This window comes from Vreelandella nigrificans, from assembly GCF_002374315.1.
GTDB lineage: Bacteria > Pseudomonadota > Gammaproteobacteria > Pseudomonadales > Halomonadaceae > Vreelandella > Vreelandella nigrificans.
In genome coordinates this window covers 1-57,671 of the sequence record NZ_NWUX01000015.1, presented here as the reverse complement: position 1 = coordinate 57,671, position 57,671 = coordinate 1, and the positions used below count along the sequence as shown (strand labels likewise).

The window sequence follows — 57,671 nt, the reverse complement described above, 5'->3', positions numbered from 1 at the left end:
GAAGGAGGTGTTTGTTGGGACATGTTATGCCTCGCGTTTATAGGGCCGTCATCTATCTGGGGTGGCTGTTGTTATAAATAGCTAACCTTAGCAACAAATAGCGGGCATCAGGTTGTGCCAAGGTTACTGCTGAGCATCGTTGTGTGGTTTTAGAATTATGAAACGAGTGTTGCTAAAGAAGTTACTATTGGGAGGTATGTTTCACAAGCTCTTTGGTAAAGCACGTTACTAAAGCCTAACCATTAACGACAGAAGCCTCGGCCTCTTTGGGCGGTGCGGCATAAGTCCGCCCCTGGCGATCATCGTGGTGTTGAAGAAATCTACGTCTGCTGTGTTGCGGTGCTGTCATATAGAGCGCGTTAAACTGGTAAGCTAGCATCAGTTAGTTGAGTCACTACACGTCAATTTTGCATGGTTGGAACATTATGAACGCACTGCACTTCTCTTCGATCCGTCGTACCAAAATTGTCGCCACCCTTGGCCCCGCCAGCGATCGGGAAGGTGTACTAGAAGCCATGCTTGCGGCGGGTGTCGATGTGGTGCGTTTAAATTTCTCCCATGGCACCGCTGACGACCACCGCCAACGTTTAATGCGAGTGCGTGAAATTGCTGCCAAGTTAGGTCGCAGTGTCGCGGCCCTGGGTGACCTGCAAGGTCCTAAAATTCGTATTGCGCGCTTTAAAGAGGGAGCAGTGGTTCTTAAAGAGGGCCAACCATTTATTCTCGATATGGAGCTGGATGGTGATGCGGGCGATGAGCAGCAGGTGGGCTGTGACTACAAAACCCTCTCCCAAGATGTAACTGCCGGTGACCGCCTGTTGCTAGATGACGGTCGAGTGGTTTTGGACGTTACTCGCGTTGACGGCCAACAGGTGCATACCAGCGTGGTAGTGGGTGGCAAACTCTCCAACCATAAAGGCATTAATAAGCAGGGTGGTGGCCTCTCTGCTCCTGCGCTAACTGAAAAAGATAAAATTGATCTCAAAACAGCGGTTGAGATTGGCGTCGACTACTTGGCTATCTCGTTCCCCCGTCATGCAGAAGACATGCTGGAAGCACGTCGCCTGTTAGGTGAGGAGGGTAAAGAGATTGGTTTGGTTGCCAAGGTTGAGCGCGCCGAGGCGGTTGCGGATGACGCTACGCTGGATGGCATTATCGAAGCCTCCGAAGCGGTGATGGTAGCGCGGGGCGATTTAGGTGTAGAAATTGGCGATGCCAAGCTGGTTGGCGTGCAAAAGCGCATGATAAAGCGCGCTCGCTCGCTAAACCGCGCGGTAATTACCGCCACGCAAATGATGGAAAGCATGATTTCAGCGCCGCTACCCACCCGGGCGGAAGTGTTTGACGTTGCTAACGCAGTGCTGGATGGCAGTGATGCGGTCATGCTCTCTGCGGAAACCGCGGCAGGCGACTATCCGCTGGAAACCGTGGAAGCGATGTCGCGTGTTTGCTTGGGTGCTGAGCGGGAAAAATCAGCCCAGGAGTCTGGCCACCGTATCCATGAAGGCTTTACCCGCCCAGATGAGACCATTGCTCTCTCTGCGATGTATGCTGCCAATCATATGGAAGGAGTCACCGCGATTGCCTGTATGACATCGTCTGGCTATACGCCACTGATTGCCTCGCGTATTCGCTCTGGGTTACCAATTGTAGGCTTAGCGCATAATCCCATTGCCCAGCGTCGTATGGCGCTCTATCGTGGGGTTGTATCGTTACCTTTTGATACCTCTGAAATGACGCCTACTGAGCTTAATGACCGTGCACTTGAGCTTCTAGTGAAAACTGGAATCTCCAAAGCCGGCGATCATGTGATCCTTACCCGCGGCGACCATATGAATGCCCACGGTGGCACCAATACCATGAAAGTGATGGAGATTACCGACCAGCATGCTGAACAAAGCAAAGGCTAAAATAGTCCATGGATTAGCATTGGCGTGTCTACTGATAGGTTCCCCCGTAATAGCGGGGGCGCCTCCTATTGTGGCGGCCGCCTCTGATTTACAGTTTGCACTCACTGAAGCCGCTGAGCAGTTTCAGCAGGAAACCGGACATTCACTGAGGCTGAATTTTGGCTCGTCGGGTAACTTTCGCCGACAAATTGCCCAGGGGGCGCCTTTTGAGCTCTATCTCTCTGCGGATGAACGTTATGTTCAGGCGCTCTATGACGAGGGCCATACCAAGGATGAAGGCGTTATTTACGCCGTTGGCCGCTTAGTTTGGCTGCAGCGCGCCGATCGTGATGATTTACCCAGTAACGACGCACCGCTTGCTGCCGTGCAGGAGGCGTTGCAAGCTCACGCAAATGGTGTTGCTGAACGTATCGCCCTAGCTAACCCCGAGCATGCCCCCTATGGCGTTGCAGCTAAACAGGCGCTTCAGCATGCAAAGCTTTGGGAGCAATCCGAGTCTTTACTGGTGTTAGGCGAAAACGTCTCTCAGGCAGCGCAGTTTGCGCTCACTAACGATGCCCGAGGCGGGTTGGTCGCTTATTCACTTGCGTTAGCCCCGGCGCTTGCCGAGCGAAGTGAGTACGTACTTATCCCTGAGTCCTGGCATAGCCCGTTACGCCAACGCATGGTACTAACCAACCAGGCAGGAGAGGTGGCCAGCACTTTCTATCAGTGGCTGCAGCAAGATGACGGGCAAGCCATTTTGCGCCGCTATGGCTTTAGCGCTGAATAATGGTTGGTTCATGATGGATGGGACATAATGGATTGGTCGGCGCTTTCGGTCTCACTTCGCCTTGCGGGGTTTACCTGCTTAATCCTTATCCCCATCGCTATTTGGTTGGGCCGCTCCCTGGCCTACGCGCGCTTTCGCGGTAAAGGTTTATGCGAGGCGCTAGTGGCATTGCCGCTGGTGCTGCCGCCCACCGTCCTGGGTTTCTATTTGCTATTGAGCTTTAGCCGTGACGCACCATTTGGCGCCTTCTGGGCAGAAATGACTGGCAGCGGCCTTAACTTTACCTTTAACGGTATTTTAATTGCCTCCTTGATTGCCAACCTACCGTTTGCCGTACAGCCCATCCAACGAGCCTTTGAACATGTGCCCCACAATCTGCGTGAGGCTGCCTGGTGCAGTGGGCTTAGCCCCTGGCAAACGTTACTGCGTATCGAACTACCGCTGGTATGGCCAGGTATTATGTCAGCGACTGCGTTAACCTTTGCCCATACACTGGGTGAGTTTGGGGTGATCTTAATGGTAGGTGGTGCGATTGATGGCGAAACCCGCACCCTTGCGATTGCTATTTATGATCGCGTACAGGCCTTTGATGAACAGGGTGCCGCGCAGATGTCGGCGTTACTGCTACTGGTATCATTTATTACCTTAGGGTTAGTGTATGGGCTGGCCGGTCGTAGGCGGTGGGCACGTGGCTGACTTGCACATACCGGAGCTAGTCGCAGGTCTTCATGTGGCGGTCAACCAAACGGGGCCGATCCCACTGGCCGCTGAGTTTACTTGCCAACCCGGTGAGCTGTTGGCACTGGTGGGCCCTTCCGGCAGCGGAAAAACCACGCTGCTGCGCACCATTGCTGGGCTTTATCATCCTCAGCATGGGCAGGTAAGTTGTGCTGGAGATGTTTGGCTTGATGCCGAACGTAAGCACTCACTCTCGCCCCAGCGCAGGCAAGTGGGGATTGTGTTTCAGGATTATGCGCTGTTTCCACATTTAACCGCATTGGAGAATATCCAGCTGCCGTTGCGCCACTTACCGAAGCCTTTGCGCCGTGAACGGGCGGAGCAGTGGCTTGCCAAGGTGCGTTTGGATGGATTAGGTAAGCGCTACCCGAATGCACTTTCTGGTGGGCAACGCCAGCGAGTGGCACTGGCTCGTGCGTTGGCTCGTGACCCCAAGGTACTACTGCTTGATGAGCCGTTTTCAGCGGTGGACCAAGTCACCCGGCGGCGTTTGCAACGGGAGCTTGCACTGCTACGTCAACAGATCGATATTCCGATTGTATTGGTCACTCACGATTTAGAGGAAGCCACTGCACTAGCAGATCAAATTTGCGTGCTGCATAGCGGTATAAGCTTGCAGCAGGGTAGCCCAGGGTCACTGTTCCGTCAGCCTAGAACACCCCTAGTGGCAAGGTTATTGGATCGTCATAATGTCTTTGAAGGCGAGGTGGTGAGCATACATGGTCAGCGCCGCTTAAAGTGGGGTGAGTGGCTGCTGGAGGTGGCTGGGGAGGGGCTCAATGCGATAGCCGAGGGCCAGCGTGTTGCCTGGTACCTGCCGCCCTCTGATATCGTGCTTCATCGTCGAGGCCGTCCTTCACATGGCGAGCGTGAAAACCCTGTGGCTGCCACTGTCAGTGAAATGGTGGTGCTTGGCGGCATAACGTCGATTGTACTGCGCGTTTTAAACGGCGATATGCTACGTTTCGACATCGCTACCCATGCGGCTAGGCGTAACCAGCTAACGCTGGGAGAGCAAGTGCATGTATCACTCCTGGCGGAAGGAATTCACCTGATGCCGGAACATCGTGCACATGCGGTGCCGCACAACAAAAGGAACCTGCTATGACGCTTACTCGTCGTCAGCTGCTAAAAACATCTTTGGGCGTTTCTCTGGCCGCTAGCCTGCCATTGCCGCTACTCTCTGCCTGGGCGGCATCTAGCCAAGCTACTGTTTTGTCATTGGCTATTCACAGTGATAGCGGTCCTCACCGCTTAGAGGCTGAAGTTGCGGAAACCACGGCTCAGCGCCAGCGAGGCTTGATGGGGCGCGAGCACTTGCCAGCAGAGAGTGGCATGCTGTTTCGGTTTGAAAACGAGCAGCCTGCTGACAATGCCTTTTGGATGTATCGCACGCTGATCCCTCTCGATATTGCCTTTATTGACGGCGATGGGCGTATTGTCGCGATTAATACCATGCAGCCCTGTGAGTCCGACACTCCGCGTGAGTGCCCTTCTTACCCAGCAGGGGCTGCTTACCACTCTGCACTAGAGGTTAATGCAGGCTATTTTGCTGAGCGTGGCATCAAAGTGGGTGACTGCGTCTCTATCCCTGATATTGCAGGCTTCTGCCAACCACCGGCTTAAGGATGGTGGGGTCGCCAGCGAAAATTGATCACAATCAGGGCAATACCTGCAACCACCAAGCCGCCGCCCATCAGTTTATGAAAGCCTAGGCTGTCACCCATTAACAGCGCGCCTAGGCCCACGGCAAAAACCGGTGTGAGTAGTGTCATCGGCACCACGCGATTGACTGGGTGGCGGCGTAAAAGCGCGTACCAAATGCCGTAGGCAACAATCGACGACATCACCGCAGTGTAAATCATCGCACTCCAGCCCAACCAACTTGCCTGTTGCATCGCCTGCCACTGGCCGTTTTCAAATAGCCATGACCCCAGCGCCACCTGAGGGACCGCAAACAGCGCGACCCAGCCTGCCAGGGCCAAGGGGGCAATGGGCGGGCCGCGTTTAATCAACAGCTGCGACACCGCCCAGCCCAAGGCACTGCACAACAAAATCGCCAGGGGCAGGGGCGTCGGTAAGGTGGGGCCACCAGCTAATACAATAATCCCCGAAAATGATAGTAGCAGCCCCGCAATACGTTTTGGCCCCAGTCTCTCCTTAAGAAAGATAACCGCTAGCAGCGTTGCAAAGGGCGTACCCATTTGCACCAACAGCGCACCTGTGCCCGCTTCTGCCTGCCCTAAACCAATAAACAAAAGCGCGAAGTGCAGGCTGCCAAAGGTCACTGATAGCAGCAGCAAAAACGGTAGCTGAGCACGTGCCACTGGGTAAAAAGGGACTAGCAGTGCTGCGACCAGCATAAAGCGCAGCGTGGTCATCAGTAACGGAGGTAACTCCGCCACGCCGACTTTAATGACAATAATGTTCAGCGCCCAAATGGCGATCACCAACAGGCCGAGCAGCAGGTCGCGTAGTGGCACAATGATCTCCATGGCTAAATGCAAAAAGACGGCCATTGTAACAGCTTGGAGGGAAGGTGAAATAATGCGGAACATTACCAACTTTATTGCATTGTTGCATTACTTTATACCAAAGTTTAAAGGCTCGTTTTTGTAATATTTAATTTTTTATAATCAATTGCTTATTTATATATTGGCATTTTAATAACGCTATTTTCCACATGTCTAAGTTTAATAAACCAGTCTTTTCTTGCATATATTACAGTAATGCCCTAAAAAAAATGTAACCGATTACATTTTGTGGTTCGGTGTTTTACAGCCTATAACAATCCAACAATAATGAGGTGGATATGGATACCCCGCTACACCCAGGCCCTGTGGGTTTCAAGGTGCTGTTCGCTGCCGGTGTGCTGACATTTTCAATGCTGAGCACCGCTGGTTTTGCCCAAGCGCAAGCAGTGAACTCTGCCGAATTACCCATTGCCGCTCAGATGTATACGCTGCGTGATTTTGGCTCTCTTGAGGAGCAATTAGCGGCAGTGAGCAGGGCGGGTATTTTGGCAATTGAAACGGTGGGCACCCAGGACGTTTCTGTTGATGAACTTAACGCTTTGCTAGAAGAGTATTCACTCGCGGTGATCTCCAGCCACGTGCCGCTGGATGACCTGCGCCACCGCCTAGAAGAAACGGTGGCCTTTAATCAGGCGATTGGTAACGACACATTGACGTTGCCGTACTTGGCTGAAGATGCTCGTCCCGATGACGCGGAAGGCTGGCAGGCGTTGGGTGAAGAGCTAGGAGAAATCGCCTCTACGCTAGGTGCCGAAGGTTTCCGGCTGGCGTACCACAACCATGCCTTCGAGATGGAAATGTACGGTGATAAAACCGCACTTGAGCACCTGTTTGATGCTGCCGGATCCGATTTGCTGGCTGAGTTAGATATCGCTTGGGTGGCGCGAGGTGGGCTTGATCCGGTGGAGTATATCGCACGTTTCGATGACCGACTTTTTTCCGTGCATGCCAAGGATAACGCCCCTGAGGGAACTGCTGAGGATCAGGGTGGTTTCGCCACGCTTGGCGAGGGAGTACTGGATTGGGATTCGATACTACCTGCTATCGAAGCCGCCGGTGTGGAGTGGTACATCATTGAACACGATATGCCGCTAGACGCAGAAGCGGTGATTACCGAAGGAAACCGCTTTTTACAGGAGAAGCTAACCGCGCTTCGAGAAGAGTGATACACGCACAGGCCATCTCTGTTAGATGACAACTGCGAGGATACTTTATGAAGCGCTACCCTATTGATAGACGCAGCTTACTGCGCAATACCATCACCAGTGCTATCGGCCTGACTGCTCTCCCTTATATCGGGACTCGAGCCCTAGCCGATGATGCACCTGCCCAACGAGCTTTAAAGGGCAATATCAACCATGCAGTTGCCCGCTGGACCTTCGATTTTCTGACCCTTGAGGAGCTGTGCCAGCTCTCAACTCAATTGGGCATTAAGGCCATTGATTTAGTAGGGCCCGACGAGTGGCCTGTGCTACAGCGACATGGGCTCGACTCCTCCATGTGTAATGGCGCAGAACTGAGTCTTGAGGATGGCTGGGGAGATAGCCGTTTTCACTCAGAGCTGATTGAACGTTATCTCAATCATATCGACTTAGTCAGCCAGGCAGGTTACACCAACCTAATCTGCTTTAGCGGTAATGCGAGGGGGATGAATCCCGAGCAGGGGCTGGACAATGCTGAGGCGGGGTTAAAGCAGATACTTCCCCACGCGGAAGAGGGCGGCGTGGTGTTACAGATGGAGCTGTTCAACAGCAAAATCGACCACCCTGACTACCTCTGCGACAACTCCGCCTGGGGAATCGAGCTTTGCCAGCGGCTTGATTCACCCAACTTCAAACTGCTCTACGACATCTATCACATGCAGATAAGTGAAGGGGACATCATTCGCACTATCCGCGAAAACCATCACTTTTTCGGTCATTACCATACGGCTGGTGTACCTGGTCGCCATGAGATAGATGATACCCAAGAGCTGAACTACCCCGCGATTTGTCGTGCTATTCGCGATACCGGCTTTAAGGGCTATATCGCCCAGGAGTTTCTTCCCGACCGTACTAGCCAACAAGAAAAAATCGCATCACTGCGGGCCGCCATTCAGCTCTGCGATGTGTGATTTAGCGTTTCCAACGCGAAAAACAACAACACAATAAGGAAGACCACCATGCCAGATAATCACTACGATGCCATCGTGGTTGGTTCAGGTATTAGCGGCGGCTGGGCCGCTAAAGAGCTAACCGAAAAGGGCTTAAAAGTTTTATTGCTTGAGCGTGGGCGCAATATCGAGCATGTGAAGGATTACCATAATGCCAATAAAGAGGCTTGGGATTATCCCCACCGTGATCAACCCACCCAAGAAATGATCGCCAAATTCCCCGTATTGAAGCGTGATTACCCGCTGAATGAATCAACCATGGGGTTATGGGCCGATGAACAAGCAAACCCCTATGTAGAAGAGAAGCGTTTTGACTGGTTCCGTGGTTACCACGTAGGTGGACGCTCTCTCATGTGGGGCCGCCAAAGCTACCGGCTCAGCCCTATGGACTTTGAGGCCAATGAGCGTGAAGGCATCGCCATTGATTGGCCGATTCGCTATGCAGATCTCGCCCCTTGGTACGACTATGTTGAGCGTTTTGCTGGTATTGCGGGTACTCGGGAAGGGCTGGATATTCTGCCAGATGGCGAGTTTCTACCCCCGATACCACTTAACTGTGTGGAAAAAGATATTGCCAAGCGCATCGAAGATGCCTTTGGTGGGCAGCGTCATCTTATCCACAGCCGGGTGGCCAATATCACCCAGCCAAAACCGGAGCAAAACCGAGTAGGCTGCCAATACCGCAATAAATGCTGGTTAGGTTGTCCCTATGGCGCCTATTTCAGCACCCAGTCCGCGACTCTTCCTGCTGCTGTGGCAACGGGCAACTTAACCCTGCGGCCTTTCTCGATTGTCAGTCAGGTGCTGTATGACAAAGACCGCAAACGGGCGCGGGGCGTAGAAGTCATTGATGCCGAAACTCATGAGGTCCACGAGTACACGGCGGATGTGGTGTTTCTCAATGCCTCAACTTTCAACACCACCTGGATTTTGATGAACTCCGCCACTGATGTTTGGGAAGGTGGACTGGGCAGTAGCAGCGGCGAACTGGGTCACAACGTGATGGATCACCACTTCCGCTGCGGTGCCAGTGGCGATATTGAAGGCTATCTCGACCAGTATTACTTCGGGCGCCGCCCTGCAGGCTTCTATATTCCGCGTTTTCGTAATGTCGGCGATGAGCAACGTGGCTATGTGCGTGGCTTTGGTTACCAAGGGTCGGCCAGCCGCCAGGGATGGGATCGCGAAATTGCCGAACTCAATATTGGTGCTGATTTTAAACAAGCACTGGCCCAGCCGGGAAGTTGGAGGATTGGCATGACGGGTTTCGGTGAGATGCTTCCTGATCATGACAACCACATCTCTCTTGATCACTCCATTCGTGACAAGTGGGGATTGCCGGTGCTGTCCATCAGTGTCGAACTTAAGCAGAACGAGCGCGATATGCGTCGGGATATGGTTCGGGATGCGGTCGAATTATTTGAAGCTGCCGGCGTGAAAAACGTTAAAGGTGAAGAGGGCGATTACGCGCCGGGCATGGGCATTCATGAAATGGGCACGGCGCGGATGGGCCGAGACCCGAAAACTTCAGTGCTCAATAGTCACAACCAAGTGTGGGATGCCCCCAACGTTTTTGTTACTGATGGCGCTTGCATGACGTCATCCTCGTGTGTGAACCCTTCTTTGACCTATATGGCGCTAACTGCTCGGGCGGTGGACTTTGCTGTGGAAGAGCTAAAGCGGGGGAACTTGTCATGAACCGTCGCGAACTACTCAAATTGATCGCTCTTACGACCGGTACAGCAATGATCGGTGGTAAATCTTTGTTTGCCTTTAGTGATGCTGGGCAAGCAGAACACCTGTTTAGCGATGACGATGTGCAACGGCTGAACGAGCTTGCCGAAACCATTCTGCCGAAAACCGATACCCCAGGTGCAAAAGATGCGGGTGTTGGGGAGTTTATGGCGGTGTTTGTCAGCGCTTGCTATACGCCGACAGAGCGTGAAACCTTTCATCTTGGTTTAGCGCAGCTTGATACGCGTAGCCGAGCGGCCTATGAGAGTGACTTTATGGGGTTAAGTGGCGAGCAGCGCTTAGCACTTGTCACCGAGTTAGACCGTGAAGCGATGATGCATGCCCGGGAACAAACCAACAGAGAGCAACCAACGTCCGCCGAAGCACAGAGCACGGAAACCCAGACCGCTCAAAACCAAACAGCGGACACTCAAGGCTCCCAGCAGCAAGCGGATAGTGTGGAAGCGCTGCCTCACCACTTCACCATGATGAAGCAATTAACCCTGTTCGGGTTCTTCACTTCAGAGGTCGGCGCTAAAGAAGTATTGCGCTATGAGGCGGTCCCAGGCCGTTACGATGGCTGCGCACCCTATAACGGCGAGCCTGCCTGGGCAACATAATGCAACGGAGAGCATGATGAACAATCAACGCACACACGATCTAAAAGCTTGCTCCTATACGCAGGCGCTATGCCTCTTGGCCTGCGGCAGTTTGTTGGCATTCGACAGCGTAGCCCAGGAGGGTGCACCGAAAGAGGCGCTGACACCCGAGCAGCAAGCTGCTAAAACCGAAGTGTGGGAGCCGGTGCCCACTACGGTTTTGGTACCTGATTCGGGGGTTCCATCGGATGCGATTGTGCTCTTTGATGGCACCAGCTTGGACGCCTGGGAGGGCGAAGAGGGCGGGCCAGCCAAGTGGCACCTGGAAGGCAGCGCTATGACGGTGAATCGTGGGGCTGGTGGCATTCGTACTCAGCAAGACTTCTGTGATGTGCAGCTCTATCTGGAGTGGCGCTCGCCAGAGGATATTGATGGCATGGATGGCCAAGACCGGGGTAATAGTGGTGTCTTTCTACAAGAGCGCTATGAAATTCAAGTACTCGACTCCTACGACAACCCGACCTACCCCAATGGCCAGGCTGCATCCATCTATAAGCAGCATATCCCGCTAGTCAACGCATCGCGCCCGCCTGGGGAGTGGCAAAGCTATAACATCCTCTACACCGCACCGCGTTTTGATGATGACGGCACTCTTGAATCGCCTGCCTACGTTACCGTGCTGCATAACGGTGTAGTGGTCCAGCATCACGTTGAAGTGCAAGGCACCACCGAGTGGATTGGCGAACCCAACTACAACGAAGCCCACGGCTGCGCACCTATCTACCTGCAGGATCATGATGCCGCCGTTAGCTTTCGCAATATATGGGTACGGGAGCTCTAGTAGGGCATTTATAAGCAACCTGAGCGCCTGGCCCGCTGATGCTAAAGGCATCGGTGGGCTGGGCTGTAGAAGCTGAGTGCAGCACCTAAGAATTTTAGCTATGACCAAGGTCGAGTTATGGTCAAGCAAGCGGAGGTTGCTCTGGCGGTGGGTGTTGTCATCTACTATTGTGTCCCTTCCCCACGTATCCCGACCTTTGGTGTGTTCCTTTCACACGCTAAGTGCATACAATAGGTGAGGCTTTTTAAAAGCCTCACAACTGACCTACGTGCACACCATAAAACGCTCATCATAAAAATAGCTAAAAAAGGACCTACCATGACGCTGACACGCTCTATGGCTCGTTTCACTGCTGGCTTGGCTGGCGCTGCACTGCTTTGTACTGCTCTTTCTGCACAAGCACGCGAACTCTCTGTTTCTACCGTTTTATCTGATGCTTTCCCCTGGGGACAGGCGGCAGAGAAGTGGGCAGAGTTGGTGGAGGAGCGCAGCGGCGGTGAGTTAACGCTACGGGTGTACCCTAACTCCCAGTTGGTTTCTGGTGACCAAACCCGCGAATTTTCCGCTATGCGTTCAGGGCTAATCGATGCTGCTGTGGGTTCGACCATTAACTGGTCGCCGCAGGTGCCGGAACTGAACCTTTTCTCTTTGCCATTTTTCATCCCCGATGAAGCCGCGGTTGATGCAGTAACTGGTGGCGAAGCGGGGGGAATGATCTTTGAAGCGATTGAGTCCCGTGGCGTGATCCCGCTGGCCTGGGGCGAAAATGGCTTCCGCCAAGTCTCAAACTCCCGTGGGCCGATTAGTGAGCCAGGTGATTTGGATGGCCTGAAAATTCGTGTTGTCGGCTCACCGCTGTTCCAAGATACCTTCTCTGCACTTGGCGCTGATCCCACGCAAATGAGTTGGACCGACGCGCAGCCCGCACTGACTACTGGCGCTGTGGATGGCCAGGAAAATCCACTATCCGTGTTTGATGTGGCGCGTATTGATCAAGTCGGCCAGGAGTATTTAACGCTTTGGAACTATATGAATGACCCGCTGATTTTTGCGGTCAATCAGCAGGTATGGCGTTCCTTGAGTGAAGAGCAGCAAACGCTTTTACGCGAAACCGCTCAGGAAGCCGGTGAATGGGAAATTGCCATGACCCGGGAAGAGGAGAGTGAGCGCTTGGCAGCTATTCAGGAGCGCGGTGTTACCGTCACTGAATTAACGGATGAGCAGTACCAGGCCTTTGTGGATGCTACCCAGTCGGTTTATGAAAAATGGGCACCGCGGATTGGTGAAGCGTTAGTAGATGCTGCCCAGACAGCGATCGACGCTCGTTAAACGCACGCTATGCCGTTCTTCGCTATCGGCCCTTGGGGTCGGTAGCTTTTTTGCTGTGAGGCTGTCATGAAAGGCTTTCCTGATGCTCGCCCTGAACGTTGGTTGGGCGCGCTGGCATTAATTATTATCTCCTTGATCAGCCTGGGAAATGTCATTACTCGCTACATTACGGGAGGCTCTTTTTCGTTTACTGAAGAGTTTTCCGTTTTTCTGTTAGTGGTACTGACCTTTGCTGGCGCTTCCGTGGCGTTACGGCGTAACCGGCATATTCGTATTGGCTTCCTGGAGCGGGTGCTACCGCCCAAGTACCGTTCCGCCTTAATCCTTTTTCAAGCACTTTGCGGTGCTATCGTTTTGGGCTTGATTACGTGGTATGGCGGCAAGCTTGCCTGGCAGGAGCAACAGTGGCAGTCATTGTCACCAGGGTTGGGGCTTCCCCAGTGGTGGTACTTGGTGTGGCTGCCGGTGCTGACCACCGCTATGCTTTGGCGCTTGATTCAGCAAACCCGTGACCGTTTGAAGGGGGAGTTGAACAATGACGCCTGATGTTTGGATGATTCTCGCCTTCGCAGGGCTGTTGATTGCGGGTGTGCCAGTCGCCTTCTCACTGGCGCTCTCCGGGGCGGTAGGTATTGTGATTGGGCTATCACCGGATATGCTTGCGACGCTGGGTACCAATACCTATAACAGCATCGCTAAATACCCCTTAATTGCGATACCGCTGTTTATTTTAACTGGGCTTATTTTTGAGCGCTCTGGCGTGGCGCTACGCTTAGTCCGCTTTGCTCAGGCTCTGATTGGCCCGCGCCATGGTGGTTTGGCATTGGTCGCAGTGCTGGTATGTATGATTATGGGGGGCATGAGTGGCTCTGGCCCTGCAGATGCAGCGGCCGTTGCCATGGTGATGCTGCCTAGTATGACCAAGGCGGGTTACCCCAAGCCTTTTTCGGCCACGCTTATTGCCGCCTCTGCGTCTACGGCGATTCTTATTCCCCCTTCGGTAGCGCTGATTCTCTACTCAATCGTCGTGCCGGGTGTTGATCTGCGCGCACTGTTCGCGGCGGGCCTGTTTCCCGGTATTTTGGCTGGATTAGCACTACTTGTGCCTGCAATGATTGTTTCCAAGCGCTACGGTTGGGAGGGGGGCACGCCAGTAGAGGGGGCCGAACAGCTCAGCGTACGCACCACCTTTAAACAGGCGATACCGGCACTGTTTGCACCCGTACTGATTCTGGGCGGGCTCCGCTCAGGTCTATTCACACCAACGGAAGCCGCCGTAGTGGCGGTGGCCTATGGGGCGTTGGTAGGTCTATTTTTGACCAAGGAGCTTTCGCTACGGGATTTATGGGAACTGCTTGGCGAGGCGGCGATTATTTCCGGGGTTGTGATGCTGATTATCTCCCTGGCGGGTATTTTTGCCTGGGCGGGCACTATGCTGGGTACCTTTCGCCATTTGGCAGAGTGGATCATTAGTTTGACCGATAACGGCGTATTGCTGCTTATTTTGGTGATGCTGGCGGTGCTGGTGGCGGGTATGCTGCTGGATGCCATCTCAATTTATCTGATCATGATGCCGATCCTTATCCCGGTTATGCAGCACTTTGAGTGGAACCCGGTATGGTTTGGAATTTTATTGGCCATGAATATCGCCATTGGGCAGTTCACTCCACCGGTAGCGGTGAATTTGATGGTGACGACTGAAGTCGCCAAAATCCGCCTGGAGCATACCATTGGATGGGCACTGCTATTTGTCATTGCTATGGGCTGTGCGCTCGCTTTGGTCGCCATTTTTCCTGGTATTGCGCTTTGGTTACCCACGGTGTTGGGCTATAACGTTTAGATATTGGGGGCGCGCGAGCGAGGTAGTACATGGGAGAAAGTTCGTGTCTACAAACCTACATGGGGTATGCGTGACGCGCATACCTTCTCGCGGTTACCACAATTAACGCCTACTAAACGCTTAAGACGACTAGACTCAAAGCACAGAGCGTTAAACTGTGCAGTGGTTTCAGGCGCTTGCTAAGCGATCAGGTGCTTGAGAATCAATTAAGTGCTTGAGAAATAACCGGGTTCTTGAGAGATAACCGGGTTCTTGAGAGATAACCAAGTTCTTGAGAGACAAAGCTCTTGAGAAACAATGGTATTTCGCCAAATGCATCTTTTTTCGCTAAAGTAGTAACAGTTGGCACTGGCTTTTGGTGCTTGCAAAAGATTGTCTTGAAAACGTTTTGAAGTAGATGCACCTGAGGGGAACCGTTCTGCAGGTGGGTTCAAAGCGCATAACGCTCATAACATCAAGATAAAGAGGTATTTCCATGAAACGCCATGTATTTTCTACCGCTGCCTTTTCAGGCGCGCTGATAGCAGCGGCCAGCTTTGCTTCTCCGGCAGTGGCTCAGGAACGTTACATTACCATCGGTACCGGCGGTCAAACCGGCGTTTACTATGTGGTGGGCCAGTCGGTCTGCCGTATGGTCAACCGCGGTAGCGACGAGCACAACATTCGCTGTAACGCTCCCTCTACCGGCGGCTCGGTTGCCAACGTGAATGGTATGAAGAGCGGCGAGCTGGACATGGGCGTCGTGCAGTCTGACGTTCAGTACCGTGCTTTCCACGGCGAAGCCAACTTCGAAGAAGATGGCGCCTGGGAAGATATGCGTGCTGTCTTCACCATGCATGGTGAGCCACTAACGGTTGTTGCCCGTGCTAATTCCGGTATCGAAAACATCAGCGATTTCCCTGGCAAGCGTGTCAATATCGGCAACCCCGGCTCTGGTCAGCGCAATACCATGGATGTGGTCATGGATGCGTTTGGATGGGATGAGGGCACCTTTGCGTTAGCATCTCAGCTGGACGCTGCTGAGCAGGCTGCGGCACTTTCTGATAACAACATCGATGCTATGGTGTACGTGGTAGGCCACCCGAACGGTTCTATTCAGGAAGCGACTACCACGATCGATGCGCGCATTGTGTCAGTGACGGGCGATGAAATTGATGCCCTGATTGAAGAGTACCCCTACTACACCCGTTCCGTTATTCCGGGTGGTTTGTACCGTGGTAACGATGAAGACGTTGAAACCTTTGGTGTAGCAGCAACCTTTGTTTCTTCTACAGACGTTGACGAAGACATTATTTACGAAACAGTGAAAGCTGTTTTCGAAAACTTCGATCGTTTCAAGCGTCTACACCCAGCGTTTGAAAACCTGAATGAAGAAGACATGATCTCTGACGGCTTAACCGCTCCGCTACACGATGGTGCAGCGCGTTATTATCGCGAGCGTGGCTGGATCGAGTAAATCGGTAACATGACGCTCATAGCGGTAGATGAGTAGCGTTCATTGTGAGTGATGGAGCGCGGGCACCCTGGGTGTCCGCGCTTCTTGTTGAAAGCGCTGATTCTCAGCGCTGACCATTAGGCAGGGCAAGCGTATGCGTGATGACAAACACCCTTCGGCAGCCGCTGGGAACGACCTGGAGGATATGGTCGCATCCAGCGATACAGGGGCAAGGAAACCCCTAGGAATACCCGGTAAGCTGCTCGTTAGTATTGCAGCTGCCTGGTCGCTGTTTCAGCTATGGATTGCATCGCCACTTCCTTATATGGTTGGCTTCGGCGTATTTAATGCGACTGAGGCCCGTTCAATCCATTTGGCATTTGCGCTTTTTTTGGCCTTTATGGCCTACCCAGCGCTAAAGCGATCGCCTAGAGATCGCATTCCACTACAAGACTGGCTTTTCGCAGCAGTGGCTACTTTCTGTGGCGCTTATCTCTTCTTATTTTACTCAGATCTTGCCCAGCGGCCGGGGCGCCCCATCACCCAAGATGTGGTGGTTGGCGTTATCGGCATCGTGCTATTGCTAGAAGCGGCGCGACGAGCGCTTGGACCGCCATTAATGGTAGTGGCAGGTTTGTTTATTATCTATTCGCTATTCGGCCCACACATGCCGGGCATACTAGCCCACCGTGGTGTTAGCCTTCACGGCTTGATTAACCACCAGTGGTTAGGTACCCAGGGTGTTTTTGGCATCGCTGTTGGTGTTTCCACGAGTTTTGTTTTCCTGTTTGTACTCTTCGGGGCACTGCTGGATAAAGCTGGAGCTGGGAATTATTTTATAAAAGTTGCCTTCTCGATGCTTGGGCACTTTAAAGGTGGCCCTGCCAAAGCCGCTGTGGTTGCGTCAGGTATGACCGGGTTGATCTCGGGATCGTCGATCGCCAATACGGTGACAACGGGTACCTTTACGATTCCGATGATGAAGCGAGTTGGCTTTAGTGCCGAAAAGGCTGGTGCCGTTGAGGTCTCTTCGTCAGTCAATGGTCAGATTATGCCACCCGTCATGGGGGCTGCTGCTTTTCTGATGGTTGAGTATGTCGGCATTCCCTATGTAGAAGTTATTAAGCATGCCTTTTTGCCCGCGATAATCTCTTATATTGCATTGATTTATATTGTTCACCTTGAGGCACTTAAGGCGAACATGACGGGGTTGCCGTCCAGCAATCCTGTTCGCCCACTGCTAAATAAGGTAATTGGTTTTCTAACCGGCCTTATTTTGCTGATGGCGCTTTCATTTGCTGTCTATTATGGCCTTGGGTGGCTTAAGCCTGTGCTGGGTGATGCAACCCCTTGGGTTGTCGCTGTGGGCCTTTCGGTGATTTATATTGGCCTGTTAAAAGTGGGCGCCAATTACCCTGAGCTGGAGTTGGATGACCCTTCATCAAAAGTCATCAAACTTCCCCAGACGAAACCTACCGTCATGGTGGGGCTGCACTACATTCTTCCGGTAGTTGTACTGGTATGGTGCTTGATGGTGGAACGCCTGTCTCCAGGGCTATCCGCATTTTGGGCAACCGTATTCATGATCTTTATCATGGTAACGCAACGCCCTCTTATCGCTATGTTCCGTGGGCGCAGTAAGCTGGCCGATGATGTGAAAGAAGGTTGCTTAGACCTGTGGGATGGATTGGTAGCTGGTGCGCGCAATATGATTGGTATCGGTATTGCGACCGCCACAGCAGGCATTGTAGTAGGTGCTGTATCGCAAACCGGGGTTGGCCTGGTGTTAGCTGATGTAGTGGAAATCCTGTCAGGCGGTAACCTGATGCTGATTCTGCTGCTAACCGCGCTACTCAGTCTGATTTTAGGCATGGGCTTGCCGACAACGGCTAACTACATCGTAGTATCGGCATTGATGGCACCCGTTATCGTCATGCTAGGCCAGCAAAACGGCTTGATCGTGCCGCTGATCGCGGTTCACTTGTTCGTTTTCTATTTTGGCATCATGGCGGATGTAACACCGCCGGTGGGGCTGGCTTCGTTTGCGGCAGCGGCGGTCTCAGGGGGCGACCCACTGCGTACCGGCTTCCAGGCGTTTTACTACAGCCTGCGCACAGCGGCACTACCATTCCTGTTTATCTTTAATACCGACCTGCTGCTCATTAACGTGTCGTTTATGCAGGGGATTGTCGTGTTTATTATCGCGACCATTGCCATGCTGATTTTTGCCGCTGGCACGCAAGGGTATATGTTAGTGCGTAGCCGCTGGTATGAATCACTACTGCTGCTATTGGTCGCCTTTACGCTCTTCCGCCCTGGGTTCTGGATGGACAAAATCCATGACCCCTATGAATCGATACCACCTTCCCAGTTTGCTGAAGTGCTGGGCCAAGTAGAAGATGGTAGCAGCTTACGCGTGCAAATTGCCGGAGAAGATAGTTTCGGCGATCCCATGACGACCTATCTGCTTGTGCCTGTCCCACGAGGCGACACCGGGGAAGAACGCATGGAAAGGCTCGGTATAGAACTATGGGTAGAAGGGGATCGGGCGACTGTCGACTTTATTCAGTTTGGCAGCTTGGCACAGGACCTGGGTTTCGACTTTGACCAAGAGATCATTGAGGTGCTAGCACCTGTGGATCGTTGGGCGAAGGAGTGGATGTGGATACCTGGCTTTGCCATTTTTGCCCTTGTCGTTCTTCTTCAGCGTCGACGCCGCAATACTGGGCGTCCAGACAAGGCGGCTGCAGTAGCCTAGCGGAGGCATTATGTATAATAAGATATTACTTCCTGTTGATCTGAACGAGCCAGCGTCATGGCAAAAGGCACTGCCGACCGCTATTACGCTTTGCCAGACCTTCGGTGCCTCGTTACACCTTGTGACCGTGCTGCCGGAATTTAAGATGCCCATGGTGGGCGCTTATTTTCCTAAGAACTTCTCCCAAAAGGCTCATGAGGCCATTAAGGAGGCCCAGCATGCGTTTATTAAAGAGAATGTGCCTGAAGACGTAAAAGTGCAGAGCGTGATTGTCGATGGTTCACCTTGGGAAGCCATTATTAAAGTAGGCAAAAAGATAGATGCTGATTTGATTGTGATGGCATCACATACCAAGCGAAAATTTGTTGACTATGTTCTGGGGCCAAATGCCGAGCACGTGGTACACCACGCCAAGGTGTCGGTAATGATCGTACGCTAAGTAGCACCTAGCATAACCAACAACGCCAGGCTTTAAGCTTGGCGTTGTTGGTTTTGGCAGATGAATAATGTCTAGTAGCTAATTAATTACGTTAACTGACCGAGAGCTCACTGGTATGACGAGCCTGGTTATCTTGGTCATCTTGCCACTCAAATACGAGTTCTCCGCTTTGGTGCGGCGTCAGATGAAATCGCAAATAGGGGTTAGCTGAAATGGATTGATGCAGCTCAGCCTCAAAAGCGACCTCATCTCCTAAGCGTACGGTAAACTGCTCGATAATATGGCGCGGTAAGCGCTCACCACTGCTGTCTTCCCGAAGGCCCGTTTCCATAGGGTGATTAATCAGCGTGCGGACTTCTAAGGAGTCACCTGCAGCTACTTGCTGGTTAACGCTGACACGGGGATTTGTCAGAGGTTCGGTCTGGCTGTCTTCGCTACGCATTAAGCAACCGCTAACGGTAATGCGCACTTCCTGTGACACCGCAAATGTCTGCCCTTGATGGCTTTTGGCAATAGCCACCACGTGCTGGGTTTCGTTGAGTCGCACGCGCGTTGCTATATCGGGATAACGGCTTAATTCATTAAGCCGAAAGGTGGCAATTTCAGGCTGAGGGTTGCCAGCTGCAAATAAGTGAATATCGGTTAAATAGTCATCATCTGCTAAATCTCCATTGAACTGAATACCTAAGGGCACCGCAGAACCATCTTCAGAGACATGCGGTAAATCAAGTGTCAGTCCTTGAGTGATCGGTGTTGCGCCATTTAAAATTTGCTTGGCAGCATCAAGCTGCTGCCAAGCCTCACTGGCCCAAGCAAAGGGCGACAGCAGTATTAATCCTAAGCCCGCAGCGCCGTGTTGCAGGACTTTTCGACGCGATAGCGCTGTTTTTATGCGATATGAGTGAGACATAAGCCTCTCCTTAATAACGGAATGCAATCCGACCTGCGCGGCTACTGCTGGCTGCTTGTGAGGTTAGCAAGCGAAAGCGGGCCTTTAACCCCTAGATAGGCGCCAAGCATAATACACAGCAGCGCGATGATGCTGGGTAGTGCCAGCGTAGACATACCGGTTAGCCCCTGGCCGATTGAGCAGCCCAATGCCAATACCCCGCCAACCCCCATCATGAATGCTCCCGTCATGCTGCGCGCCATTTGGCCAGGCCCCTGGAACCCCTGCCAGTGAAAGTCACGCCGGACCAGTGCCATGGCAAATGCGCCGATAATAATGCCTCCCACAACCGCGACGCCAAAACTTAGCCGAGTGCCGGTTGAGAGCATTAAATATTGTAAGGAAGCACCAATCGGCGCCACAAAAGTCAGGCTTGCTAAGCGCATTGGCTCAAAATCATCAAAGCCGAGCACTCCCGTTGCATACCAGCCAGCGGGTACTAAAGCACCAATGATAAGGCCACTGATCCAATCACGTGGTGAGGCGCGAAAGTTTGCGTTGGAAAATGCCCAGGCGGCTATGAGCAAGCCGATAGGCGTTGCAACGGCCCACGCAGGTAGCGTGACTAGCCCCGCAATATCTCGGGATGCCAGAGTCATCGAGGTGGTTTGTTCAAGGTAGATACGCCCTGGAGCAAGTACACCGGAAAGGGCGATATAGGCCCCGATACCAAGGCACATTACGACAACTAAACTGCGTAGGTTACCGCTTCCCAATAAGACGAGCGCTCGCGCACCGCAACCGTTAGCTAACGCCATTCCATAGCCAAACAGCAGGCCTCCTAGCGGCAGTGAAAGCCATGAAAATGAGGGAATAATATAGAGCGAGTCCGACAGTGAGAAGTAGTCCAGTGCGGCAAGCCATTGGGTTCCCAATAGCGCGATGGCCATTGCCAGCATAAAGGCGCGAAGTTTTCGGGAGTCTCCCTGGGCTGTATTGGCAATGCCACGGAGTAAACAAAAGCCACTTGCCTGACCAACAGCGCCAAACAGCAGGCCAATCAACGCGCCTACCCACAGGGTCAGTTCAATATGACTCATGCTAGTCTCCTTACATTACATGGTGGGCTAATTAACAAAACGGGCCACCGTTCAGGTAGCCCGTCGACGCACTGGTTCGAAGTGCAGGTGCTAGCTAGAAGTGCTGGCTCGGTTCGTAGTGCTAACTTATACCTGTGTGCCCCAGGTATCTTGGCAGATGGCATTGTACCAGCCAACCGCATACTCAGCCTCTAATGCCCGAACCGTGTCCGGCGCGTCGGCAGGGCTAACGCCTCCTGCACCAGGGACCTCAGCAATTGCACCGTCGGTGACTCTGTACACGCCAGCGACAGAAATACCGTAATTAGGGCCAACTAAGCTATAGCAGGTATTGGCCCAGTAGGCCGTAGGTGCTGGCTGTTGTTCCAGCGATGATGCAATCGCCGCGGCCACTACTTTGGCTTGGGCGTTGGCACAGAAGCCTGATTTTGGCATCGGCGCTGCTACTGTTGCGTCGCCTACTACATAAATATCGCTCACCTGTTGCGATTCAAATGTGTCTGGTTTGACAGGCACCCAGCCAGAACTATCGGTTACTCCGGCGCGGTCTGCGATCCAGCCAGCCTTCTGAGGAGGGATGACGTTGAGCACATCGGCGCGATGGCGTGTACCAAATTCAGTTTCCACTTCTAGATTATCTGCATCGACACGAGTTACGCGACCATCATTGGAAAGACCCACCCACTCGATACGGTCACCGTACAAACGCTGCCAGCCCGCAGTGAACAAACCTTGCTTGGAGAAGTTATCTTTGGCGTCTAAAATCAATACCTTAGAGTTAGGTTTATGCTCTTTGAAATAGTGCGCCACCATACCGGCACGCTCATAGGGTCCTGGTGGGCAACGGTAAGGGTTGTCTGGCGCCACGATAATAAAGGTGCCGCCATCTTCCATGGCTTCAAGCTGCTGTTTTAATAAGGTAGTTTGATGGCCAGCTTTCCAGGCATGGGGCGCTTTTTCAGCGGCAGCTTCATCGTAGCCATCTAATGCATCCCAGCGCATATCAACACCTGGGGACAGCACCAAACGGTCGTAGCGCAAGGTATCGCCTGTGGATAAGCGAACCTTGTGTGCATCGGCATCAATGTCTTCGGCTAATGCATGTATAACGTCAACGCCGTAACGTTGTCGCAACTCATCATAGTTGTGGGCAATAGAGCGCATATCCCTTAAGCCGCCCAGAAAAAGGTTGCTGAAGGGGCAGGTGTAAAATACTTCGGCCGGTTCAACGAGCGTTACCTTAATGGCAGGATTGGCCCGCTTGAGATACTTGGCGGCTGTCGCACCACCAAAGCCACCCCCGACAACCACTACGTGCCCAGCATGCTGTCCCCCAATTGCCAACGACGGCATAGCACCGAGCAGGGGAAGGGCTGAAGCGCCACCTAAACCTTTCAATAACTGGCGGCGGCTAAGACGGTTCCAAGGTTGACTCATGGTGTTAGCTCCGCTGTGGCAGGTAAGTGAGAGAAGTAGTCAGCCAAGGTAGCCAATTCCTCATCGGTGTAACCCTTAGCGATGCGATCCATAATAGTGGCGCCGGTATTTTCCTCATGCTTAAACGCCAGCAGGCGTGCTTCCAATTGCTCTGCAGAACGGCCCGCCAGGGCTGGTACCGCGCCTACCATGCGCCCATCAGTGCCATGGCAATTTGCACAGCTACCCGCCAGCACTTCAAGCTGCAAGGCGTCGGTATCCAGTCTTGTTTCTGCAATGGCGGAATTGGCCGCCCCTAACGCTACCGCAAGAGCAAAACAAGCACGTAGGTGCATGCCCATGGAAGCACTCCTTAACTGTTTGTAATAGCGCTATACCTTAAAACAGTGCTGTTAAAATAAAAAAGAATATTTAATGATTTTTTTATGCTCTTTTTGATGTTTAGAGAGCGCTAACGCATCAATTTAATTGGCGCTAAAGACCGTAATGGTGGAATTTTTGTACTTACTGGTGCCGTTTTCGTTCGGCGTCCTCGCGCTCAACTACATTAAATAGACGTTAATCCATTAAGTTGGGATTAATGTTAAAGGCAAGAATGCAGCTCTGGTAAATCACAGGAGTTATGCCATGAACGGAACAACGACAAAAAACCAAGTCCATGCAGAGACGCCGATGACAAAAGATATGCCCACCATCAAAATTACGATTAATAAGATCGGTATGGATCGCCCCCGTGCTTGGCTAACCGCAGGTTTGGAAGATTTTAGGCGTGCCACTGCTGTGAGTTTATCCTACGGGATGTTTTGGGTGGGCTTGAGTATTGCTATCACGGTAGGGGCTTTTACGCTTGGATATTGGTATTGGCTACTGCCGATGATTGCAGGGTTTATGTTTATTGGCCCTTTAGTTGCGGTAGGCTCCTACGGTATTAGCCGGGCTTTAGAGCAGGGGCGAGTCCCCAGTCTCGGTGATGCGTTTGGCAGTTGGAAGCCCCATGCTGGCCAGCTAGCAATGATGGGCGTGATGATGATGATTTTCTTTCTTGCCTGGATCCGTTTGGCAACGCTTCTGTTTGCGCTGTTTTTTGGCTTTGAAGTGCCAAGCCCCGCCACACTTTATACGTCGCTGCTAACCACCCCAGAAGGCATTGGCATGCTGGCAGTAGGCACGGTAGCGGGCGGCATCCTGGCGTTTGGTGCGTTTGCCATTAGTGTTGTGGCCATTCCAACGCTGATGGATCAAGACTTAACCTTTATGGAAGGTATTGAGGCCAGTGTGCGCTGTGTTGCACGTAATTTCCGCCCAATGCTGCTGTGGGCCGCTATTTTGACAGGCTGCGTGCTAGTAGGGGTAATGACGTTTTATATCGGTTTAGCGCTCATACTGCCGGTATTAGGCCATGCCAGTTGGCACGCCTATGAGGACCTAGTGCGTTTTGAGCCAATTGAGGAGCTAAAAACCTAAGCTGCGATTTGCCTAAAACAGCAGTCCTTTGCCTAGCACAGCGGTTCGTTGTCTAAAAGTACTTCAATGGCATTAAGATGAAAGGCTAAGCTACGAAAAAGTTTGTAATTAGCCTGACCTACGAAAAGAGATGGCGTACTCTTCTCACGCTGTCTCTTTTTTATTGCCTGTAATAGGTTGTATGCCCATAGCATGCAGGGGTTCTACAGGGCACTTGGATACGAGGTATAGCTGTGAAAGCGTTGTTGTTGGGGTGGATTATGCTGGCGTTCAGTATTCCCCAGGCGGGTCTGGCTGAGATGCATGGGCTATTAGAGGAGCCCAGCGGGCCCGTTATGCTGACGGTGGTAGGCGATATTACGCTAGCTAACGCTGGTGATGATAATGATAAAGAAGCGCACTTTGACAGAGAAATGCTACTAGCACTGCCGCAGCACACTTTTGAGACGGGGACTCCCTGGACGGAGGGAACCAGCCACTATAGCGGGCCATTGATGCGTACTTTGTTGGAGCATTTAGGCGCAGAGGCTGAAAGCGTGTATGTGTTGGCGCTGAATGGTTATGAAGCAGAAATACCACTTAGCGACTTTTACGACTACGACGTTATTTTAGCGCTTGAGCGCGACCAAAAAGCCATTCCTATCCGTGAATACGGTCCGTTATGGGTGCTGTATCCCTTCTCTCAAGACGATGCGCTGTTAAGCGAAAAAATCCGCTTTAGATCCGTCTGGCAGGTCATGCAAATTAATGTCCGTTAGCGACCCAGTTGCGAAAGCGCCCCGTCTACTTAGATACCCTCGCCGGTTTAAGTTAGTGGCTATGATTACCGTGTTGCTGTTCGCGGCGGCACTGGTGGTCGCCGCTCTGGCTGCTTGGCGGCAAGACAACCTGACCCAAAGCCTACGGGAAGATACGGTTTGGGTGGTATATAAGCTGGATCGCGACGCGGTTCAACTGCTTAATCACCTGTTGGCGGCAACCCGTGGGCCTGTATCTCCAGCAGAGCAGGATGCGCTTAACTTACGTTTTGAGCTGCTTTACAGCCGTATCACCTTGCTGAAAGAGGGCGAGGTTAATTCGATACTGCAGAATATTAGGACCGCAAACGCGCTGCTGATCAATATTCAGCAGCAACTAGACACGCTGGATCCCATGTTGGCTCCCCATGATACTCTTCCCCAACTGCCGATCACTGAGTTAGAAACTGAGCTGCAAGCGCTCACCAGACTTACGGAACGCTTTGTGATTGCGGTTAATGGCTACCTGGCTGAATCTGCAACGGAAGAGCGCGCGATATTAAGCACGCTATATAAAGCCCTGATGTCACTGCTAATCGGCATGAGCTTAGCAGTACTGCTGGTGATTGGGTTTCTGGTGCGCGAAATGCGTGAGAGTGCCGCGTCGCGTCGTGAACAGGAGCTATTGAGTCGCCAGCTGGAAGTAACAGCCAAACAGGCGCAGGCGGCCAACCATGCGAAGTCCGATTTTCTGGCCATGGTCAGCCATGAAATTCGCACCCCGTTAAATGGTGTGATTGGCATGAGTGAGCTGCTGCGCGAACCCGCTAGCGTTGCCCAAGTAGAAGATTACGCACGTACTATTCACGACAGTGCCAACCAACTGTTGGCAATGATCAACGAAATACTTGATTTTTCTAAGATAGAAGCGGGGCACTTGACCCTTGAAACGTCCCCCACGGCACTCAAACCATTGGTTGATAGCGTTATAGCGCTGTTTGAGCCACGCGCTCAGGCGAAAGGCCTCCAGCTATTGCTGCACATCGATCCACTGGTGCCTGCGTGGGTCATGATAGATGCAGGCCGGTTGCGGCAAATACTGCTTAACCTAATCGCCAATGCCATCAAGTTCACTGACCATGGAAGGGTGACTCTACGTCTTTATACCAGCGTGTACTGGCTTACGTTTGAGGTCAGTGACACCGGCTGTGGCTTAAGCAAAGAGCAGCAGTCACTGCTGTTCGAACCTTTTCAGCAGGCCGATGAAAGCGTGGCGCGCCGCTTTGGCGGTACTGGTCTGGGGCTTGCTATTTGCAAGCGTTTGAGTGAGGCCATGCGGGGGCGCTTGTGGGTGACAAGTACCCCAGGCCAAGGGAGTATATTTAGGTGTGAGCTCCCCTTAATTGAGACTAATCCGGTGGCTACTCCGCTACCGCCAGAACCGACTAGGGACTTCCATGGCACATCACTGCTACTAGTTGAAGACAATGCTGTGAACCGCAAAGTCGCTATTAGTTTGTTATCACGTTTGGGCTGCGACGTAGTGTGTGCCGAAAATGGGCAAGATGCGCTGGAAATGGTTCAGTCTCAACAAGTTCACCTGATCTTTATGGATATCCAGTTGCCCGACATAGATGGTCTGACCGTCACCCGAAAACTGCGCGAAGCAGGCGGTTGGCTTGCAGAAGTACCTATTGTGGCAATGACAGCAGGTGGCGTTGAAGGTGACCGAGCGCGCTGTCTTGCAGCAGGGATGAATGACTACATCACTAAGCCTCTCTCCCTGTTATCGCTGAGCAACGTACTGTCACTGCAACTATTACCTTCATCGCAGCGGTTGCCTTCGTTTACCTCGTATGCCCCGACCACTGAGGGGCAAATGCTGTTGAATAACGCAACGCTACGGACTCTGCTCAGCTCATTAGGCCAGGAAAGCACCACCCAACTGATTATGCTCTATCATCAACAAGTAGATGATTACGTTGCTCAACTTGGGGCTTATCTCTCCAGTGCTGATACGCTCTCCGATGCGCAAGCCCAGCAGGTGGGACGCTTAGCGCACCAGTTAAGGGGGGAGTCGCTCAGTGTTGGTGCAGAGCAGCTGGCGGCCCAGGCGAAACGGCTGGAGTTATTAATGGCCAACAAAACACACCCTGCTTACCAAATAAATGAAATATTTAGTGCGCTGCGACAGAGCGTAGCACGCACTCATGCAGCCCTGGAAAAGTGGCGCCGTGATGGCTTCCCTGAAGCATAACGGTCTCTTAACCGCTGCTAGCAAGCAGCCAGAGCCGGTAAAGGCGGCCCGTGAGCTGGCCCAAGCGCTATGCCATGAGCATTTAGGGTTCGTGCTGTTTTTTTGTAGTGCGGAGTACCCGTTACCAGCGTTAGCTGATGCGCTCAATGAGGCGTTTGGGGGAGTGCCTATGAGTGGCTGTACCACCGCAGGTGAGATCACTCCTCAAGGGTATGACCGTGGCTCAATAGTGGCGATCGGGTTTGATCGGCGTGTGTTTGCCATAGAAACAGCGCTAATTGATGACCTTGAGCACTTTGACTTGGCTTGTGCACAACCGTTAGTAGATGCCTTGTTGGAGCGCTGCCGTCAGCAGAACCTTGCGCCCATCAATGAGCATAGCTTTGCGCTTACCCTGCTTGATGGGTTATCCAGCCGTGAAGAACAAGTGCTGGCAACGCTGGACGCCGCACTTGGGCGTATTCCCAGTTTTGGTGGCTCGGCGGGGGATGATAACCACCTTGCGCGCACCCACGTTTATGCCAATGGGCGTTTCTACACCCGTGCGGCTGTGGTCGTCATGCTAAACACGCGGCTGCCGTTTGAAGTGTTTTCAAGCCACCACCTTGTTCCTCTAGCGCATAAGCTAGTCGTCACTGATGTTGATCGCGAACAGCGCCGCGTATTAGAGCTGAACGGACTACCCGCTAGTGACGTGTATGCAGCACTGGTGGGGTGCCGTGTCGATCAGTTAACGCCTAATATATTTGCCCAGCACCCCCTCGCTGTTCACCTTGGCGGCCAGCACTATATTCGCTCCATTCAGCGGGTTAATAGTGATGGCAGCCTGAGTTTTTACTGTGCAGTAGAGACCGGTATTGTGCTAACCGCAATGCGCCCTACGCCGCTGCTAAACGACCTAAATGCGATGCTACTCAGCGTGAGGGAGCGTCTGGGAAGTGCCGCTGCAATTATTGGCTGTGACTGTTTTCTGCGCCGCATGGCCCTGGAGTCCTTGCAGCAAATTGATCAGGCCTCAGCGCTGCTGCGCCAAGCGCGGGTAGTAGGGTTTAATACATACGGTGAGCAGCATCACGGTATGCACGTTAACCAAACCTTTACGGGGGTGGCGTTTGGCACTCTTCCAGCTGTCAGCAGATAGCAACGAAACGGCCGATAACGCTGCGCTGCGTGAAGAAAACCGCCGCTTGCGCAAGGTTTGCCAAGCGCTCATGGAACGAGTTGAGTCGGGGGGCAGCCCTAACAGCGCACCTTATGCAGCGTTTGAGCGTTCGGTACTGTTGGCCGAACAAGTCCGTGAGCGCACTGATGCGCTACACCGTACACTGGATGAACTGAGCCAGGTCAATGCACGGCTGCTTTCGGCTAATGCTGAAGCAGAAGCCGCGAACCTTTCCAAAACAAAGTTCTTGGCGGCTGTCAGTCATGATTTATTACAGCCCCTAAACGCCGCGCGATTGTTTGCCAGCGCCCTGGAAACCCATGCGTTACCGGAAGCCTCCCAAGCGTTAGTTGGGCATATAGGGCGCTCGCTAAAAGATGTGGAGGGGCTGCTGGGTACGCTGGTGGATATTTCCCGTTTGGATGCTGGCGTGCTGCATGCCGACAAAGCCCCCTTTGCAGTGAGTACGTTGTTGGACGCGCTAGCCGAGGAGTATCAGCAGGTGGCGGCGGTGCGTGGCCTTAACCTGCGCTATGTGCCCTCTAGTGCACAGGTAGAGTCCGATTTGGCGCTGCTGGCGCGCGTGGTACGTAACTTTCTAAGCAATGCGGTGCGCTACACCGAACAGGGTCACCTGCTGCTTGGTTGTCGCCGACGCCCTCAAGGCCTGGAAATTATTGTGGGCGATACCGGCCCCGGTATCCCCGAACCTCAGCGTAAAGCCATCTTTCTTGAGTTCCGCCGGGCAAGTCAGCCGCATAACAACCATAGCCGTGGGCTAGGGTTGGGTCTGGCTATTGTTGATCGTATCAGCACGATGTTGGACCATCCTATTACGCTTACCTCAACGCTTGGACGCGGGTCACTCTTTTCTATTTTGGTGCCATACGCCCCTAGCATCACTGGGAGTGGTGGCGACAAAAAAGCCAGCGCGGTAGCTCGCAGCGCCTGGGAGTACGATGACCCGCTACAGGGATGTGTAGTGTGGGTGATTGATGATGATCCCGCGATTATCGAAGGTATGCAGGCGTTGCTGGGCAGTTGGGGATGTCGTGTGCGGGCGGCAGCCACCGTAAGCGCTTTAGAAGCGGTTAGCGACGGAGAGCGCCCCGCTGTGCTGCTGGTGGACTACCACTTAGGTGAGCATCGTGAAAACGGTATTGATTTGGCCACCCGGCTGCGGCGACGCTACCCTGGGCTTGCGACGGTTGTCATTACTGCCAACCATGAAGCAGCGGTAAAGCGCGCCACCCGAGAAGCAGGCATGCACTGTTTGCTGAAACCGCTAAAACCGCTACGTTTGCGGATGCTACTGGGCACGCTACTCGATAGCCCTTGAAGGGGCTCGCTTAAAAGACTTACTAGGTCAGGCGCTTAACGCTTGGCGAAAGAGTGGGGCAGCTCCTCCTCGCTGGCAATCACAATCGCATGTACCCGACTGGTAGCACCAAGCTTACGCAAGATCGCCGACACGTGGGTCTTTACGGTAGTTTCAGCAATCGACAACTCCCTAGCTATCTGCTTATTCGACATCCCCTGGGCCATGTAGCGCAATACATCCTGCTGCTTATCAGTTAGGCGTGCCAAACGCATCTGTTTCTCTGCTGGCACGGCTGATAAAGACCGTGCCGCATTGGGCGGCGGAGGCCGGCGCATGATATCAGCGGGTAAATAGAGCTGGCCCTGAAGTATCTGCGTTAGTGCTGCCAGCAACTGCTCCCTAGGTGTTGATTTGGGGATATAGCCGACGGCCCCCAGCGTAATGGCATCCAGCACTAACTGGCGCTCCTGGTGAGCGGAAACAATCGCAACGGGGAGCCATGGGCAGTGCGTTCTTAGCGTTTTTAGCCCCTCCAGTCCTTCAGCATCGGGCAGGCTTAAATCGAGTAGCAGTAAATCCAGTCCATCGTGCGCCTCTATGAAGTGAATCGCCCCAGCCAAGTTATCTGTCTCAAATAGCTGGGTGTCGGCGAGTCCGGCGCTAACCACCGCATGCAGCGCATCGCGGAACAGCGGGTGGTCATCTGCCACTAACAGCGAGTACATGGCGTCTCCTACCAAGGGATGAGGGTGCGTCCTGCCATCGGGCTATATCGCTAACAGCCTATGTGTTCAACACTGAGTAGGCAGCTTTTAATAATCATAATACTCAGGAGCTTTACGATGATCTACGCCAATCCAGGTGACGCGGGTTCCGTTGTGTCGTTTGAAAAACGCTACGGAAACTACATTGGCGGTGAGTTTGTGCCCCCAGTGAATGGTCAATACTTCGACAATATTAGCCCTGTTAACGGACAAGTATTCTGCGAAATTCCTCGCTCTAGCGCTGAAGATATTGAAAAAGCGCTGGATGCAGCTCATAAAGCAGCGCCAGCCTGGGGTAAAACCTCGGTTCAAGAACGCAGCAACACCCTACTTAAGATTGCCGACCGGCTTGAGCAAAACCTAGAAATGCTCGCTGTTGCGGAAACCTGGGATAACGGTAAAGCGGTTCGTGAGACCCTCAATGCTGATATACCCCTCGCGGTTGATCACTTCCGCTATTTTGCGGGTTGCCTACGTTCTCAGGAAGGTACTGCAGCGGATATCGATGCTAACACCGTGGCCTACCATTTCCATGAACCATTAGGCGTGGTTGGGCAGATTATCCCCTGGAACTTCCCGATTTTAATGGCTGCCTGGAAGCTCGCACCTGCACTGGCCGCGGGCAACTGTGTGGTCTTGAAGCCCGCAGAGCAAACCCCCGCCTCAATTTTGAAAGTGATGGAAGTCATTGGTGACCTGCTACCACCCGGGGTGCTGAATATTGTTAATGGCTTTGGCGCAGAAGCAGGCCAAGCACTGGCCACAAGTAAGCGTATCGCCAAAATTGCCTTTACTGGCTCAACGCCAGTTGGGGCGCACATCCTTAAATGTGCGGCGGAAAACATTATTCCTTCCACCGTAGAGCTAGGTGGTAAGTCCCCCAATATCTACTTTGCCGATATCATGAACGCCGAACCGACGTTTATTGATAAAGCTGTCGAAGGGTTAGTGCTAGCGTTCTTTAACCAGGGTGAAGTATGTACCTGCCCATCTCGCGCGCTGATCCAGGAGAGCATGTACGACGAGTTTATGGCCAAGGTTATTGAGCGTACAAAAACCATCAAACGTGGCAACCCATTAGATACTGATGTGCAGGTGGGCGCTCAGGCATCTCAAGAGCAATTCGACAAAATCATGTCGTACATGGATATCGCTCGGGATGAAGGCGCAGAATTCCTCACAGGCGGTGATAAAGAAACTCTGGACGACAGCATTAACAGTGGTTACTACATCCAACCCACGCTGTTGAAGGGTAACAACCAGATGCGTGTCTTCCAGGAGGAGATCTTTGGTCCGGTGGTGGCAGTGACCACCTTTAAGGACGAGGAAGAAGCGCTGGCGATTGCCAATGACACAGAGTTCGGACTGGGCGCTGGCGTATGGAGCCGTGATATCAACGTCGCTTTCCGCATGGGCCGTGGTATCCAAGCTGGTCGTGTATGGACCAACTGTTACCACCAGTACCCTGCCCACGCAGCCTTCGGCGGTTATAAAAAGTCAGGCGTAGGCCGCGAAACTCATAAAGTTGCCCTTGAGCACTACCAACAAACCAAGAACCTGCTGGTGAGCTACGATATTAACCCGCTAGGTTTCTTCTAATAGGTTAACTTGCAGTAATAGCGCCCGGCCACGTTGCCGGGCGCTTCTGCTACCCCCTGACGCCCACGCTACCGATAATAGCAGTGATTAACTGCCACATTTAAACATCATTAGGAGTCGCATCATGGATAGCACAATGCGGGCGGCGGTCGTACGCGAATTCGGCCAGCCGTTGGTGATAGAAGAAGTAGACGTGCCGCGCCCTAAACAGGGGGAGGTGTTGATGAAAGTGGCGGCCTCTGGGGTTTGCCATACGGATTTACACGCAGCCCATGGAGATTGGCCGGTGAAGCCCTCGCCGCCTTTTATTCCAGGGCATGAAGGTGTCGGACATGTGGTCGCCGTGGGGGCTGGCGTATCCCATGTCAAAGAGGGTGATCGCATCGGTGTACCGTGGCTCTACTCTGCCTGTGGCTACTGCGAGCACTGTTTAGGTGGTTGGGAGACACTTTGCGAGTCCCAGCAGAATACCGGCTACAGCGTGAATGGCGGGTTCGCGGATTACACCCTTGCAGATGCAGGCTATGTAGGGCGCCTTCCAGATGCTGTCGATTTTGTAGAAATAGCCCCTGTACTGTGTGCTGGAGTGACCGTTTATAAAGGCTTGAAAATGACCGATACCCGGCCCGGTCAATGGGTGGTGATTTCGGGTATTGGTGGCTTGGGCCATATGGCGGTGCAGTACGCCAAAGCCATGGGCCTGAACGTTGCCGCTGTTGATATCGACGATGGTAAGTTAGCCTTGGCCGAGCGGTTAGGTGCAACCGTAACCGTTAATGCCATGAAAACTGATCCAGTGGCCTACCTGAAGAAAACCATAGGCGGTGCCCATGGCGCGCTAGTGACGGCGGTATCGCCTAAGGCATTCGACCAAGCCCAGAATATGCTACGCCGTGGGGGCACGTTGGTACTCAATGGCTTACCACCGGGCGATTTCCCTTTGCCGATTTTCAGCACGGTGCTCAATGGGATTACCATTCGTGGTTCTATCGTCGGCACTCGCAGCGACCTGCAGGAAGCGCTGAACTTCGCCGCTGAGGGCAAGGTCAAGGCAACGGTGGCAACCGATACGCTGGACAATATTAATGACGTTTTTCAGCGTATGATCGACGGCAAAATCGAGGGCCGTATTGTACTCGATATGGCGAGCTGATAACTGGCTGGCGTCAATACCAGGGGAGGGTGACTTCCCCTGTTTAACGTTACACATGAACTTCACATCAAAGCACTTCACATCAAAGCACTTCACATCAAAGCACTTCACACTAACGCTTCACCCCAGCCATTCCCTATCCGCTATCCAGCATTCGCAGTTGCTCTTTCACGTTACTCTTTCAGCTAACCAGCGGCGCGCCATACGCTCGGCGTGGGCCAGATTGCTAACCACTGCTAATTTTCCCGCTTCACGACGAATACCTGCGCGTTTAATCTTCAATGCCATACGTGGTGGCAGCCCAACAAACATTACGCCTACACCTTGCGCGCTCAGTTCACTGCGCAGCGTATCCAGTGCCACCATGGCAGTGGTATCCAAGCTCGGCACATCGCGCATATCTAGCACCACAACCCGAACGCCATGATCAATGACCCGTAACGTGGCAATAGCTTTTTCTGCCGCGCCAAAAAACAGCGGGCCACTGATTTTATAGAGCGCTACTTCCGGTGGAAAATGTTCATGAGTGAAGGGCGTGTCTAAACGCTGGGTATTGGTCAACTGCGCCATACGGCGGATAAACAGCGCCGCCGCTAGGCCAATACCCACGGCTACCGCGATGACCATATCGAAAATCACCGTGAGTGCAAAACAGATCACCAGCACTGATACATCGCTGACAGGGGCGCTTTTTAGTGTGTGAACAAAGTGGCGTGCCTCGCTCATGTTCCAGGCAATGATAAATAGCAACGCGGCCAGGGCCGCCATAGGGACAAACCCCAGCACCCCCGCCAGCGCGACGACGGCAAGCAGGACCACCAGCGAGTGCACCACGGCGGCGATGGGTGAAAAAGCACCACTTTTGATATTGGTGGCAGTGCGGGCCAGGGCTGCTGTGGCGGTAATACCACCGAAAAAAGGTACTACCAAGTTGCCCAGCCCCTGGCCAATCAGCTCAGCATTAGGATCATGGCGCGTACGGGTTAGCCCATCGGCCACTACAGCACACAGCAGTGACTCAATGGCCGCCAGTAGTGCAATGGCCAGTGCTGGGCCAAGCAGTGCCTGAATCAGTGCGAAGTTGATCTCAAGTGGGGTGCCATCCGCCCCAGGAAAATGCCAAGGCGCGGTAAAGGTAGGTGCGAAGGGTGGAATGCCGCTGCCACTCTCCCCTTGAAACTCCCAGCTAAAGCGTGAAGCAATAGTATCGACCTCAACGCCTCCCAATAGCAGCAGCGTGGCAGCCAGAGTGCCCACTGCCAACCCGACTAACGGAGCGGGAACAGGTGTCTTTAAACGCGGCCATACCAGCAGCGTTGCCAAGGTGATCAAGCCAACGCTTACCTCCGCCAGTGACAGGCTTGGCAGTGCTTGGCCAATCAGCAGTAAGTTATGTAGGGTGCTATCACTTAGCTGAACCCCGGCTAAGCCGAGAAAATCAGGTAGTTGCAGCAGCGCAATCACTACGCCGATACCGGCGGTAAAGCCGAGAATGACCGGGTAGGGGACGTACTGAATCAGGCTGCCTAGCCGCGACAGGCCCAGCGCGACCAAAATAGCGCCCGCCATTAGTGTGGCTATCAGCAGCCCGCCAAGGCCGTGATTGGCAACAATGGGGAACAGAATGACCACAAAGGCCGCAGTGGGGCCAGAGATGTTAAACCGTGAACCGCCGGTTAGCGCGATCACCGCCCCTGCGACGATGGCGGTGTAAAGCCCGTGCTGGGGCGGCACGCCCGTGGCAATCGCTAGTGCCATGGAAAGCGGCACGGCTACCACGCCAATTGTCAGGCCTGCCATTACATCGCGTTTGAGTTTGCCCAGTGAATAACCTTCGCGCCAAGCGTTAAGTAGCGCACTGCCAGGTATCGGGAACACATACCCCGAGGGACGATGGGCGCGGGACATGGGGCAAGCCTCCTAAGCGATAGGGAAAACAAGCCATTACGCTACGCCTGCCCTAATCCTTGCACAACTGGGCGTTAGTCTTGAGTATTAGTCTTGAGAGAGGCCGAGGCACAAAAAATCCCAGCGCTGTGGCCGGGATTATTTTGCACGTTAAGTACTAACACGATTACATCTGCGAATCTTCCGGCGGTTCGCCGATGGTGCCGGGCATTGCTTGCACGTGGCCCATCTGCTCCCCGGCGAGGGTAAGGAAGTGAAGGTGACGTTCATATTCGGCCACCAGGTCACCAATCACCTGTCCACGGGTATAACCGTTAAGGTCTTTATCCTGGCCGCCTTCCGCTAGATACACGTCCAAACGCACATAGAAGTCATCGTCTGCTGGGATGAAGCTAGGCGTGCGCATACGGTGCGGGCACACTTGGTAGACAAAGCTCGTGGCATCGCCAAAGTCTACCTGGAGCGTCAAGTTAGGCAGTGATTCACCCTCAACGTGCTCTTCAGTGACGTTGGCGGTTTGGTCGCGGCTTTCAAGCTCTTGGGCAAACTGGGTCATGGCTGGGCGAATCGAGTGTTCAATCGTTGCCGCCGCGCCAGCGCGGTTAGAGGTATCCAAGGCACGATCCAGGCGCTCTTTCCAGTCGCCACCCGGTGCGCTGCCCGCAATCATACGGCGAGCGTCAGCTTTGCTGCCTTCAAGTTTCAGTGCTTTATACATTCCCACCATAACGGCGAAAATAACCAGCGAGAAGGGTAGTGCGGTAATCACTACGGCACTTTGCAGAGCGGCAAGCCCGCCTGCCATCAGTAGCGCAATGGTGATCAAGCCAATGACCGCTGACCAGAAAATACGCAGTTTAACCGGCGCATCATGGTTTACGTCGCTCAAAATAGAGGTGAAGTTGGCCAAGACCAAGGCGCCGGAATCCGCAGAGGTAATAAAGAATACAATGCCCAGTACAGTGACAACAGCGGCGGTAATGCTAACGTAAGGGTAGTACTCAAGTAGCGTATAAAGTGTGGTTTGCGGCGTATTCAGTGCTTGCTCGCCTAACTCGGCAACACCTTGGTTGGCGACCAGCTCAATACCGCTATTACCGAAGACGGACATCCATACCATCATAAAGGCCAGCGGAATAAACAAGGCGCCAGCGACAAACTCACGGATGGTACGGCCACGGGAAATACGTGCCAGGAACAGGCCCACGAAAGGGGTCCAGGCAATCCACCAGCCCCAGAAGAAAATCGTCCACCACATTTTCCACTCTTGAGCCTCTTCACCGGCAAAGGCATAGGTATCAAAGCTGGCACCCACAAATCCAGAGAGATAGTCACCGGCGTTATTGACCACTTTATCCAGTAATACCAGCGTGTCGCCGGAAAAGAGCACAAATAGCATCAGAGCTAATGCCAGCAGCATATTGAACTCAGAGAGGCGGCGAATGCCTTTCTCAACGCCGGTCACCACAGAAATCGTTGCTAATACCACCACCAGTACAATCAAAATCACCTGGACGCTAAGCGTTTCCGGCACGCCGAACATATAGGTGAGACCGTAGTTGAGCTGCATCACCCCAATACCAAGACTGGTGGCAATACCAAACACCGTAGAAATAACCGCAGTGATGTCTACCGCGTTGCCAATTGGGCCGTGAATACGTTTGCCCAGTATTGGGTAGAGCGCACTGCGAATAGCCAGCGGCAAGCGGTGGCGGTAGCTGAAGTAAGCCAGCGCCATACCCATCAACACGTACAGCCCCCAACCGGAAAGCCCCCAGTGCAGATAGGTTTGAACGACGGCGTTACGCATCGCAGCCTGACTTTCCGGGGTTAAATCCGGCGGTGCCAAGTAGTGCGCGACCGGCTCGGCAACGCTGAAGAACAGCAGGTCGATACCGATACCCGCGGCAAACAGCATGGCTGACCAGGAGAGCAACGAAAACTCGGGCCGTGAATGGTCGGGACCAAGCCGGATGCTACCAAAACGTGACATACCAATGGCGACCACAAATATCAGGTAAGCCACAATCGCCAGCATGTAGTACCAGCCAAAGGTTTTGCTCACCCAGGCAAGGCCTGCATCAAAAAAGGCGCCTGCTTGCTCGGTGAATACTATGGTGAGCACTAAGAAAATAAGGATACCAGCCACACTGCCGTGGAAAACCACAGGGTTGAGCCGGTCGCGAGAGGGGAGAACGGGGTTGTCTTTCGCCATGGAGGCAGACTCCTGTTGTTAGACAAGGTGAGGCAAAGTATTTATTTTTGAATGAACGTTCAAATAAAATACGTGGTTTAGTCGCCCAATTCAAGCTAGCACCTTTCGCCAGATGCGCTTAACACCCTGCTATTCCGGAGTATAGAGACGAAAAAGCCCGGCAAAGCCGGGCTTTTAAAGAAATTAAACGGTGATTAAATGATTACTCGGCAGCGCTTTCCACTGCAGGCTTTTCATGGCGATGGCTACGTTTACCATGCTCGCGTTCGCTACGCTGTTCTGCATGCACCTCGCGCATTGCCTCGCTTACAGCCTGGCGCTCTTCCTCAGTGAGGATCTCAGCGATTCGAGCGTGATACTCCTCTTGCAGTGCTTTTACTGCTTCACGATGATCGGCATGGGCTTCATTCAGCGCGTCTTGCTGCTCTTCGCTTAGTTCAGCACGCTGGTAGACTTCCTGGCGGCGCTCTTCCATACGCTCTGCCATTTGTTCGCGATCGTAGCCGCGCCCTTCATGGTGGCCTGCCTGGGCAGTGAATGCCAAGGGCATTAAGGCTACAGCAAGCAGGGCGGGGGCAAATAGTTGGCGAAGTGACATCTTCATGGCATACCTCTTAATAAGTTAGCGGATGCTAAGTTGACGATCTCAGTATCGTAGAGTGGCGTGCAAGCCGTTTGCACAAAGTGTGCAACAACCGTGATCATTTAAAGTACTAGGGGGTCGTAGCGTTAAGTGGGGCTCTGTTAACAAAAAGAGTTAACGAAAAGAGTTAACAAAAAGATCAGGAGGCATGAATGCCAGCTCTACGTGCTATACGACAGTGCCTTAGCTTAGGCACCCTAATGCTACTAATCAGTGGGTGCGGCTCAATACACCAAGGAGCGCCTTCCCTCGCTGCTAAAGAAGAGGACCATCGTAAGCAGGAAGTGACCTTTACCCGCCTACAGCCTCAGCGCTACACCCCCGATGAGTGGCCCCAAGCGCTATATGCCAGAGTGCTGCTACCCGATACGTTAAGTGCTAAGCAACGGCCTGCGGCGTTGATTGTGCATGGCGGCGGCTGGCGCAACCGCACGCCCGACGATATGGATGGCATTGCCGAGCAGCTAGCGCAGCAAGGTTACGTGACGGTTAATATTGAACATCGCTTTTCCCCTGAATACCGTTTCCCCACCCAATTACATGATCTACAGCAGGCGATGGCATGGATTCATGCTAACTCGCAAGAGTGGCAGGTAGATACCAACCGCATCGTGGGGGTCGGGTTCTCTTCTGGTGCGCACTTAGTGAGTTTGTTGGCGCTGGCTGGGGTAGAAGGGGCGTTGGCCGAGCCCTATGGCGGTGAGCAGAGCCGTCTAGCCGCTGTGCTGGCAGGAGGGCTGCCGAGTGATTTACTGAAATTTGACGATGGCCGCCTAGTGGTCGACTTTATTGGCGGTACCCGTGCTGAAGAAAACGAAGCATATCGCCTAGCCTCACCCGCACGGCAAATTACGCCACAGGCACCGCCGTTTTTTCTATTTCACGGCAGCTGGGATCGGTTAGTGCCGGTGGATCACGCTACTGATTTCTATCAAGCACTGCAGGAAAATAACATTGAAAGCGAACTTTACCTGCAAAGCTTTCGGGGGCACTTTGCCAGCTTTTTGTTCCGTGGCAGTGCCATTGAGGCGGGTATCGCTTTTCTTAATCGGCAGGTACTCAGCGAGGACTAGACTTTAGTTGTGTTCTGGCTTCATGCAAGGTTGGTGACAGTTTCGTGGGGTAGCGTTTGAGGCGCACAGAGTGATTTCTGTGTCAAAACATCAACAAACTTATAAAAAGAGAGCCTCGCTATGCTTAACACGCCCCGCGCTTCACTATCGTTTACTATTAAATCTTTATTGGTAGGTGCAACGGCTGCTATTGCTTCACTGTCGATTGCGCTTCCTGCTGTAGCTGATGATTTTCCTACGCGACCGCTCAATGTGGTGGTGGGATTTGGTACTGGCGGAAGCGCGGATCGCTTGGCCCGTATTATGTCGGGCCATATCTCAGAAGAGGTTGGTGTACCGGTACAAGTGACCAACCGCCCAGGTGCGGGAACGCAGGTAGCTTCCAACTATGTGCTTAATGTTCCTGACGATGGTTATACCCTGTATGCCTCGACATTTGCCCCTTACCTGCCTAACTCTATCTTGACCGGTGGTGCTAACTTTAGTGTCGATGACTTTTCTTATATCAACTTTCAGTGGTTCGATTTAGACCTTATCGCTGCCAATAAAGATAGTGGCTACGAAGACTTACCCAGCTTACTGGAAGCTATTCGCGAAGAGCGTGGCCAGGTGCGTGGTGCCGTGGTGCAAGGCTCAGCGGGCCATTTAATGGTTCGCTTGCTGTTGGATGAAGCGGGTATACCCCAAGAAAACCTCAACTTGGTGACCTATAACAGCGGTGGAGAAGCGCGCTCAGCAGTGGCGGGTGGTCAGGTGGATTTTGTCTCTATCAGTGCTCAAGGCAGTGAGGGAATTCGTGAGTTTCTTACCCCGCTGGCGATTGTTAGCGATGAGCGTATTGAGCAGTGGGATGCACTACCGATCAATGAAGCATTAGCACCGATGGATCTTGAAGTGCCGGTACTACAAGGCTCCATGCGTGGCTTTGCGGTAACGAGTGAAATGGAGCGCCAGCACCCAGAGCGTTTTGAGAAGCTCTCTTCGGCGATTCAAAGTGCTCTTGCCCGTAAAGATGTACAAGAGCAACTTGAGCGCAATGAAATGGGGGGTGTTTGGGTTGGCCCAGAGCGCTCCAATGAATTGATGCGCGAGAACTATCAAGTGTTTGAAAAGTACGCCCACTTGCTGAACTAATGCTTTCGAGTTGATGTTTCAGAACTAGTTTTCCGAACTGGTTTTCCGAACTAATCCTTCCATGATAGTTGGTCCCTGTTGTTAATAAGGGGCCAGCATGGAGTTTTTACCATGTCTGAATATAAACGTGACTATGGGGACTTTATCGTTCTCATGGGTTTGGCTGGCTTTACGCTGTGGTATTTATTAGATGCCATTCGTGTATCGGCCACTCCCCAGAATCTGCTGCTCATACTGCCACTTGCCATCATAGTACTAGCGATTATCGCGCTTGAGTTAGCGTTGCGCTTGAAGCATGGCTCGCTATTTAGGTCTTCTGCAGACGAGCCCCTGCGTAAAACATTACCCGTGGTGGGCTTATTTGCCGCCTATGTATTGTCACTTGAAACCTTAGGCTTTGATGTTGCCACTGTGCTTTTTTTGTCACTGTTCTTGATCCTTAAAGGGGAGCGCAACTGGTTACTGGTAGGTTGCTATAGCGTTGCTTTTGGGCTTGGTGTCGCGTTCTTTTTCTCGCAGATGCTGCCTTATCCCATGACACTACTGCTGCTACCAAGCTAAGGAGACAACATGATTGATTTTGGCGCAGTCGGACAGGGCATGGATCTGCTTTTTTCCAGTTTTGGCCCTTGGTTGGTAGTCGTGCCGGGTATCATCTTAGGGCTGATTTTTGGCGCTACTCCTGGCCTGCAAATTTCCATGGCCATGGCAATTTTCCTGCCCATGACCATGTACATGGATTTTATCCAGGCCATGCTGTTTCTCACCGCTATTTTTACCGGTGGCTCATTTGGTGCTGGTATCCCCGCTATTCTGATGAATATACCGGGTACCTCTTCGGCGATTGCCACTGCCTTTGATGGCTACCCAATGGCGCGTAAGGGCCAGCATAATCAGGCGTTAGGTGTCGCGTTAGCATCATCTGTGATTGGTGCGCTGATCGGCTATGTGGTGCTGTTCTTTATGATTCAGCCGCTTTCGTACATGGTGTTGCGGTTGGGGCCAGCAGAGATGTTTGTGGTTATTCTCTGGGGTATGACACTGATTGCGAGCCTAAAAGGCGAGCAGGTTCTCAAAGGACTAGTGGCCGGTTTCATAGGCCTATTAGTGGGCACGATTGGGTTTAGCGAAATCGGTTTGGCGCGTGGCACGATGGGGCAAACCTATCTGTTGGATGGCGTGCCAGTTATCCCTGCAATGATGGGGATGTTTGCGGCCTCAGAGTTGTTCAAGCTGGCTAATAAAGGTTTTATCGTTGAGTCTGCCGATCACCGCAAGGTAAAGATTGGTGAGATTTTCGAAGGTTGTAAAATGGCGATACGCTACCCCGTGGTGATGATTCGCGGTGGTTTGATAGGGGTGTTGGTAGGCGCGGTTCCTGGCGTCGGCTCTTCGGTGTCCAACCTGCTTTCTTACATAGAAACCAAGCGTCGTGACCGTGATCCCGACTCGTATGGGAAAGGCAATCCAAAGGGCGTAGTAGCATCAGAAGCAGCCAATAGCAGTTCTGAGGGCGGCTCAATGGCAACATTGCTGGCGCTAGGGATACCCGGTGGTGGCGCAACAGCGGTTATGTTGGCGGCATTTGCCATGCATAACATTACGGGTGGGCCGCAGTTTATTCGCCAACAGACAGATGTGGTTTACGCGATTATTTTCGCTAACTTCGCCCAAGTATTTCTACTGGTAATTATCGGCTTACTGTTTATTCCGCTCCTGGCCAATATCGTTAAGGTACCCATGCGGTTTTTGATTCCTTCGGTACTAGTGTTAGCGGTAATGGGCTCTTTTGGTTTAACCGGCAATATGACAGGCCCCGCCACGGTACTGGTTTTTGCCGTGATCGGTTGGATATTCCGCCACTATGGCTACTCCGTTCCAGCCGCTGTGATCGGGATGTTACTGGGTTCGCTGGCTGAAAAGTCGCTACTTCACTCCTACCAAATCAGCGGTGGTGACATTAGCTATGTGCTTGAGCGCCCAGTGACGCTGGCTATTTTTGCATTACTGCTTATTTCGTTGTTCAGTCAGCCACTAATGAAGCGTCTTAAAGCGCGTCAAGAGGCTGTTCAGCTGCGATAAGTCTGTTCTGTAATAAACCTTTTTTGTGATACATCTTTCCCTCTAGGCAGTAGAGGGAAAGGTAACTGAGACTTCAAAGCCGCCCTGATGCCGATTGGAGAGCGTGAGAATCGCTGAATGGGCGGTGGCGATCTGCTCGACAATCGCCAGCCCTAGCCCGCTACCAGGCGAGTGCTTGTTGTGGCGGAAAAAGCGCTCAGTTAGCTTGGCAATTTGCGCTTCATCCACTCCACTACCTTCATCACTCACGGTTAAGACTATTTGGTCTGCGTCAGCCGTTAATACAACAGTAATGGTGCCTTGGTAGGCGTGGCTGCCGCCTGCATGTAGGCTGGCATTGTCGATAAGGTTAGTGACTAGCCAGCGCAGCGTAATAGGGTCGCCAATGATATGGGGTATTGGCTGTTTCAGGTCAAATGCTAGCTCTTGGCCTTGCTTATAAATATTAGGAGCGGTTTGGGCACAGGCTTCCTGGCAAATCGCCACTAAATCGACTTTTTCCAGGTGAGAGGAATCGACTAATTCGTTACGTGTTTTGGCGTACTTAAGCAACTGCTTTACGGTATGGCTGGCATGCTCAGCGATACGCTGGATTTCTTGTAGACTAGAATGCACCGGTGATTGAGGTGTGTCTTTTAGCGCAATTTCGGTTAACGCGCGAATCTCTGAAATGGGCGTTCTAAGTTGATGCGAGACATCGGCATTAAGCTGTTGGGTACTTTCAATACTACGTTTCATCCGCTGCATTAGATGATTGATGCTTTGGATTAGTGGCAAGATCTCTTTGGGAGCATCATCATCCAACGCCTGCAAATCATTTGGCGAACGTTGGCGTAACGCTTGGCTAACCGCGTTAAGCGGTGCCAGCCCCAAGTGAATCGCCAGTAAAGCAATGGAAATAGCCAGCAGTCCCGTCACGACCATTAGCCCTGTAAGGGTAACCATAAAGTCGTTGGTGAGCGTATAACGTGCTTCTTTAGATTCGGCCACAATGACTTCAATGTTTACCGGCTCACTGCCTCGGTTGAAGGGAAAGGTGAGTGCCACTGCGCGCAATTCATTACCGGCATAGTTCACATCATAAAATACCGGTTCATGTGACGCGGTTGGGGGATCTGACAAACCGCTAAAGCCCGCAATCATGTTGCCGTTAGCTTCTTTAATGCGATAGAAAATTTTGCCCTCACCTCGGCTACCAAGTGTACTGACACTGAAGTAGTGCATATTGATACGTAGTACACCATCTGCAGTGTAGATGCGGCGCTCTAACCGTTGAGCTGCGTTAAGCAATAGGTCATCAAAGGTTTCATTAATTTGGTGAGATAACAAAAGATGGCTAGAAATGAGCGCTAGAATCGCAAGTGCGCAAAAGGGAAGGCCGATCCATAAAAGTAGGCGGCTACGAATAGATTGCCTTTTACTCATACGTCTGGCCTGAAGGTGGGGTAGGTTCCTGATCTTTCGACTCTAAATAATAGCCCAGCCCACGTACTGTTTTTAAACCGAAATCGTAGCCGATTTTTTTACGAATTCGCGATATGTAGGTTTCTACAGCGGCATAGCTAACCGGCTCATCAGAGGTGGATAGCCGATCAATGATTTGGTCCTTATTGACGAGCCGATTCTGGTTTATCAGCAGGTACTCCATCACTTCCAGCTCTCGGCGGTGCAACAACATAGGTTTACCGTCAAGACGTAGCTCCATGGCATCGGGGAAAAACTCTAAACGCCCACACTGCAGGGTTTCTCCACCAAAGTGTTTAGCGCGCCGGACGAGTGCCCGCGCCCGAGCAGCAACCTCTTCCAGGGAAAAAGGCTTACATAAATAGTCATCTGCACCCACTTCTAGCCCATGAATGCGTTGGTCCAGGCTGTCTCGTGCAGAGATGATTAACACGGGGATGGTATTTTGTTGATGGCGTAGTTTGCGCAGGAGGGAGATGCCATCTAGCTCCGGCAGCCCAAGGTCCAATACCAACAGGTCATACCCACCCTGTTCGAGTATATGGAGGGCTTTTTTGCCATCGTCGGCAACATCAATATTGAAAGCCGCCTCCCTAAGCGTAGTTGCAATAGATTTTGCTAAGTTAACATTGTCTTCTACTACCAGCGCCTTCATAAGTCATCCTGTTGTTATCCTTCTGGCTGATACTTATAACCGACACCATACACCGAGCGAATAATTTCCAGTTCAGGGAGTGCTTCGTGGATTTTTTTGCGTAGTTTTTTAATGTGGCTGTCCACGGTGCGCTCCGAGACAATGCGGTTATCTCGGTACATATGATCCATTAGTTGCTCGCGGCTGAAGATACGCCCCGGCGATTGCATCATTACCCGCAGCAGCTGAAACTCAACCGCCGTCAGGCCTAAGTCGTGGCCGTTGGCTAATGCCTGCCAGCCCTCTTCATCCAGTGTAACGGGGGCTTGGCGACTGTTTATAGAGAGTTCAGTCGTTTCATTAACGGCGTGGCTACGGCGTAGTACGGCTTTTACCCGGGCGACGACCTCACGGGGGCTAAACGGCTTACAAATATAGTCATCCGCGCCCAGCTCTAACCCCAGCAATCGGTCTACCTCCTCTACCTTGGCAGTGACCATAATGATCGGCAGCGTTGGCCACTGCTGTCGAATCTCCCGGCAGAGGGTTAAGCCATCTTTACCCGGCAGCATAACGTCTAACAGCACTAGGGAGGGGGAGTGCTGCGTTAACCAGGGAACGACCTCGTCACCGTTACTAACAATCGTTGTGTCGAAGTTGTGGCTAGCCAGGTAGTCAGCCATCAAACGGGCAATTTTGGGCTCATCCTCGACAATGAGTAGCGAGGCGTTGTGGATCGAGGTTTGTTCAGTCGAGTCTTGTAAGGACATAGTCAGCTCGCTAAATAGTTAACAGGAGTAAGTAGAGGGAAGCGTAGTGTCCACTTTAGGCCGCCAAGCGCCGAAGCACTGGCCTCTAGCGTTCCGCCATGGGCGTTGACCAATGCGCTGGCAATGGAAAGCCCTAAACCACTACCGCCGCTAGCGCGGTTACGTGAGCCCTCTACACGGTAAAGGCGTTCGGTTAGCCTGTGAAGTTCGCTGCCAGGGACTCCCGGTGAGCTATCTTGCCATACGATAACAGCATGCTGATGCTGAATGTTTAGTGTTACCTGCAGCTCGCCGGGTGCCTGCGTGTAGGCACAGCTGTTGTCGAGTAGGTTGTTCCAAAGCTGACGCAGGCGCTGGGCATCACCACGAACCATAACATTGGGGCTGATTTGGGTAATCAGTGCTAACCCACTCTCCTCAAGCCAGCGGTCAGCATCGCTTAAACGGCTACTGAGGCTATCGCTCAGGTTCATCGGCGCTAGCTGAATGTCCAGGGCGCCAGCATCGCTTTGTGAAAGCAGTCGTAGGTCATTGACCAAGCGCTCTAACTGGGCGACTTCCTGGGCCAGTGATGTAAGGTTTTCCTGGTTTAATGGGCGAATACCGTCCTGCATTGCTTCAATTTCGCCACGTAGCACCGCCAGCGGCGTGCGCAGCTCATGAGCGGTATCGGAAACCCAGCGCGCTCGGGCATCGCGGCTAGCTTCCAAGGTGGCCGCTAGTACGTTGAAGTCCCGTGCCAAGCGGGAAAGTTCATCACGGCCACGTTCAGGCAAACGGGTGTGGTAATCGCCTTCGGTAAGCAACAGGGTAGCCATTGCCAGCGCTCGGGTACGTCTGCCTAGCCACCAGGAAAGCCCCCCAGCTAACAGCAAAGATGCCAGCACCAACGATGCCACAATGACCACTAGATTGCGCTGTTGACGCTCTAGAAAGCGGCTCTCCATTCGCTCCATCATGTGGTGGGGGGGCCGAAAGCCCAGTGAGCCAATGGCTTGTTTGCTGCCGTTTTCTGTTATGTCGCTATACAGCGTTAGCCAGCGCCAGTCGCTTGGGCCTTGACGGCTGTTGCTGGGCTGAATGACATAGTCACCATGACTATCACGCAGGGCGAAATCCCGTGCTTCGCCCAGGGGAGACGGCCGGTCACGGTGCTCTTGGCCAAGCTCAAAGCGGACAATAAATGGCCAGCGTTCAGGGGATTGCGCTAGCCACTCCCAACTGCCCTGAGTTTCCCAGCGGGTAATCAGTCCGTCTGCCAGCAGCGTGGCCCGCCGCTCCTGGGCTTGGTTAAGGTAATCAACGAAGCCTCGGTCGATGCTGTAGGAAACGGCCAGAAACATGCTCGCTGCAATCACAACATTAACGCTTAAAATGGCCACAAATAGCTTGAAACCCAACTGCGAGGGTCGCCATTGGCGTAGCGAGGCGAGCAGTGCCATTAGTTGGCTCCTTCTGGTAAGGGCGGGTGCGGCTTACTCAGTTGTTCGCGAAAATTCTCAAGACCCAGGTAGAGGCAGGGCACCAATACCAGCAGTATTACCGTGGCGAAAATCATGCCAAACCCTAACGAAATCGCCATAGGAATCATAAAGCGCGCCTGGCGGGAGGTTTCCAGAATCATCGGCGCAAGGCCTAAAAAGGTGGTGAGGGTCGTCATCATAATAGGTCGTAGACGCCTTGTGGCGGCAGCAACAATAGCTTCCCGCGGGGCCATGCCTTCGCGGCGTTTGCGGTTAGCGTAGTCGATTAACACCAGGGCATCGTTAATCACCACGCCAGAAAGCGCCAGCATGCCCAGTAGGCTGATGATGGAAAGCCCAAAGCCCATAATCATATGCCCTGCAACGGCACCCACAATGCCAAAGGGGATAGCGGCGAGTACCAACAGCGGCTGCAAATAGCTTCTAAAGGGTATCGCCAGCAAGGCATATAGCGCCGCTAGCATTAGCCACATAGCGGTGCGCAGGGTGGCTAGGTTGTCGGCGGTATCCTGCTGTCGCCCTCCCATGCTTACTTCAAGCCCCGGCCAAGTGTTGCTAAGCGTGGGGAAAACATCTTCCTGCAGGGTCGCCAGCACTTGGTTAATGGACTCATCGCCTTCAGAGTCGGCAGTTACCGTAATGATCCGGCGGCCATCCACGCGCTGAAGGCTACTTGAGGCTTTGCTAAGGGTGATGTCAGCTACCCGTGATAACGGTACGCTAAGCCCATCCGGGGTGCGTACGGGTAGACGATAGAGTTCGGTTAAGCTGTCGCGGTCTTGTTCTGGCAGGCGCACTTCGACGCTTATCTCGCGACGACCAATAAACTGTTCGACGGCGGTGGCACCCTGTAAGGGACCGCGCAGCGCCTGGGCAAGGTCGCTACCGGTTAAACCCAGCGCTCGCCCTTCGGCGGAAAGGCGCATTTCAAGCTGTGGCTTGCCATCCCCTAAGCCACTGTCGATATCGGTTAAACCATACTCTCCAAGTAGCTCCGCCAATCGTGTGGCGGCGGCCTCCAGTACTTGGGTGTTCGGATGAGAAAGGCGAAGGCTAAGCGCCGCGCCACTGCCAGGGCCACCAAAGTCAGACTCAAAGCGCACCGACTGTGCACCCACCAAGTCGCCGGTTAATTCACGCCACTCCCGGGCAATACGCGAGGGGGGCCACTCTTCTAAGCTTTCTCTGGCAATATCCAGGCGCACTGAAAGGCTTTCGCCATCCAGACGACTGCGGGAGCTGCTAAAACTTAGCGTCTCTTCTCGCTCGCTGAGATGCTCAGCCGCTGCCAGCAGCTGTTGGCTAAGCTCTCGACTGACGCTGATATGACTACCAATAGGTAGGGTAACGCTGGCTTGAACTTGGTCAGACTCTGCCCGTGGCATTAGCGAGAAGCCCAGTCGGCCGCTCATTGCCCAGGCCAGTGCGATGGAGAGTACCGCTACCCCCAGCGCTACAGTGAGCAGGCGCTGGTTAAGGGCGCGTTGCAGAAACGGCTCAAACTGCTGGTACGTAAAGTGGTGTAGCCCTCCTTGCATACGCTGACGAACTGCTTCAATCGGGCGCTGCCAAGCAGGCGTTTGGCGTGGCTTACGACTGTGGGCAAGGTGGGCGGGTAAAATAAACAGCGCTTCCACCCAGGAAATTAAGAACACGGTAATCACTACCACCGGTACGGTGGCAAAAATCAGCCCTAAAAAACCAGGTAAGAACAGCAGCGGTAAAAAGGCGACAATATTGGAAAGAATGGCAAAGGTCAGCGGAGTGGCGATTTCACGCGCGCCCTTCACTGCTGCATCGCGTAGCGAGTAGCCCTCTTCGCGGTAGCTGTAGATGTTTTCGCCCACCATAATGGCGTCATCCACGACGATCCCCAGGGCGATAATAAAGGCAAACATCGACATCATATTGAGCGATACGCCAATCCAGGGCAGGAATAACATGGCGCCTAAAAACGCGGTGGGTATCCCCAGTGTTACCCAAAATGCCAGCCGTGCTTCCAAAAACAGCGCCATCAGGATCATCACCAGCGCCAGCCCCATCCAAGCGTTTTTGAGCAGTAGGCTAAGGCGATCTTCGTACACTTCTGAACTGTCTCGGGCAACATCCAGGCTGACACCATCCGGTAGGTTGGCGCGCAGTCTTTCAAGTTCACCATAAACGGCATTGGAAATACTGGTGGGGGTTTGGTTGCCGATTTGGTAAATATCCACCGAAAGCCCACGCTGACCGTTATAAAACTCCTCTCGGTCGGTTTCAGCAAAACCCTCGCTGACCCTGGCGATATCACCCAGTACCACCTGAGAGCCCTGGGCCGTCGTAAGGATGGGCAGCTCGGCGAACTCAGATGCACTGTTACGCCGTCCTTGGTAGCGAATCAGCCATTCGCCCTCAGCAGTAGTGAGCTGGCCACTGGCCAAGTCCAGCGCTTCTGCGGCAATGCGGTTAGCAAGCTGTTGATGGTCTAGCCCGTAGCGCTCAATGGCTTCGTCATTGAGGTGAACCTGGATTTCGCGATCACGGTTGCCGGAAAGTTCAGCGCGTGAAATACCACTGGTCGCCTGTAGTTCGGCACGTACGTCTTCGGCGGCATCGTGTAGTGCTGCCAAGCTGACTGAGCCGTAAACCTGTAGGCTAACCACACTGCGCGAGCGGCCTGCCAGGGTAAAGCGCGGTGGATCGGCGGCATTAGGCAGGGTGGTAATAGCGTTAACAGCCTGCTGAATATCCTGATAGGCGCGCATCACTTCGACACCATCAGTGAGCGTCGCCCTCAGTACGGCACTACCCTCGCTGGCGGTGGCGATTAATTCTTCGATACCTTCTACATTGGCAATAGCGGCTTCCACTGGCAGCAGCAGGCTCTGCTCAATGTCTTCTGGAGTTGCGCCAGGGTAGCTAATAGTGACCTGGACAATTTCAGTCTCAAACTCAGGAAAGACCTCCTTTTTAATAGCTAGAGACGCGAGCAATCCACCGACGATAAACAGCACCATCAGTAGGTTAGGCGCCACACCGTGGTCGACCATCCAAGCTAGCGGCCCGCGGCGGCTCATAGCGTCTCTCCATCACGGGCGGGGGTATCGCCTCGCTGGCGCAGTCGCACCTGTTGGCCTACCCGGGGTTGGGCAAGGCCGGCAATGACGATGCGTTGGCCTGCTTCCAAGCCGCTGCGTACCAGTGCTTGCTCTTGGCCTCGGTAGGCCAGGGTAACAGCGGTGTTGCGTAAACGGTCTTCGTCATCCACCCACCATACCTGCTCGCCGGGCCGTAGCGCGGCAGAGGGAAGGGCAATCAGCGATTCATTGGCGGTGGTGTGGTAGGTAATACGCATTACATCGCCCAGCCGCAGAGCAGGGCCGCTACTCTCCAGTGCCAGAGGGTCATCCACTGCTATCAACAACTGTGCTTGTAAGCCGTTTTCTTCTAGGTTGGGCAGTATCGAGACCAAGCTACCATCCCGAGTGGCCCCTTCCGGCCAACCTTGGCTGGTAAGCGAGACGCGGTCACCAGGCTCAAGCCACGCTAAGGTATCTCCCGGCAGCGAGGCGCGCACCCAAAACTGCTCAACGCCTACCAGGCTAAGCACTTCTGTGCCTTGGCTTAGCAGGCTACCGGCGCCGACTAAGCGGTCTTGAACCATGGCTTTCCAGGGGGCTTTTAAAGTGGCTCGCTCCAGGTTCAGCGCCGCTTGGTCGCGTACCACTCGGGCCTGGGTAAGTTGGGCCTGGGCTTGGCGCAGCTGTGGTTCGCGTAGTACTAGAGCTTGCCGCTCCGCGGAGAGCTGGCGGCCAAAAGACTCATATTCGCTGCGGGCGCGCTGCTGTTCCGCCTGCTCTAGAGCAAGCAGCGCTTGGGCGTTGGCCAATTGAGCTTCTGCATCTTCAAGTGCTAGCCGTAGGTCCGCTTGGTCGATATAGACCAGTGGTGCATCCTGCTCTACCACCTGGCCTGGAAATACCCCTTGCCCAAAACGCTCGAGCTGGCCTGCAACGCGGCTGGCCAACATGGTGGCCTTTTCGGCTTCGACTCGCCCAAAGCCGGTTAGTATCGGCGCCTGAAGGCGCTCCTCTACAGTGATGACATCAACAACCGGCGGGGGTGTTGGCGGAGGTGGGCGCCGTTCAATGCGGGGTGGCTGGCTAATAATCCACCAAGCCAGCATTAAGCCACCGGCAAACACCAACAGCGCTGCCAGAGCACCGAAACGAATGCGGCCTTGTTGATGTGAAGAACTGCGAGAAAGGGTCATTACCGCGCGTCATCCGTTGGCTAGGGGCGAAAATTCCAGGCAAGTAGGCATACCATGCTAGCATCCATGATTCCTAAGCAGCGATTAGGTAAACAATGTGCAAATAGCGTGCAATACGCTGTCTGAGTGCTTGAAAATCAGTTCTATGTAGCATGATGTGCAACATCGTTAGCCACTATCAGCAACAGCTATGTTTAACCTCCCACTCATCCCTGTTTATCGTTGTCTATCCAGTTTAGTGGCGAGCACGGAAGTGATACTCGTCGGCAGCCACGTCGTTTTGGGTTGCCGCTATCAGAGCGTCATCAAGTGAAGGGTCATCCAGTGGGATTAAGCCACACTGTGTCAGTGCCTTGCGGAGGCTTATCCGTTCATCCAGGCGCTGGTACACCACCCGTACGCAGCAGGGCATGCGCTCGCTGTTATCTGCTACGCCCATTTTTAAGCCGGTTAAGCGCGTCACCTGGCTCTGAAAGCTCGGGAACAGGATCGTCTGGGTGATTTCATGACCGTTGAGCGTTTCGTGATCGACCAAGAATAGTCGGTCCGCAAGCTTAACTGCAGTGCCCACATAGCGGTTGTGGCATGGACGGCCGCCGGGAGTGGTTTGCATCCGCTCGGTGCGCTGATAGACGACGCCGCCTTCGCGCGCTTCCAGGCACACCAAGGTGCGCATTAACTGCCCTGGCCGCGACATGGAGTGGTAAAGCTCAAAGTAGCGGCCAATATAGCGCTCCATGCCTTCACTGCCGCGTTGTACCAGCGCATTGGGCCAGGGTAGCGTTGCTGGGCTCGCTTCCGTATTCAGCTGGCCTGTTTGTACCAGAGCACGAAAATCGTGGTGGGGCAGGGCGATATCTTCAGCGGCTACGCCAAAAAAGTGGCAAATGCGTTGAAGCGCCGCATGGCTAGGGTGGTAGCGACCACTCAGGTAGCGGTTAAACTGGGCGCGGTTGATTGATAAACGCCGACAAACGTCAGCAATAGATGGGTAGTAGCTACAAAGCAGGCGCAGGTTGGCTACAAAATCGTCATGCATGGGATGACTCTAATTCTCTTAGGGGGCTCGTTGCTGCCTAATGTGATGCCTCGCGCCCCATAGTGCAACGGCCACGTGCAGGGCCGTTGTGTTAATCAAGTTCAATACTGCTAACGATAAGCGCTGCATTGACGCCACCAAAACCGAACCCATTACACAATACATGCTTAGTAGTGTGCTGCTGACGAGTCGCCGTGACAAAGGTTAAATCCTGCATGTCATCATCGCACTGCTCGAGATTGATGGTGGGTGGCAGTTGCTGAGCATTGATTGCCAATACAGAAAAAATACTCTCTATACCCCCCGCCGCACCTAATAGATGGCCTGTGGCGGCTTTCGTTGCTGAAATAGGGATGGTGGGCAGGCGTTCACCGAATACATTACGCAACGAAGCAATTTCAGCTCGGTCGCCAACGGGTGTAGAAGTGGCATGGGCATTGATATGATCAATAGCATCAGTGGTAAGGTTTGCCATACCTAGCGCCGATTGAATCGCTGCTGCTGCACCGGCCCCATCTTTTGGGCCTGCTGTTAGATGGTAGGCATCCGCACTGGTGCCGTAGCCGCTAATAACAGCTAACGGCGTTGCCCCACGCGCGAGCGCATGGTCAAGCGTTTCGATCACCATAACCCCAGCGCCTTCTCCCATCACAAAACCGTTACGGGCTTTATCAAAGGGCCTGGATGCACGTTCCGGGGCGTCTACTTCCGTTGAAACGGCCTTTAGGGCGTTAAAGCTGGCGAGTGAAAGTGGGTCAATACACGCCTCAGCACCGCCGACGAGGGCAACATCGGCTTCTCCATTGCGTATGATGCGCATACCGTCGCCAATTGCCTGCAGACCCGCCGCGCAAGCCGTTACCGGACACCCCAGAGGGCCTTGAAAGCCATAACGAATGGACAGATTGCCCGCAGCCAAATTGGCCAGAAAAGCGGGTACTGTGAAGGGAGAGATTTTGCGGTAACCGCGCTCTGCCAGGGTTTTTTGGGCTTGAGTAATGGTCGGGAAGCCGCCAATACCAGAGCCAATAATGGTGGCTGTGCGGCGTTTTTGGGCCTGTTCAACGGGGAACCAGTTGGCCTGTGACAGTGCCTCTTGAGCTGCCGCTAACGCGTAGAGGCTGAACAAGTCCATTTTGCGCTGTTCTTTGGGGTCAGCTATCTCATCCAGGTCGATACCGCCGGTGGGGTCATGGCGAATACTTGGCACCACTCCGGCAATTTTGATCGGGATACTGCTTGTGTCAAAGCGGTCAATAGTGCTGATTCCAGACAGACCGTCAACCAGCCGCTGCCAACTTGTGTTGACGCTGTTGCCTAGCGGGCTGACCATACCCATGCCGGTAATCACGATAGGTGAGTGCATAGTGCCTCCTGAGTTATTGATATGCTCACCCTAGCAATAGGCAATATATGATCAAGATAATATTTAGCTGACGAGGTAGATATGCCTTATCCCAAGAGCCATAAATCGAAAACCAAAGAGCGCATTTTGGCTTCGGCTACGGAGCTATTCAGCCGCAATGGGTTTCATAAGGTATCGATTGGTCAGATCATGAAGCTAGCGAAGATGACGCATGGTGCCTTTTATGCACATTTTGCTTCAAAAGAGGCCCTTTACCATGAGTCTATCCAGCTGACCATTGATAACAGTCGGGCGGCTAGACTGGTAAAAGGCCCGCTTTCGTTACAACACCTAACCGAATTGGTCGCTAACTACTGCAATCTCCAAGAGCTGGAAGCTAAACATCAGCCAGGGCCTGAAGCAGTACTGTTCAACGAAATAGGCAGTGAAAAAGCAGAAATCCGTACCCTGTTTGAAGCGTCATATATGAGTATGAAAAAGATGCTTGAAACCCGGTTGATAGCGCTGAGTAAGTTAAAACAACTTCCCTTTGCCAATGACCGCAAAGCAATTGCTGATAAATCCCGCGTCATATTGGCATCCCTGGTAGGGGCCGTCGCCATTGCCAAAAGCCTGCCAGGAGAGGCGGAACGAAAGCAGGTGTTGATAGCAACACAGCGCCAGATATTACTGATGCTCGGGGTCAGCGAAACTGAGGTAGAGCGTATGTTGCAAGCACAATAGTTCGGCCACCTACTTAAAGACTCCCTGACTGATGCACTTTGGTGCACTCGCTGATGCAGTGAGTGCACATAACTGCACCGATGCGCCAAATTTAATTCTGCCCACCACTTGGTACAACGTTCTCCGCACGATGCGATTTCAAAAAGCGCGATATCAAAACGACGCGAATTAAAAACATAACGCTAATACAGAAACGCGGAGAGAGTCACATGCTCGATATGCTTAATGAGCTCCTTTGGGGCAAGGTACTGCTAGTGCTGCTGGTGGGCGTGGGGGTTGGTTTTACCATCGCTTCCCGCTTTGTGCAGTTTCGCTATTTTGGTGAAATGTTTCGTATCCTCGGCTCGGGGCAAGCGTTTAAGCGCAATAAGCACGGTCACTTAAGCTCGTTTCAGGCACTGGTCTTATCGGTGGCCGGACGTGTAGGTGGCGGTAACATCGCTGGTGTTGCGGTTGCGATCACCTTGGGTGGCCCAGGGGCGATTTTCTGGATGTGGTTGGTTGGCTTAATGGGCATGGCTACCAGTTTCCTGGAGTGTACCCTGGCGCAAACCTATAAAAGAGCAGAAGGCGATGGCACCTATCGTGGTGGTCCTGCGTACTACATCGTTAAAGGGCTGGGTAAACAGTGGCGCTGGTTAGCGGCGTTCTACTCTGTTCTGCTGCTATTAACCTTCGGTTTTGCCTTTACCGCGTTGCAATCTTACGCAGTCGCGACCTCTTTCGGTGATGCTTTCGGCGTACCGGTGCTGTATAGCGGCATTGCCCTGGCCATGCTGGTTGGGCTGATTATCTTCGGTGGTATTAAGCGCATTGCACGCATTTCTGAGTTTTTGGTGCCCTTTATGGCGGTGAGCTATATCGCTATTGCACTGCTCGTTATTGCCATGAACATTACTGAAATTCCCAGTGTGATTACGCTAATCGTCAAAAGCGCCTTCGGCCTTGAGCCGCTCATTGGTGGCGGGATTGGCGCGGCCATTATGATGGGTTTGAAGCGTGGCTTGTTCTCTAACGAAGCAGGTTTGGGTAGTGCTCCCAACGTAGCCGCAGTTGCCTATGTGCCCCACCCCGCTAACCAGGGCATTGTGCAAGCGTTTTCGGTGTTTATTGATACCGTAATTATCTGTTCTGCCACCGCGTTTTTGATCCTGCTCAGCGGTGTTTACGACCCTGCCGCAGGTGCGGGCGTTGAGGGTATTGCGCTCACTCAGGCGGCACTGGCTGACCATGTAGGCGAGTGGGGCCGGACCTTTGTTAGCTTGGCACTGCTACTGTTTGCCTTCAGCACCATTCTTTACAACTACTACCTGGGCGAAAACAGCCTCAACTTCTTTAGCCGCGATAACCAGAATCTGTTTAACGCGTTCCGCGTCGCTATCGTATTGCTAGTGTGCTGGGGTGCGACCACTGATTTGGGTACTGTGTTTGGCTTTGCCGATGTCACTATGGGCTTGCTGGCGGTAGTGAACTTGGTTGCGCTGATTCTGCTGTTCAAATGCGGCCTGCGCATTCTTAAAGACTACGATGGTCAGCGTCGTCAGGGAATTAAACAGCCGATTTTCGATGCCAACCAGCACCCGGATCTCGACCTGGACCCGAAAGCTTGGGAGCTAGAGCCTAAAGAAGCCGAAGCATTAAAGCAGCGCCTGAGCAGTGCGCCTGCCAAGTAAGCTTTCACTAAGGATATGTTAATAAATACAGGCTAATAAGCCCGTGTTAATAAGTCCTTGTTAATCGGTCTGTATTAAATAGATAAGGAGTGGCCATGCCCCGCGTACTAATGCTCTATACCGGTGGTACCATCGGTATGCAGCCTTCACCACAGGGGTATGTGCCCTGCGCGGGGTTGGCCGAACGTCTAGCGGCGCATTTGGCGCTGGGCGATTCCGGCCGATTACCAGTGTTCGATGTGGTTGAAATGCAGCCGCTGATTGATAGCGCTGAGCTAATGCCGGAAGCCTGGAATCGCCTGGTGGCGCAGTTAGAAAGCCACTGGCAACGCTATGATGCTTTTGTGGTGCTCCACGGCACCGATACCATGGCCTGTAGCGCCGCAGCACTTTCGTTTATGCTCGGCGCACTGAACAAGCCGGTGATTTTCACCGGCTCTCAAATTCCACTGGGTGAGCCCCGCAGTGATGCGCTGAATAATGTTGTCAGCGCGCTGCAGTTAGCGGCGCATCCAGACACTCCTCGTGAAGTCAGCCTAGCGTTTCACGACCGGCTATTGCGCGGCAATCGAGCGCGTAAAGTGCGTACTCAAGGGTTAGACGCGTTTGACTCCCCCAACTTCCCCTGGTTAGGGGAGTTGGGTATTGGCATTACCCTAAACGTTGATTCAGCTCTTGCGGCAGGCACGCCCAACTTTGCACCTATCGACCTTGACCCTGAAGCGGTGGCACTGCTGCCGCTACACCCTGGGATGTCGCTGCGCCGCGCTAAGGCGCTATTAGCTGATGACAGCTTAAAGGGCTTGGTACTTTATAGTTATGGCGTTGGCAACCCACCCAGCTTTGAAGGCGAACTGCTAAGTGCCTTAACCGCTGCCAATGAGCGGGGCGTAGCGCTGCTTAATGTGACGCAGTGCGCGCAAGGTGATGTAGTGCAGGGGGCATATGCTACCGGTGCAGCGCTCAATCGAGCGGGCGTGGTTGCCGGAGCTGATATCACGCCTGAAGCTGCCGTAGCGAAACTCACCGTCTTGTTAGGTCGTGGCATGTGTGGCCTCGAACTGCGGCAAGCGCTAAACAGCGCCTTGCGGGGCGAGTGCAGCAGCCACTAGCCACCTACCTCAATGTGTGTGGAGCCTGAATACCCCTGACTGCTGACCGGCAGCCAGGGCTCTGCTCATGCTTCGTTAATGCTTCAAGCAATCGCCAGAAAGGAGCATTACTGAGTGTCATTCATGGGGCATGGGAGAAATGGTCGTAGGAGAAACGTTGATAGACGAAAACTCCAAGCCAATAGGCGTATTATGCTAGCATCTACGCTTCCTAAGCAGCGATTAGGTAAGTTGTGCGGTAAGTGCTTGAAGAGCGTGGGTCACGCTTGCTGAGTACGGCACTGCCTAAAAGCATTGGCGAATTACGCCTGCTCACTGCATCTGAAAATCACTAGACTACCGGTCTACGTCATATGATAAAAAACACCGCTACCCGCGATAAACTAATCGATGCTGGTGCTGCGCTCATTGCCCAACAGGGGTATAACGCTACGGGGATCAATGCCGTTTTAAAAAACTGCGGTGTTCCCAAAGGCTCGTTCTACCACTACTTTTCCAGCAAGGAAGAGTTTGGTTTAGCGGTGATTGAGCATTTTGCCAGCGATTATGATGACAACCTGGCGGCACTATTTGAAGACTCGTCACAGCCGCCCCTTGACCGGCTGCGCAGCTACTTTGCCGCTGGTCGCGAGCACATGTATGAGTGCGACCACTCTACCGGTTGTTTGATTGGCAATTTGGGCCAAGAGCTTGCCGGCCAGAGCGACACCTTTCGCGATGCGCTTAACTTAGTATTCCAACGCTGGGAAAAGCGCTTAGTGAGTTGCCTGAACGAGGCGCAAGCCCAGGGTGTCGTTCGCCCTGCCATTTCCTCAGAAGCCCTGGCGAGTTTTATTCTTTCCGGCTGGCAAGGTGCAATTCTACGCGCTAAAACGCTTAAATCAGTTGCCCCTATGGAACACTTTGAGGCGATTTTGTTTGAGCAGGTGTTAAAGGTTCCAACACTAGAGGCGGTTCGCACCGGGTGAGTTCTCATAGTACTGGTAGGTTAGCGGCAGTTAAGCAGGGCCACCTCAAAGCCTGACGGTGGCCCTGAACAGCTTTGCAACAGCACATACTGAACTGGTCTAATTGGAGCGGACACCCCGGTAAGCCTCATACTGGAGGCATTGGAGGTGTTCATGACCAAGAAAAC

General features: G+C 53.1%; 49 protein-coding genes (1 of these 49 running past the window's edge). 31 read left to right on the top strand and 18 right to left on the bottom strand.

Features of this window, described 5'->3' with window-relative positions:
* A protein-coding gene (locus CPA45_RS15395) for a YfcC family protein (RefSeq protein ID WP_096652969.1) crosses the window boundary here: on the bottom strand, positions 1-23 show its start. 1,426 nt of this gene lie to the left of the window's left edge; the window shows 23 of its 1,449 coding nt (coding positions 1-23); the start codon lies at positions 21-23; its stop codon lies beyond the left edge, outside the window.
* A gap of 402 nt (positions 24-425) precedes the next feature.
* Between CPA45_RS15395 and pyk the strand changes: the two genes are divergently transcribed.
* From pyk to CPA45_RS15370, 5 genes are read left to right on the top strand one after another with little or no spacing between them, the layout of a single operon-like run.
* On the top strand, positions 426-1,910 hold the full coding sequence (gene pyk, locus CPA45_RS15390) for a pyruvate kinase (protein ID WP_096652967.1): 1,485 nt from the start codon (positions 426-428) through the stop codon (positions 1,908-1,910).
* Positions 1,888-2,682 carry a molybdate ABC transporter substrate-binding protein gene (gene modA / locus CPA45_RS15385; RefSeq protein ID WP_096652965.1) on the top strand — a complete coding sequence of 265 codons (795 nt, stop codon included), beginning with the start codon at positions 1,888-1,890 and terminating at the stop codon, positions 2,680-2,682. The genes pyk and modA overlap by 23 nt, the downstream gene beginning before the upstream one ends.
* Before the next feature lie 27 nt (positions 2,683-2,709).
* Positions 2,710-3,378 (top strand): molybdate ABC transporter permease subunit, encoded by a 669-nt coding sequence (gene modB / locus CPA45_RS15380; protein ID WP_096652963.1) that lies wholly within the window; start codon positions 2,710-2,712, stop codon positions 3,376-3,378.
* Entirely contained in the window at positions 3,341-4,528 is a 1,188-nt protein-coding gene (locus CPA45_RS15375; protein WP_096652961.1) for an ABC transporter ATP-binding protein, read from the top strand. The genes modB and CPA45_RS15375 overlap by 38 nt, the downstream gene beginning before the upstream one ends.
* Positions 4,525-5,046, top strand: a complete 522-nt coding sequence (locus tag CPA45_RS15370) for a DUF192 domain-containing protein (RefSeq protein ID WP_096652959.1) — start codon at positions 4,525-4,527, stop codon at positions 5,044-5,046. The genes CPA45_RS15375 and CPA45_RS15370 overlap by 4 nt, the downstream gene beginning before the upstream one ends.
* Here the strand turns inward: CPA45_RS15370 and CPA45_RS15365 are convergent.
* A complete protein-coding gene (locus tag CPA45_RS15365; protein WP_096653070.1) occupies positions 5,043-5,903 on the bottom strand; it encodes a DMT family transporter in 861 nt (286 codons plus the stop codon). The two genes, CPA45_RS15370 and CPA45_RS15365, sit on opposite strands and share 4 nt — an antisense overlap.
* A gap of 329 nt (positions 5,904-6,232) precedes the next feature.
* On the opposite strand from CPA45_RS15365, the gene CPA45_RS15360 reads away from it, so the two are divergent.
* From CPA45_RS15360 to CPA45_RS15310, 11 genes are all read left to right on the top strand, one after another.
* On the top strand, positions 6,233-7,120 hold the full coding sequence (locus CPA45_RS15360) for a sugar phosphate isomerase/epimerase family protein (protein ID WP_096652957.1): 888 nt from the start codon (positions 6,233-6,235) through the stop codon (positions 7,118-7,120).
* Positions 7,121-7,167: 47 nt separating this feature from the next.
* A complete protein-coding gene (locus CPA45_RS15355; protein ID WP_096652955.1) occupies positions 7,168-8,067 on the top strand; it encodes a hydroxypyruvate isomerase family protein in 900 nt (299 codons plus the stop codon).
* 48 nt (positions 8,068-8,115) lie between these two features.
* Positions 8,116-9,804, top strand: a complete 1,689-nt coding sequence (locus CPA45_RS15350; RefSeq protein ID WP_096652953.1) for a GMC family oxidoreductase — start codon at positions 8,116-8,118, stop codon at positions 9,802-9,804.
* Complete coding sequence (locus tag CPA45_RS15345; RefSeq protein ID WP_096652951.1) at positions 9,801-10,460, top strand: gluconate 2-dehydrogenase subunit 3 family protein; 660 nt, start codon at positions 9,801-9,803, stop codon at positions 10,458-10,460. Before CPA45_RS15350 ends, CPA45_RS15345 begins: the two co-directional genes overlap by 4 nt.
* Before the next feature lie 16 nt (positions 10,461-10,476).
* Complete coding sequence (locus CPA45_RS15340) at positions 10,477-11,280, top strand: 3-keto-disaccharide hydrolase (RefSeq protein WP_096652949.1); 804 nt, start codon at positions 10,477-10,479, stop codon at positions 11,278-11,280.
* Between the two features lie 318 nt (positions 11,281-11,598).
* A complete protein-coding gene (locus CPA45_RS15335; protein ID WP_096652947.1) occupies positions 11,599-12,609 on the top strand; it encodes a DctP family TRAP transporter solute-binding subunit in 1,011 nt (336 codons plus the stop codon).
* A gap of 66 nt (positions 12,610-12,675) precedes the next feature.
* A complete protein-coding gene (locus tag CPA45_RS15330; RefSeq protein WP_096652944.1) occupies positions 12,676-13,155 on the top strand; it encodes a TRAP transporter small permease in 480 nt (159 codons plus the stop codon).
* A complete protein-coding gene (locus CPA45_RS15325) occupies positions 13,145-14,449 on the top strand; it encodes a TRAP transporter large permease (protein ID WP_096652942.1) in 1,305 nt (434 codons plus the stop codon). The genes CPA45_RS15330 and CPA45_RS15325 overlap by 11 nt, the downstream gene beginning before the upstream one ends.
* Positions 14,450-14,924: 475 nt before the next feature.
* Positions 14,925-15,905, top strand: coding sequence for a TAXI family TRAP transporter solute-binding subunit (locus CPA45_RS15320; RefSeq protein ID WP_096652938.1), 981 nt, complete (start codon positions 14,925-14,927; stop codon positions 15,903-15,905).
* A 133-nt stretch (positions 15,906-16,038) separates the two neighbouring features.
* Positions 16,039-18,642 carry a TRAP transporter permease gene (locus tag CPA45_RS15315; RefSeq protein WP_096652936.1) on the top strand — a complete coding sequence of 868 codons (2,604 nt, stop codon included), beginning with the start codon at positions 16,039-16,041 and terminating at the stop codon, positions 18,640-18,642.
* A gap of 10 nt (positions 18,643-18,652) precedes the next feature.
* The gene (locus tag CPA45_RS15310) at positions 18,653-19,081 is read left to right on the top strand and encodes a universal stress protein (protein WP_096652933.1); all 429 of its coding nucleotides are present in this window, start codon (positions 18,653-18,655) and stop codon (positions 19,079-19,081) included.
* 91 nt (positions 19,082-19,172) lie between these two features.
* Here the strand turns inward: CPA45_RS15310 and soxZ are convergent, their stop codons facing one another.
* The 4 genes from soxZ to CPA45_RS15290 all read right to left on the bottom strand — a co-directional run bounded on the left by soxZ (position 19,173) and on the right by CPA45_RS15290 (position 22,848).
* Positions 19,173-19,991, bottom strand: coding sequence for a thiosulfate oxidation carrier complex protein SoxZ (gene soxZ / locus CPA45_RS15305; protein ID WP_096652930.1), 819 nt, complete (start codon positions 19,989-19,991; stop codon positions 19,173-19,175).
* A gap of 41 nt (positions 19,992-20,032) precedes the next feature.
* Complete coding sequence (locus CPA45_RS15300; protein ID WP_096652928.1) at positions 20,033-21,070, bottom strand: YeeE/YedE family protein; 1,038 nt, start codon at positions 21,068-21,070, stop codon at positions 20,033-20,035.
* Between the two features lie 126 nt (positions 21,071-21,196).
* Positions 21,197-22,507, bottom strand: coding sequence for an NAD(P)/FAD-dependent oxidoreductase (locus tag CPA45_RS15295; RefSeq protein WP_096652926.1), 1,311 nt, complete (start codon positions 22,505-22,507; stop codon positions 21,197-21,199).
* Positions 22,504-22,848, bottom strand: coding sequence for a c-type cytochrome (locus CPA45_RS15290; RefSeq protein ID WP_096652924.1), 345 nt, complete (start codon positions 22,846-22,848; stop codon positions 22,504-22,506). The genes CPA45_RS15295 and CPA45_RS15290 overlap by 4 nt, the downstream gene beginning before the upstream one ends.
* Before the next feature lie 286 nt (positions 22,849-23,134).
* Between CPA45_RS15290 and CPA45_RS15285 the strand changes: the two genes are divergently transcribed.
* The 5 genes from CPA45_RS15285 to CPA45_RS15265 all read left to right on the top strand — a co-directional run bounded on the left by CPA45_RS15285 (position 23,135) and on the right by CPA45_RS15265 (position 29,466).
* Complete coding sequence (locus tag CPA45_RS15285; protein ID WP_078086397.1) at positions 23,135-23,971, top strand: DUF2189 domain-containing protein; 837 nt, start codon at positions 23,135-23,137, stop codon at positions 23,969-23,971.
* Between the two features lie 260 nt (positions 23,972-24,231).
* Positions 24,232-24,729 (top strand): putative pterin-binding protein, encoded by a 498-nt coding sequence (locus CPA45_RS15280; RefSeq protein ID WP_096653066.1) that lies wholly within the window; start codon positions 24,232-24,234, stop codon positions 24,727-24,729.
* Complete coding sequence (locus CPA45_RS15275) at positions 24,719-26,965, top strand: ATP-binding protein (RefSeq protein WP_096652922.1); 2,247 nt, start codon at positions 24,719-24,721, stop codon at positions 26,963-26,965. Before CPA45_RS15280 ends, CPA45_RS15275 begins: the two co-directional genes overlap by 11 nt.
* Entirely contained in the window at positions 26,946-28,106 is a 1,161-nt protein-coding gene (gene nosP / locus CPA45_RS15270; protein WP_096652920.1) for a nitric oxide-sensing protein NosP, read from the top strand. Before CPA45_RS15275 ends, nosP begins: the two co-directional genes overlap by 20 nt.
* Positions 28,078-29,466, top strand: coding sequence for an ATP-binding response regulator (locus CPA45_RS15265; protein WP_096652918.1), 1,389 nt, complete (start codon positions 28,078-28,080; stop codon positions 29,464-29,466). Before nosP ends, CPA45_RS15265 begins: the two co-directional genes overlap by 29 nt.
* Positions 29,467-29,501: 35 nt before the next feature.
* Here the strand turns inward: CPA45_RS15265 and CPA45_RS15260 are convergent, their stop codons facing one another.
* On the bottom strand, positions 29,502-30,173 hold the full coding sequence (locus CPA45_RS15260) for a LuxR C-terminal-related transcriptional regulator (protein WP_096652916.1): 672 nt from the start codon (positions 30,171-30,173) through the stop codon (positions 29,502-29,504).
* A gap of 117 nt (positions 30,174-30,290) precedes the next feature.
* Between CPA45_RS15260 and exaC the strand changes: the two genes are divergently transcribed.
* Both exaC and adhP read left to right on the top strand, forming a co-directional pair.
* Positions 30,291-31,811 (top strand): acetaldehyde dehydrogenase ExaC, encoded by a 1,521-nt coding sequence (exaC, locus tag CPA45_RS15255; protein ID WP_096652913.1) that lies wholly within the window; start codon positions 30,291-30,293, stop codon positions 31,809-31,811.
* 124 nt (positions 31,812-31,935) lie between these two features.
* Positions 31,936-32,964, top strand: a complete 1,029-nt coding sequence (gene adhP, locus CPA45_RS15250; protein WP_208858526.1) for an alcohol dehydrogenase AdhP — start codon at positions 31,936-31,938, stop codon at positions 32,962-32,964.
* 168 nt (positions 32,965-33,132) lie between these two features.
* Here the strand turns inward: adhP and dauA are convergent, their stop codons facing one another.
* The 3 genes from dauA to CPA45_RS15235 form a co-directional block, all read right to left on the bottom strand.
* Positions 33,133-34,872 carry a C4-dicarboxylic acid transporter DauA gene (dauA, locus tag CPA45_RS15245; protein ID WP_096652910.1) on the bottom strand — a complete coding sequence of 580 codons (1,740 nt, stop codon included), beginning with the start codon at positions 34,870-34,872 and terminating at the stop codon, positions 33,133-33,135.
* A gap of 166 nt (positions 34,873-35,038) precedes the next feature.
* A complete protein-coding gene (betT, locus tag CPA45_RS15240; protein WP_096652908.1) occupies positions 35,039-37,087 on the bottom strand; it encodes a choline BCCT transporter BetT in 2,049 nt (682 codons plus the stop codon).
* 202 nt (positions 37,088-37,289) lie between these two features.
* A complete protein-coding gene (locus CPA45_RS15235; protein WP_244287623.1) occupies positions 37,290-37,691 on the bottom strand; it encodes a hypothetical protein in 402 nt (133 codons plus the stop codon).
* Positions 37,692-37,882: 191 nt separating this feature from the next.
* Between CPA45_RS15235 and CPA45_RS15230 the strand changes: the two genes are divergently transcribed.
* The 4 genes from CPA45_RS15230 to CPA45_RS15215 all read left to right on the top strand — a co-directional run bounded on the left by CPA45_RS15230 (position 37,883) and on the right by CPA45_RS15215 (position 42,019).
* Complete coding sequence (locus CPA45_RS15230; RefSeq protein WP_096652906.1) at positions 37,883-38,803, top strand: alpha/beta hydrolase; 921 nt, start codon at positions 37,883-37,885, stop codon at positions 38,801-38,803.
* Positions 38,804-38,923: 120 nt separating this feature from the next.
* Positions 38,924-39,937: a Bug family tripartite tricarboxylate transporter substrate binding protein gene (locus CPA45_RS15225; protein WP_096652904.1), complete on the top strand. Its 1,014-nt coding sequence runs from the start codon at positions 38,924-38,926 to the stop codon at positions 39,935-39,937.
* A gap of 111 nt (positions 39,938-40,048) precedes the next feature.
* A complete protein-coding gene (locus CPA45_RS15220; protein ID WP_096652902.1) occupies positions 40,049-40,498 on the top strand; it encodes a tripartite tricarboxylate transporter TctB family protein in 450 nt (149 codons plus the stop codon).
* Between the two features lie 9 nt (positions 40,499-40,507).
* Entirely contained in the window at positions 40,508-42,019 is a 1,512-nt protein-coding gene (locus CPA45_RS15215) for a tripartite tricarboxylate transporter permease (protein ID WP_096652900.1), read from the top strand.
* Positions 42,020-42,061: 42 nt separating this feature from the next.
* Here the strand turns inward: CPA45_RS15215 and CPA45_RS15210 are convergent, their stop codons facing one another.
* From CPA45_RS15210 to fabF, 8 genes are all read right to left on the bottom strand, one after another.
* Positions 42,062-43,444 carry a sensor histidine kinase gene (locus CPA45_RS15210; protein WP_096652898.1) on the bottom strand — a complete coding sequence of 461 codons (1,383 nt, stop codon included), beginning with the start codon at positions 43,442-43,444 and terminating at the stop codon, positions 42,062-42,064.
* Entirely contained in the window at positions 43,437-44,138 is a 702-nt protein-coding gene (locus tag CPA45_RS15205) for a response regulator transcription factor (RefSeq protein ID WP_096652896.1), read from the bottom strand. Before CPA45_RS15205 ends, CPA45_RS15210 begins: the two co-directional genes overlap by 8 nt.
* Positions 44,139-44,152: 14 nt before the next feature.
* Positions 44,153-44,887 carry a response regulator gene (locus tag CPA45_RS15200; protein ID WP_096652895.1) on the bottom strand — a complete coding sequence of 245 codons (735 nt, stop codon included), beginning with the start codon at positions 44,885-44,887 and terminating at the stop codon, positions 44,153-44,155.
* Between the two features lie 2 nt (positions 44,888-44,889).
* A complete protein-coding gene (locus tag CPA45_RS15195; protein WP_096652894.1) occupies positions 44,890-46,329 on the bottom strand; it encodes an ATP-binding protein in 1,440 nt (479 codons plus the stop codon).
* Positions 46,329-49,427 carry an efflux RND transporter permease subunit gene (locus CPA45_RS15190; RefSeq protein ID WP_096652893.1) on the bottom strand — a complete coding sequence of 1,033 codons (3,099 nt, stop codon included), beginning with the start codon at positions 49,425-49,427 and terminating at the stop codon, positions 46,329-46,331. The genes CPA45_RS15195 and CPA45_RS15190 overlap by 1 nt, the downstream gene beginning before the upstream one ends.
* Positions 49,424-50,623 (bottom strand): efflux RND transporter periplasmic adaptor subunit, encoded by a 1,200-nt coding sequence (locus CPA45_RS15185; protein ID WP_096652892.1) that lies wholly within the window; start codon positions 50,621-50,623, stop codon positions 49,424-49,426. Before CPA45_RS15185 ends, CPA45_RS15190 begins: the two co-directional genes overlap by 4 nt.
* A gap of 235 nt (positions 50,624-50,858) precedes the next feature.
* On the bottom strand, positions 50,859-51,662 hold the full coding sequence (locus CPA45_RS15180) for a helix-turn-helix domain-containing protein (protein WP_096652891.1): 804 nt from the start codon (positions 51,660-51,662) through the stop codon (positions 50,859-50,861).
* Between the two features lie 91 nt (positions 51,663-51,753).
* Positions 51,754-53,028 (bottom strand): beta-ketoacyl-ACP synthase II, encoded by a 1,275-nt coding sequence (gene fabF, locus CPA45_RS15175; RefSeq protein ID WP_096652890.1) that lies wholly within the window; start codon positions 53,026-53,028, stop codon positions 51,754-51,756.
* An 81-nt stretch (positions 53,029-53,109) separates the two neighbouring features.
* Here fabF and CPA45_RS15170 point away from each other — a divergent pair, with 81 nt between their 5' ends.
* The 4 genes from CPA45_RS15170 to CPA45_RS15155 all read left to right on the top strand — a co-directional run bounded on the left by CPA45_RS15170 (position 53,110) and on the right by CPA45_RS15155 (position 57,504).
* Positions 53,110-53,751: a TetR/AcrR family transcriptional regulator gene (locus CPA45_RS15170; RefSeq protein ID WP_096652889.1), complete on the top strand. Its 642-nt coding sequence runs from the start codon at positions 53,110-53,112 to the stop codon at positions 53,749-53,751.
* A gap of 209 nt (positions 53,752-53,960) precedes the next feature.
* Positions 53,961-55,424, top strand: a complete 1,464-nt coding sequence (locus CPA45_RS15165; protein ID WP_096652888.1) for an alanine/glycine:cation symporter family protein — start codon at positions 53,961-53,963, stop codon at positions 55,422-55,424.
* A 95-nt stretch (positions 55,425-55,519) separates the two neighbouring features.
* Positions 55,520-56,536: an asparaginase domain-containing protein gene (locus CPA45_RS15160; RefSeq protein ID WP_096652887.1), complete on the top strand. Its 1,017-nt coding sequence runs from the start codon at positions 55,520-55,522 to the stop codon at positions 56,534-56,536.
* Positions 56,537-56,892: 356 nt separating this feature from the next.
* Positions 56,893-57,504 carry a TetR/AcrR family transcriptional regulator gene (locus tag CPA45_RS15155; protein ID WP_096653060.1) on the top strand — a complete coding sequence of 204 codons (612 nt, stop codon included), beginning with the start codon at positions 56,893-56,895 and terminating at the stop codon, positions 57,502-57,504.
* The last annotated feature ends 167 nt before the right edge of the window (positions 57,505-57,671 follow it).

Bases quoted from the DNA above. Each gene is read 5' to 3' on its own strand.
- CPA45_RS15355 (WP_096652955.1), top strand. From the start codon at position 7,168: ATGAAGCGCTACCCTATTGATAGACGCAGCTTACTGCGCAATACCATC.
- soxZ (WP_096652930.1), bottom strand. From the start codon at position 19,991: ATGTCTCACTCATATCGCATAAAAACAGCGCTATCGCGTCGAAAAGTC.
- CPA45_RS15360 (WP_096652957.1), top strand. From the start codon at position 6,233: ATGGATACCCCGCTACACCCAGGCCCTGTGGGTTTCAAGGTGCTGTTC.
- CPA45_RS15260 (WP_096652916.1), bottom strand. From the start codon at position 30,173: ATGTACTCGCTGTTAGTGGCAGATGACCACCCGCTGTTCCGCGATGCG.
- CPA45_RS15335 (WP_096652947.1), top strand. From the start codon at position 11,599: ATGACGCTGACACGCTCTATGGCTCGTTTCACTGCTGGCTTGGCTGGC.
- CPA45_RS15285 (WP_078086397.1), top strand. From the start codon at position 23,135: ATGAACGGAACAACGACAAAAAACCAAGTCCATGCAGAGACGCCGATG.
- CPA45_RS15280 (WP_096653066.1), top strand. From the start codon at position 24,232: ATGCTGGCGTTCAGTATTCCCCAGGCGGGTCTGGCTGAGATGCATGGG.
- modA (WP_096652965.1), top strand. From the start codon at position 1,888: ATGCTGAACAAAGCAAAGGCTAAAATAGTCCATGGATTAGCATTGGCG.
- CPA45_RS15300 (WP_096652928.1), bottom strand. From the start codon at position 21,070: ATGAGTCATATTGAACTGACCCTGTGGGTAGGCGCGTTGATTGGCCTG.
- CPA45_RS15340 (WP_096652949.1), top strand. From the start codon at position 10,477: ATGAACAATCAACGCACACACGATCTAAAAGCTTGCTCCTATACGCAG.
- CPA45_RS15215 (WP_096652900.1), top strand. From the start codon at position 40,508: ATGATTGATTTTGGCGCAGTCGGACAGGGCATGGATCTGCTTTTTTCC.
- CPA45_RS15190 (WP_096652893.1), bottom strand. From the start codon at position 49,427: ATGAGCCGCCGCGGGCCGCTAGCTTGGATGGTCGACCACGGTGTGGCG.
- CPA45_RS15290 (WP_096652924.1), bottom strand. From the start codon at position 22,848: ATGGGCATGCACCTACGTGCTTGTTTTGCTCTTGCGGTAGCGTTAGGG.
- modB (WP_096652963.1), top strand. From the start codon at position 2,710: ATGGATTGGTCGGCGCTTTCGGTCTCACTTCGCCTTGCGGGGTTTACC.
- fabF (WP_096652890.1), bottom strand. From the start codon at position 53,028: ATGCACTCACCTATCGTGATTACCGGCATGGGTATGGTCAGCCCGCTA.
- CPA45_RS15180 (WP_096652891.1), bottom strand. From the start codon at position 51,662: ATGCATGACGATTTTGTAGCCAACCTGCGCCTGCTTTGTAGCTACTAC.
- exaC (WP_096652913.1), top strand. From the start codon at position 30,291: ATGATCTACGCCAATCCAGGTGACGCGGGTTCCGTTGTGTCGTTTGAA.
- CPA45_RS15375 (WP_096652961.1), top strand. From the start codon at position 3,341: ATGGGCTGGCCGGTCGTAGGCGGTGGGCACGTGGCTGACTTGCACATA.
- adhP (WP_208858526.1), top strand. From the start codon at position 31,936: ATGGATAGCACAATGCGGGCGGCGGTCGTACGCGAATTCGGCCAGCCG.
- CPA45_RS15160 (WP_096652887.1), top strand. From the start codon at position 55,520: ATGCCCCGCGTACTAATGCTCTATACCGGTGGTACCATCGGTATGCAG.
- CPA45_RS15330 (WP_096652944.1), top strand. From the start codon at position 12,676: ATGAAAGGCTTTCCTGATGCTCGCCCTGAACGTTGGTTGGGCGCGCTG.
- CPA45_RS15205 (WP_096652896.1), bottom strand. From the start codon at position 44,138: ATGAAGGCGCTGGTAGTAGAAGACAATGTTAACTTAGCAAAATCTATT.
- CPA45_RS15230 (WP_096652906.1), top strand. From the start codon at position 37,883: ATGCCAGCTCTACGTGCTATACGACAGTGCCTTAGCTTAGGCACCCTA.
- dauA (WP_096652910.1), bottom strand. From the start codon at position 34,872: ATGTCCCGCGCCCATCGTCCCTCGGGGTATGTGTTCCCGATACCTGGC.
- CPA45_RS15315 (WP_096652936.1), top strand. From the start codon at position 16,039: ATGCGTGATGACAAACACCCTTCGGCAGCCGCTGGGAACGACCTGGAG.
- pyk (WP_096652967.1), top strand. From the start codon at position 426: ATGAACGCACTGCACTTCTCTTCGATCCGTCGTACCAAAATTGTCGCC.
- CPA45_RS15185 (WP_096652892.1), bottom strand. From the start codon at position 50,623: ATGACCCTTTCTCGCAGTTCTTCACATCAACAAGGCCGCATTCGTTTC.
- CPA45_RS15165 (WP_096652888.1), top strand. From the start codon at position 53,961: ATGCTCGATATGCTTAATGAGCTCCTTTGGGGCAAGGTACTGCTAGTG.
- CPA45_RS15345 (WP_096652951.1), top strand. From the start codon at position 9,801: ATGAACCGTCGCGAACTACTCAAATTGATCGCTCTTACGACCGGTACA.
- CPA45_RS15320 (WP_096652938.1), top strand. From the start codon at position 14,925: ATGAAACGCCATGTATTTTCTACCGCTGCCTTTTCAGGCGCGCTGATA.
- CPA45_RS15370 (WP_096652959.1), top strand. From the start codon at position 4,525: ATGACGCTTACTCGTCGTCAGCTGCTAAAAACATCTTTGGGCGTTTCT.
- CPA45_RS15195 (WP_096652894.1), bottom strand. From the start codon at position 46,329: ATGGCACTGCTCGCCTCGCTACGCCAATGGCGACCCTCGCAGTTGGGT.
- CPA45_RS15350 (WP_096652953.1), top strand. From the start codon at position 8,116: ATGCCAGATAATCACTACGATGCCATCGTGGTTGGTTCAGGTATTAGC.
- CPA45_RS15200 (WP_096652895.1), bottom strand. From the start codon at position 44,887: ATGTCCTTACAAGACTCGACTGAACAAACCTCGATCCACAACGCCTCG.
- CPA45_RS15295 (WP_096652926.1), bottom strand. From the start codon at position 22,507: ATGAGTCAACCTTGGAACCGTCTTAGCCGCCGCCAGTTATTGAAAGGT.
- nosP (WP_096652920.1), top strand. From the start codon at position 26,946: ATGGCTTCCCTGAAGCATAACGGTCTCTTAACCGCTGCTAGCAAGCAG.
- CPA45_RS15310 (WP_096652933.1), top strand. From the start codon at position 18,653: ATGTATAATAAGATATTACTTCCTGTTGATCTGAACGAGCCAGCGTCA.
- CPA45_RS15325 (WP_096652942.1), top strand. From the start codon at position 13,145: ATGACGCCTGATGTTTGGATGATTCTCGCCTTCGCAGGGCTGTTGATT.
- CPA45_RS15170 (WP_096652889.1), top strand. From the start codon at position 53,110: ATGCCTTATCCCAAGAGCCATAAATCGAAAACCAAAGAGCGCATTTTG.
- CPA45_RS15210 (WP_096652898.1), bottom strand. From the start codon at position 43,444: ATGAGTAAAAGGCAATCTATTCGTAGCCGCCTACTTTTATGGATCGGC.
- CPA45_RS15225 (WP_096652904.1), top strand. From the start codon at position 38,924: ATGCTTAACACGCCCCGCGCTTCACTATCGTTTACTATTAAATCTTTA.
- CPA45_RS15220 (WP_096652902.1), top strand. From the start codon at position 40,049: ATGTCTGAATATAAACGTGACTATGGGGACTTTATCGTTCTCATGGGT.
- betT (WP_096652908.1), bottom strand. From the start codon at position 37,087: ATGGCGAAAGACAACCCCGTTCTCCCCTCTCGCGACCGGCTCAACCCT.
- CPA45_RS15235 (WP_244287623.1), bottom strand. From the start codon at position 37,691: ATGAAGATGTCACTTCGCCAACTATTTGCCCCCGCCCTGCTTGCTGTA.
- CPA45_RS15275 (WP_096652922.1), top strand. From the start codon at position 24,719: ATGTCCGTTAGCGACCCAGTTGCGAAAGCGCCCCGTCTACTTAGATAC.